Origin of the sequence: uncultured Gimesia sp. (assembly GCF_963976445.1) — a bacterium.
Lineage (GTDB): Bacteria > Planctomycetota > Planctomycetia > Planctomycetales > Planctomycetaceae > Gimesia.
Map to the genome: position 1 here is coordinate 115,344 of NZ_CAXBKP010000016.1, position 53,369 is coordinate 168,712.

Sequence of the window (53,369 nt, forward strand, 5' to 3'; positions counted from 1 at the left end):
TGTCTCCCATGCTCGGTCTACTGGGAACGGTCTGGGGCATGATCCTCGCCTTTTCTGAATTCACCGCGAAAGCAAATCCGGACGTCGCCGAGTTGGCCCCCGGAATTTCCAAAGCCTTAATCACGACACTGTTTGGTTTAAGTGTAACCGTACCCGCACTAGCCAGCTTTGCCTTCTTTCGCAATCGCATTGACGAGCTGGTCGCACAATCCTCGCTGTTAGCCGAACATGTGTTTGCCGACTTTAAACACAGTATGGCGATTCCTGCAAAACAAACCGGAAAGCCGCTTCGCAAACGGCCTGAAGAAGAACTGGCGCAACGAATCGCCACTCAGCAGGCCACCCGTCCTACGCCTCCCCCTGGAGGAGAAGTAACGTGAGAATTCCAACCCGCGCCCGTCAGCAGGGAATCCGCTTTAATATTACCCCGTTGATTGATATTGTATTTCTGCTGATCGTCTTCTTTCTGGCAGCCACTCACTTAACGCAAAATGAAAAGCTGGAAGCCGTTGAGCTTCCGCAAGCTTCACAGCATGAACGTGAACCGGCAGAAGCACCGCGGCGGATGATCATCACGATCACCTTAGATGAAACGCTGCATCTGCGTGGTAAAGAAATTTCGGCTGAAGAACTGGACGCGCAACTGCTGTCAATTGATGACTCCAAGCGAAAAGGAACGGAAATTCGTATTCGCGGCGATCAACGGATTCCGTACCAGATTGTCGAACGTGTGCTTATCAGCTGTGCCCGTGCCGGTATTTCCAATGTTCAATTTGCTGTTCTGAATGAGTAAACCTGTCTGTTATGAAAATTCCTTCTCACCACAATATGCGATCCGACATTCAGGATCAGGCGACCATGACGCCGATGATCGACGTGGTGTTTCTGCTGTTGATCTTTTTTATCAGCGCCTCAGCCAATCAGATTCGGGAATTTCTGCTCCCCACAGAACTGGCAACAGGCAGTATTGAATCTACGGAAACCGTTCCACAAGAACAGCCATTAGGGGAAGTCTGGTTAAAACTGAAACGTCAGGACAACCAGACTATTGTAGAATTGAATGAGCGCGAGTATGCTCAGTTCGATCAATTAAAACAGACCTTGGTCGAACTGGCAGAGCTGGCTCCAGAGATCCCCGTGATCCTGGATATCGAAGAGAATGTGCCTCTGGGTGAAATGATTCGCACCTATGATACCTGCCTGGCTGCCGGCTTCAATTCCATTCATTTTGCCACCGACGTGAATAAAATCGCCCCCAAAAAGAAATCGATCACGTCTCAAAACTGAAATCATTGACTCACGATGAAATTATTTGACACCCATGCCCACCTTGATGAAGAAAGCTTTCATCCTGACCGGGCTGAAACCGTGGAACGTGCGATAGAAGCAGGCGTCGAAACAATCCTAAGCATCGGCACTACAGCCGAAAGCAGCCAGCGCGCCGTTGATCTTGCAGCCACCTTTTTCAACGTTTACGCAGTCGTTGGAATTCAACCCAACTATGTTGCGCAAATGAAACCAGGCGACTGGGAATTGATCGAAACACTCTCCACCGCGGACAAAGTGGTCGGGATTGGAGAAACCGGCCTGGATCGCTACTGGGATTATGCGCCCATCGAATTGCAACGCGAATATTTCAGTAAGCATATCCATCTCTCTCAAAAGTTGAACCTGCCGTTTGTCATCCACTGCCGCGAAGCGGAAGCAGATGTGGTCGAGTTACTGCAGCAGGAAGGAAAGAACGCTCCTCTCAAAGGGCTGATGCACTCATTTTGCGGCAGCCCGGAAACCGCCGCCGCCTGCCTGGAACTGGGGTTGTATATCTCTTTTGCCGGCATGTTAACCTTCAAGAAAAATGATGAACTGCGCGAAACGGCTCGTCACATCCCATTGGATCGCCTGCTGGTCGAAACAGACGCACCTTATCTGGCGCCCGTCCCAATGCGTGGCAAACGCAATGAACCGGCGTTTGTAAAGCACACTTGTGCTTGCCTGGCAGAACTCCATGACAAAACAGCCGAAGAGATGGCAGAAATCACGACGCAGAATGCAAAAGCGCTATTCAACATCGACTCAGCGCCGGCCTCATCGTCCAATTGACTTGCCTCAAGTAGCATCCGCGCCGCCTCAGCGCCTGAAACTGCTTCAGGCAGATTCTTTCAGAATCTGCATTTCTTCGAAGAGGGTACTTTCATTTTTATCTAATCCTGCTATTGTTAGAATTAGTTGAGTCATAGAAATAACTTGCGTCAATTGAACCCACAGCAGGTATTACTAGGATGGTAATGATCAAAAAGTGGCTCGCGCACGCCTTCGCAGTCGAACGCCCTGAAGATTTTTCTCCCACAGCAGAGCAACAACAGATTGCAGACCGCATCTGCCGGGAAATTATTCGGCGGGAGATGGTAACGCTGGCGATTCTCTCATTAGAAACCTGCCGCCCTTTGAATTATATCGGTTCGCAGGCGATTCATTTTTTTGCTCCCTTCCTGTCCTTCCTGGTTGATCCCAAATCGCAAAACATCTTCGCGGATTTTCTTGAAAAACGAGGCTCCATCGAATGGTTGTGCCAGCGTCTGGAAACATTGAGTTCACCACACGCAGATAACGAGAGTCTGTCTGCGAATCAGGATCAATCTCTGGTTTACTCAGAAATCACAGTCAAACAGGATGATTCCTGACTACGATCAATCTTTCCGAAACGTGCCCCACCCGCTTTCATATTTACACGGATGGCAAATCAGAATATGAACTCGACAGCAGATAAAAAATTAGATCCTGATCAAATTAATGTGATCCTAGCCACAGACTGTGGTAGCACGACCACCAAAGCGATTCTGATCGAGAAAAAAAATGGCGAATACCGGCAGACGTTTCGAGGCGAAGCTCCTACTACGGTGGAAGAGCCAGCCGCCGATGTGACGGTCGGCGTTGTGAATGCCGTGACGGAAGTGGGCGAATTGGCGGGTCGCAAACTGATTGATGACAATGGAGAAATTATCCGTCCTGCACAAGGTGATACTGGCTGCGACATTTATATTTCGACTTCCAGTGCGGGTGGTGGATTGCAAATGATGGTGGCGGGCGTCGTACGCGAAATGTCAGCCGCCAGCGCCAAACGTGCCGCTCTGGGTGCCGGGGCGATTGTAATGGACATGCTCTGCTCCAATGACAAACGCCTGCCTCACGAACAAATTCAACGCATCCGTGAATTGCGGCCTGATATGATCCTGCTCGCCGGCGGCACCGATGGGGGTACTCAAAAACATGTCGTCGAACTAGCAGAACTGATTGCGCCGGCCAAGCCTCAGCCACGCTTTGGCGGCACCTATAAAATGCCGATCATCTACGCCGGCAATCAGGAAGCAACGAAACTGGTTGAAGACGCCTTTGATGACGATGTCAAACTGACATCTGTGGCGAATGTTCGCCCGGTGCTGGAACGGGAAAATCTGGCCCCCGCTCGTGATGCAATTCACGATCTGTTTCTGGAACATGTGATGGCACATGCCCCGGGTTACAACAAACTGATTTCCTGGGCCGATGCGCCAATCATGCCGACTCCCGGTGCGGTTGGAAACATTCTGCAAACAATTGCGGAACGCCAGGGCATTAACGCACTGGGGGTTGATATTGGTGGTGCGACGACAGATGTCTTCAGTGTCTTCGATGGTACCTTTAACCGCACCGTGAGTGCGAACCTGGGAATGAGCTACTCGATCTCCAACGTATGCGCTTCTGCGACACTCCCCATGATTTTACGCTGGGTGCATTTGGAGATGGATCCACGCGAATTGCAGAACCGCATCAAAAACAAAATGATCCGCCCGACTACCATTCCTCAAACGAAAGAAGGTCTGGTTTTCGAGCAGGCAGTTGCGCGTGAGGCGTTACGGCTGGCCTATATTCAACACAAGGAATTCGCAACCACACTCAAAGGAGTCCAGCAGCAACGAACAGTAGGGGATACCTTCAGCCAGAATAGCAGCGGTCAATCAATTGTGGATAACATGAAACTGAATCTCCTGGTCGGTTCCGGTGGCGTTCTCTCACACGCGCCGAACATGAATCAGACCGCAGCCATGATGGTCGATGCCTTCGAGCCGGAAGGGATGACCGTACTCGCCAAAGACAGTATCTTCATGATGCCACATCTGGGAGTGCTGTCCCAGGTACATCCCCATGCCGCTTTACAGGTTTTTGAACGGGACTGCCTTGTCTATCTGGGAACCTGTATCGCACCACGCGGCTTGTATCGCCTTGGCAAAACCTGTTTTCGATATCAGATTACTGGAAAGTCGCTCAACGAAACTGGCGAAATGGCTTGCGGTGAAATGAAACTATTACCGCTGGGCTATGATGAGTCGGCCACTGTCACCGTGGAACCAAAACGCGGCTATGATTTTGGAGCGGGTTCAGGCAAACGAATGGAATTCCAGGCGCGTGGCGGCACGGTTGGACTGATTCTTGATGCACGCGGCAGACCGCTTATGGTCCCCGCCGACGAGAAGAACCATTTGGGAGAATTGACGAGTTGGGTCGAGGAAATGAAGTTATACCCTGACACTCATGTGATGGAACATCGATAAAACCCTCAGAGAAGTGACTATTATGGCAAAGGCATATTCACCAGGATTACAAATCCGTCAGCGAGTGCTGCATTCCAGCCGGCGCATTCTCCCCATTCCGGGTGATGTGCTGGTCAAGGTCGGCGAACAAGTCACGTCTCAACAGATTGTCGCGCAAACATTCATGCCCGGCGACGTCACACCGATCAATGTCGCCAATCAAATTTCGGTTGCCCCCTCTGAAGTTCCTGGCAGCATGCTCTTTTCCGTGGGAGACGAAATTCATGTGGGAGACGTCCTGGCCCGCAGCAAAGGGATTTTTGGTTTCTTCAAAGCAGAAACAACGGCGAAAACAGCTGGCACGATTGAATCAATCTCAAATGTAACGGGTCAGGTTTTTCTGCGCGGGGCGCCCCTGCCGATTCAAGTTCGCGCTTATCAAGCAGGCACGATCAAAGAAGTCATTCCAGAACAGGGAGTCGTCATTGAATCAGAAGTCACATTCTTGCAGGGCATTCTGGGAATTGGTGGGGAAACCTATGGAACCATTCAGTTTGCCTGCCAAGATAAAGAGGAACCGCTGGTCTCCTCGCTGCTCGATGAATCGATGCAGGGAAAAATTGTCATCGGCGGTGCCCGTATGACGGGAGAAGCCGTTAAGCGGGGTGTTGAAATTGGCGTAGCAGCCATCATCTCTGGTGGAATGGATGACGAGGATTTGAAAGAAATTCTCGGCTACGACCTGGGAGTCGCTGTCACCGGATCGGAACATATTGGCACAACACTAATCATCACCGAAGGCTTTGGTGATATTGCGATGGCGGATCGGACCTTCAATATTCTCAAAGAACGGGAAGGCGCTGAAGCCGCCGTGAATGGTACCACACAAATTCGTGCGGGTGTAATGCGGCCTGAAATCGTCATCCCGTTGGATGAAAAGATGCAGGCCTCTAACCAAACTGAAGCCAAACAGGAAATTTCACTGGGTCTTTTAGAAACAGGCGCTCCCGTGCGAGTGATTCGCGAACCTTATTTCGGATTACTCGGCGAAGTAGGAGAGATGCCAACGGAATTACGAACTCTGGAATCGGGTTCCGAATCACGGGTGCTTGAGGTGATTCTCCATTCAGGAAATAAAGTGATTGTTCCCCGCGCGAATGTGGAACTCATCGAAGGATAAATTGTTATGTATATAGGGAAACATGTCATTACCAGACCAATGCTTCCACTCCTGCTCTTGATAGCAAGTTTACCGAATGCGCACGCAGCGGAACCGCCGGCTCCGCCGACGGATTTCAGAGCCGAAGATGTTCCCGGCGATGCAGGAACTGGAATCGATCTATTCTGGACACTCTCCCCGGATGACGAGGAAGATACAAAACCACGCAAGGTTTTACGTTATGTGATCTCCCGCAAAGAAGCAGACAGCGATGAGAAGACCCAGTACGAAAACATCGGTGAACCGACTTACCGCGTGAATACCTTCCGAGATTCCAACTGCGAAACCGATGTACCTTATCTGTATCGCATTGAAGCGGTCGGCCAGGAAAATCTGACATCAACACCGGTCGTCATCAGCGAACCCGTGATTGCCTCACTACAGTGGTTTAATCTGGAACGCAGCTGGTTCGCAGTTTTTGTCGTTCTAATCTGTGGTTCGGTGATTGTATTCATTGAAATGGCCCGCAAAGGAAAAAAACTCAAAGTGCGCAAAATCGCCGGTCTGGAAGCCATTACGGATGCGGTTGGACGTGCTACCGAAATGGGGCGATCCTGTTTATTCGTGCCCGGCATTCAGGACATTAACGATATTCAGACTGTCGCCGGTATCACGGTACTGGCTCAAGTAGCCAAAACGACTGCCGACTATCGCGCCCATATTGAAGTTCCGACATCGCGGTCTCTGGTCATGACAACAGCCCGAGATACCGTCGAAGCCGCCTACCTCGCCGCGGGGCGCCCTGATGAATACAACGAAGACGATATCTACTATATCACTGACGAACAGTTTGGTTACGTGGCCAGCGTGACGGGAAAAATGGTTCGCGACAAACCGGCTGCCTGTTTCTACATGGGGGCATTTTATGCCGAGTCTCTGATTCTGGCAGAGACCGGCAATTCGGTGGGTGCGATCCAGATCGCTGGAACCGCGATGCCCACACAGCTCCCGTTTTTTGTGGCTGCCTGTGATTTTACTCTGATTGGAGAAGAGTTTTTCGCCGCTTCCGCTTACCTTTCCGGTGAACCTCAGCAGATAGGCAGTCTGAAAGGACAGGACTTCGGTAAATTGATTGGAGGTCTGCTGCTGATTGCCGGCTGCCTGATCATGACGCTCTCCGCGTATGAATCGCGGGGTGTCGCTCCGGACGAAGAAAACAAAACGTTCCTGCAGTCCGCTCAGACGTATCTTAAAGAGAATATCCTCGGTAAGGGAGGTTTTAAATAATGAAACGAACAATCCCCCTGTTGATTTCCGCAGTCACGGGATTTGTGCTGATTGGCACGGCGTTCATCCCCAAATTTGTGGACTGGGGAAATGATGCGATGGCCTGGTTTAATATCCTGGCCGCGTTCGCATTTATTCTGGGCGGTGGTAACCTGCTCAAAATGCAACTGAAGAAAATTTCTGCGCAGCAGGCGGGCTGGGGATATTCAGCCATCACGCTGATTGCATTTTTCATCACACTAGTTGTTGGACTTTTTAAAGTCGGCGTACATCCGAATGTGAATTTTCCTGAATATGCCTGGTCAGGAGATTACCTTGAAGAGGGAAGCGTCTTCTGGTGGCTATTCGAATATATTTTCTACCCCCTCTCAGCCACGATGTTTGCTTTACTGGCGTTTTATATTTCGTCTGCTGCCTTTCGAGCGTTCCGTGCAAAAAACACGGAAGCGACCATTTTGCTGCTAATCGCTGTCATTGTCTTACTCGGACGTACTTATGCGGGAGTCTGGCTGACCGGCTGGCTCCCAAATGAACCCATTCTCGGTTCCAGCGGTATCACTTACAGTGATTTTCATTTACCCCATTTATCTGAAATTATTATGGAATACTTTACCACTCCCGGAATGCGAGCGATCACCATCGGGATCGCTTTAGGCGTCGCTTCAACTTCACTGAAAGTTCTGTTAGGCGTCGACCGTTCTTACCTTGGATCAGATCAGGAGGCGTAAACGATGCTCGAATTTTTACAAAACCTGGATCGTCGCTGGATCTTTTTAATGATGTTTATCGCGGTCTCCGTACCACTCATCATGGGTACGACGTTTCCGGAAAAACCTTCAGACCAGATCATGGATGTTTTTCATGCCATCGATAATCTCCCCGACGGTTCGAATGTGGTCCTCGCTTTGGATTACGATCCAGCAAGTGAGGGGGAGCTGCAACCAATGTCGTCGGCGTTTACCCGGCATTGTGCCTTGAAAAAACATAATATCTATTTCATGACACTCTGGCCGCAGGGAATTCCGATGATTCAACGCTCGATTGAGCTGCTGGAGAATGAATACCCCAAAACCTACAAAGGAAAATATGGCACCAAGTTTGTCAATCTGGGCTTTCGTGCGGGTAATGAAGGCGTCATTAAACTGGTAGTGGAAGATTTAAGAAAAACCTATTCTTCTGACATCAATGGCACGGATCTTGAGAATATCCCGCTCACCAAAAATCTCAAGAACATTCAACAGGTTGACCTGTTAGCGAATGTCAGTGCCGGTTATCCCGGCTCCAAAGAGTGGGTACTGTATGGATCGGCTCCGTTTGATATTCCGACCGTCGTCGGCTGCACCGGGGTGCAGGCACCGACAATGCTGCCTTATATACCACAGCAGATGATTGGCATGATCGCCGCTATCAAAGGTGCGGCAGAATACGAGCAGGCAATTATCAATGGTTATCCCGAACTCGAAAAGAACCCAAATGCTAAAGAAGGACTGAAACGCATGGGGCCACAATTGGTGGCACACGTGCTGCTGATCAGTCTGATTGCTCTGGGTAATGTGATCTATTTCTGGGAACGAAAGCAGGGAACGGCTTAATGAAACAGTCAACACTTATCTGGACACTGCTGATGATATTTGGTGGTTTGGGTCTGGTCTCCGTTCAATTATTCCGCGGTAAAGGAGAAGTTTACGTCCGTGAAGTTCCCGTCGAAGCGAAAGCATCACAGCCTGGCTCTCCGGAACAAGTTTACCACTGGTCCAAATCCCAACGGGTTTCCACGACAGAAAAAGGCAAACCGGGCGTCAGCTTTAGTCTGTCGCGCACCTTGGGATTGTGGGTGGCCGCTTTTTGTACGCTGGCCATCTTTTCCTTTCTCTATGGTGATAACCCACTCTACAAATTTACGGAATCCGTGTTCGTTGGAGTCTCTGCTGCCTACGCGATGGTCGTCGCGTTCTGGACCGAGATCGCGACGAATCTATTTGCCAAGCTCTTACCCGCTCTAGCGCGGATCAGTTTTTTCCCTGATATGGATAAAGAGACTCAGGTCAGTTGGCTTTATCTGGTCCCCCTTGTTCTCAGTATCCTGCTCCTGTGGCGTCTGGTTCCCAAGGGTAACTGGATCGCCCGCTGGCCGCTGGCGTTCTTTATTGGCGCCACAGCCGGAATTCGTCTCATCAGTTATCTCGAAGCGGATTTTGTTGGACAAATTCAAAATACGATCATGCCATTCATCGTCTTTGATTCCACAGGATCTTTTCTATGGATCAAATCCTTGGGGAATTCGATTGTGATTGTGGGTGTGCTGTCGTGTATGGTCTACTTCTTTTTCTCCATCGAACATGAAGGAGTGGTGAAATATATTTCGCGTCTGGGGATCTGGTTCCTGATGGTCACCTTCGGCGCCAGCTTTGCCTACACGGTGATGGGGCGAATTGCCTTGCTCAGTGGGCGGCTCGATTTTCTGTTTAACAACTGGTTGGGAATCTAAGCCATTTCCAGATTTATTTTGTGACGCCACACCTGTTAAGTCTATTACGTTCAATAAGATAAAACAGCCATCTTGATCACCAATTGCGTTCCCCTTGCCTGCCTCTTTGTTCTGATTCGTTCAGTGGGAAGTAGAGGAACCACTCATTCACGTTCGATGAGAACTGTATGAAGAAATTACTTTTGTTTAAAGCAAACACTCAATACCCTACGCGATCGTTTCTGCTTCTGCTATATTTGGGCTCAGCCCACCGGTCGCGCGCCCCGTGTCGACTGTTTAATGATCCCAGGGAAGAAAACAAGAGAAATGAATTCGCAGCCTGCCTGTGCTGACGCGGAACCAAAAAAAGATCACGACGAAATCTCCACCACCCATAAATATTTTCCTGGCTGGACGATGCTGGGAATTGCTGCGATGGCGCAATTTTTGTCGGCTCCCGGCCAGTCATTTTCCGTCGCTGTTTTCAAAGACCCAATGCGAGCTGGGCTGGGGCTATCAGAAACACAGTACTCCTTAGCCTACGGATTTGCCACCATTGTCAGCGCCTGCTTACTCCCCTTTGTCGGTCGGATGCTGGATCGCTGGGGCGCACGAATCATTTTACCAGTGACGGCAACGGGACTGGCTTTGGCCTGCTTTTTCATGTCCCGCATCCACACACTCCCGGAACTGTATATCGGATTCAGTCTGGTGCGCAGCCTGGGACAAGGGGCACTCACATTAATTTCGGTCTGGATGGTGGGTGAGTGGTTCGAAAAAAAAAGAGGCCGCGCCACTGCCCTGGCTGGTTTTGGGAGTGCCTTTTCCGTCATGACGGTGCCGTTACTCAATAGTTGGCTGATTACTCACTATGGATGGAAAACCGGCTGGATCTTTCATGCTGTCACCGTTGCCGTCTGTTTGATTGTGCCTGGAATCCTTATCGTCAGAAACCGCCCGGAAGACATGGGCCTGCATCCCGATGGCATCGATCCTGCTGAGGAACCGGATCCAGAGCCAGAAGAAGAAACCCCCGGAAAGAAACCGAGACGCCCATTAATCACTGCCACGATTGAATCCTGGACTGTGCGCGAAGTGCTGCGTGATCCTACGTTCTGGAAACTGTTAACCGTAATCACTACACATGCCCTGGTAGGTACCGGACTGGTATTCCATCAGATTTCATTACTGGGCAGTCATGGTGTTTCCGAAAACTGGGCCATCAGAATGATGTCCTTCCAGGCAATTTGTGCGACGGTATTGATGTTTCCCGCGGGCTGGGTCACCGACCGACTTCCCAGCCGCTATATCCTGTGTTTCTCTATGCTCTGTTTATCTGTCGCGAATCTAATCGTTTTGACAATGCCCGCCATCTGGATGGTGGTCGGTTATTCTTTTTTACTGGGTCTGACCGGCAGTATTTTTCGCAGCACGGCGACAGTCGTCTGGATCAATTATTACGGCCGCATGAATCAGGGTGCTGTCCGCGGCGTTGCCTGGTCAATGATGATTCTGGCTTCCGCGCTGGGCCCCTTGCCGGTTGCAATGTCGATCGATTATTTCGGATCGTATAACCCGGTCTTGTGTTTATTCACTGTCATGCCACTTGTCGCAGCAGCCGCCGTCTGGTCAGCTCACCCTCCTCGGTTGTTTAAAAAACAAGAAGAGAATGAACCCGAACCGGCCGTCTAGTTTGAATCGTCCTTTACGAGCGTGACTTTTCGGATATCTGATACCAGCGCTGATCAATTTGCAGAATCACATTTCCCAGCGACAGATATTTGGCGAGCCGCTGATCCTGTTTAAGCAATTGGAAATATTCTACCGATCCGACTTCGATCATTTTGAGATCTTTATGTAGCTGTGGGTCATACAGGCTTTCATTCCAGAACGGTCCTGTTGATTGATAGAATGTGCGATTGCCGATATAGCGAATCGAATTTAAAGCCGAACCACTCTTATTGAACTTCTTCATTTCACGTTCCGCCTGTTCGTAAAAGCGGGCCGCATTTCCACTTTTACCGGCTGCATATCGGTCCCGGTTGGAACTTTGCGCATCAAGAACCTGTTCCTGCCGCACACTTTCACTCGCCCGACGTTTGAACCCATCATAGGCCAGTTCTTTTTGGAGTTTCTGTTCCAATTTCTCACGATACGTTCTCAATAATGGCATCGGACGATTTCCGGAAACGGTATCATCGGCCATTAAGAAACTCGTATAGGGCGTCACAATGCCATGTTGTTTCGCGAGCAAGGTAATTTCGTCTACCAACTCCTGATCCGGTTTCGCCTGTCCGTTATTGCGAATTTGCGCAATCAGATAATCAACTTTCTGCCCTGCCCAGAGCCGAGGCACAAAACTGTTTTTATCATCGGCTGATTCCAGGGGGAATTCCAGCTGATAGGACTGCGTCATTTTAGCGCCGTTGATCGTGCCTGTCAGATGAATTGTTTTCGAACCTGAACCTGCATAACGTCCATAAATCAATAATTGTTCGCCTTTGAAGATATCTTTTACCTGTCGCGGATAGACATCGATTACTTCCACACCTGCAAAATCGATCGACACATCTGTCATGATCGGGCTGCCGACCCGGTCGAAAAATTGACTGATTTTTTTCGTCAGGTCTTCATCGGGCAAAATGTAATCCGCCTCTCCACGATGATCAAAGGCCAGAAAGTCGAGCAGCTTCGTATTCACATCGTATCCCTCACCAAAGACGAACAGCCTGACATCTTCCGTATTCTGCTGCGAGATGGTTTTCAACAGTTTCTGGGCATCGCGTTCGCCAACGGTGGGGAAACCATCGGTAGAGAAAACAATCATTTTCAGTCGCTGACTGGTTGCTGATTTTTCAGTTTTAAGATGCTTCAAAGAGAGTAACAACGCTTCTTCAATCGCAGTTGCTCCGCGGGCCGTCATCGCATCGGCATAAGCCAGCGCTTTCTGCTTTGATTCCTCGTCAAACTCGATTAGCCCCTCTTGATTGAAATGCCGTGCTATTGTACTGAAGTCGATGATATTAAACCGATCTCCGGGACGCAGATGGTTGATACAATACTTTAACGCATCGCGGGCCTGATCCATCTTTTTCTGTTGTAGCATGGAACCTGAGGTATCGACACAGAAGACCACATCTTTCGACAGGACCTGCGTTTCAGTCAGCTTCCCGACGCCCTGACCTTGAGTGGGTGAGAGCATCATCATGAAATAACCGGGTTCACCTGGTTCCCGGTGTGCGATCAGACTGGCACCGACTTCATCGGGACTCGTTTGATAATAAAGGACAAACGGATGTTTGGGCAGATAATCTTTCTGCTTCCATTCGACAGAAACATCCCAGTCTTTTTTCTCAACCAGTTTCACTTGATGGGTCGGACTGTAAATATTCTTGATCGGTTCAGAGCTACGAATATTGACTGTCACCGAAGCTTCCTTGAGCGGTTGCATTAACGCTTTGGGGTTCGTATTGAGCATCTGCAGACGAATCAGATCGCCCCGTTTTTTCAACACCGTCGTGTAAGTCAGTTTGACCATCACAGTTTTCCCCGCTTCGACCCGCGGGATTTTGGTCTGAATAAGCTGGTTGCCATAATACTCCAAGAGTGCAGGCGAGCCTCCTGTTTTCACGATCTCCTGGAATACCTTGTTCGCTTTTTCGACATCCAGGATCTCCGCTTGTATTTCCTTCCCATCGACGAGCACGGACATGTTATTCACCTGCGTGCCCGGCTCCAGTTCCATGTAACAGATGCCCCCGACAATGGCCCGACCGTTTGGATTTCTGAAACCACAACGGTAAGTCTTCACGGCGACCTGGTCTTGAATATCGACATTGATATGATCCAGCCAGACCTGAACCGGTTGAGGAGCCCGCATAAAACAGGCGTACGACATGGTACTGATACTGGATAGCAGCATAGCAGCACCGACGATTCCCAAAATACGCTGACAACCTGGCATGACAGTGCTCCTCTGATGAAAGTGCGTTCCGGTTAAAAGAGATTCGACCTGCTGCTCTAAAACGGTTTTATTCTGACTGGAACTGAAATTTCTTTTTCTGTGCCTGTACTCTGATCGCTCGGATCACAGCGGCATCAAACGTGTTGTCCTTTGACTGGTTTTTCTGTTTCTTCATTGCTTCTTTTATGAACAAACTTCGTTTTTTGGTGAGTTCTTGAATCTGCAGTTGGATTTCTTTTCGCTCTTTCTGCTTTTCACTGATCAATGCCGTCCGTTCCTTGGGAGATAGTTTTTTCAGTTCGGCGGGCAGCTCTTCTTCTTTCAGTTCCTGCAGTTTGACTTTCTTTCCGGCAATGGCTTCGACTAGATCTCCTTTGGCGCGATATCGGCCTGAGCCTTTAAACGCCGCCCGTTCGGCACCGGACGCGGGAGCTGCTTCTAGTGACAATGAATCGGCGGCTGACTGGCTGTTGCTGGATTTTTCCTGTTCTTGTCGAGATCCATAAAAGAGATAGGTTTTGTTGATTCCCCGGCTCAATTCATTCAGTTTCTTATCGTAGGGTGTTTGAGGAGTGACAATTTTCAGTCCATGATTGATACTCAGATAAGAACCATCTGCCAGTAATGCGCCCTCTTTCCACCCCGTCTGGATTCCCGTTTGTTCGGGCCCACAGAAAATGGTGTTAACAGTGATCCCTTTCTGGACGGCGGCCGGGCAGACCACTTTAAAGTCTACCTTTCCCTGATCAAATCCTTCATTGCCGGCGATGAAGATCATTTTCAGACAGTCATGGTCTTCACTCCACTTGAGTCCGTTGGTGGCTGCCTGGATTACCTGGCCACAATATTCTTCACCACCATTGGTTTGTAATGCGAACAGTTCTTCGGAAATCTGGTCCAGGTTTTCCGTTAACGGTACGATTTGTCGCAAATACCCTTCACTGGCGGGCAGGCTGCTCTTCCCGTATTCATACAGAGCGACTTTCATAACGGGAATTTGTCCGTTTTGTTTGGCGGTAGCCAACTCATTTACGATCTTCCAGAGTTGTGTGCGTGCCTGATTGATCAACCCGCTCATACTGCCACTGGTATCAAGTAGAATCGCCAACTCAATTGAGGGCTGTGAAGGTTCTGCTGGCTGCGGTTTTTCCTTTGCCTGGCTCATTTGGATCGACAGACAAAAAGTAAAGAGAATTAAGGCCGTAACTCGAAACAGTTTGCGCATGGAAATTACTCCTGAAATAGTACAGGATTACTGAGAAATGAAGTGCTTCACACTGAGCACCGCTCATTGGACGGCGAGCGCAAAAAAGAAGTTCCCAAAAATTGACCGATTTCAGGAACTTCTTTTTTTATGAAGATCGAATGGCAGAATTTCAGTTCAAGCGTGAACCGCAGAATTTACAGAAGGTCGCATTGGAATCGTGCCCTTCTCTCATACATTCCGGACAGACCTGGGTCGATATTAGTGATGGGTCCATTTTTGAGCCGGAATGCGCTAACTCTGCTGTCACAATTCCCGTCGGGACGATAATCAGGCTATAGCCAAAAAACATAATCATTGCTGCCAGACATTTTCCCAAAGGAGTGACTGGTGTGACGTCACCGTAGCCAACAGTTGTCATTGTGACGATCGCCCAGTACATACTTTGGGGAATCGAATCAAAGCCATTTTCTACGCCGGGTTCTCTTTCGACAGAACCTTCCACTAAGTGCAATGCAGCACCTTCAATGACAACTGCAATGAGGACTGTTGTCAAAAACACAATAATTTTTGAGCGACTGGTCCAGATGGCATGCCGTAGTTCAGATGCCCCGGTCAGCATATGCCCCAACTTGAAGATTCGGAATACACGCAGCAACCGCAAGGCACGAATGACCCCCAGACGCTGCATTTCATCTGATTCCATAAATATCAGATACGTAGGTAAAATGGAAAGCAGGTCCACCACACCATAGAAGCTGAAGACATACCGTAGTGGTCGACGGGCACAGATGATGCGCGCTACATATTCGATGGTAAACAGAATCGTGAAAAACCATTCGGCAATATGAAATTGGAAATCATAAAGGTCATCAAATGATTCCACGCTCTCCAACATGATGACCAGTACACTTAATAAGATCGCAATCAGCAGCACGACATCAAACAGTTTTCCGGCGTGTGTATCTGCTTCAAAGATAATCTCATAGAGACGCTCGCGCCAAGTCTCTGGTTTCGTCTCTTGAGCAGGTTTCGAATCAGACATAGAGAAGCTTTCAAGGATTAAGACGCTGAATACGATACGACGTGTTGCGAAGGGGATTATGTGCTAAATACCTTGATGAGGTCAACCTGATTCACCTGGCAAGAAAGATCTTTTGGATATGAGTGATATACGCAATGGGAAAGTAATCGGATCAATGCTTTTCACTGGTTCCTGATCCGTTTATAATGAGAGACTGTTCACTCCGGGAGAATTCTCCCGCTGCCTGCCTTTGCACAAATTTCCCTCCCAGCCTGGAACAGGTCTGAATATGCGTATCGTTTTCTGGTGTCAGATTGCCTGCCTGCTGTGTGGTAGCACGTTTGCTGCCGAGCCGGAACCCGCAGACTACTTTGAAAAATCCGTTCGCCCGATCCTGGTCAAGTATTGTGCAGACTGTCACGATACAGAAGATTCGAAAAGCGACGTCAGACTCCTGACAGCGAAAACGGCAGACGAAATCACTGAATCGAGCAAGATCTGGCTCAGTGCATCACACCAGTTGCGAAACCGGACCATGCCCCCCGCCGATGAGCCTCAGCCGACCGAAGAGGAGCGGTTACGGATTGCAAACTGGATCGAGACCTATCTGCGTGAAACCGCATGCGATCGCGGCCAGTATGCGGGCCGTGTGTTGCCACGTCGCCTGAATCGGACCGAGTATGATAATACCATACGGGATCTGTTTGGTCTGAACCTGAAGTTCTCGGAAACATTTCCCAACGATGGTGCCGGAGGTGAAGGCTTTGATAACAACGGCGAAACCCTGTTTCTACCACCGATCTTAATGGAACGCTATCTGGAAACAGCTCAGCAGATTCTGGATGCGGCCATTATCACGCCCCCGATCAAGAAAACATATCAAGCCTCTCAATTCCTGCCAGCCTTGAAAGAGAATCAAACGGGGACGCGCACGATCCCTGCGGGTGCAGAAATTGCGATTATCGAAGGCATTTATCTCACCAGCGACTATGCAGTCAAAGTCAAACTGCAAGTGCCCGAGAAAAAAAGTACGCATGTCGTGTTAAAGATCGACGGAATCAAGGCTCATCGATTCGAACTCAGCAATAAAGCAAATCAAACATTGTCTACGGATGTGCGTCTGATGCGCGGCTTACATTCGATTACCCTGGCTATCCCGAAAACTGACGCAGCCGTGAACGTCCTGTCGATGGAGTTAATCGAGCAACGAGGCACGCCGTTTATCGAGAAGAAACAAGCTCATCAACGTATCTTTCAGGTAGGTGGAAAAGATCAGCCACAAAATCGAGATTCCGCACAGAAGATCATTCGTCATATTGCAAAGAAAGCATACCGGCGACCGGTGAGCGAGCAGGAACTTGGGCAGTTGATGCAGCTCTATGACCGCGCCGCTGACCGCGGTGATCCTTTTGAAGAACGCGTCAAGCTGGCACTCAAGGCAGTCTTGGTTTCTCCCCACTTTTTATTTCGTACCGAAGCCAACAGCGCGCAGTCGGAGATGCAACCGATTTCTGATTTTGAACTGGCGACGCGGCTGTCATACTTTTTCTGGGCCAGTACGCCGGATGAAGAACTCATGCGATTGGCTGACGAAGGTCAATTACACAAAGAGGCTGTGTTGAATCAGCAAATCACCCGAATGCTGGCCAATCCGAAAGCACGTGCGTTATCCAAATTGTTTACCGAACAATGGCTGGGTACCAAAGATGTTGGAGGTCGCGTCTCACCAGTAGGCGGCAACTTTCGTGAAATCTATTCATCCGAGTTGGCTCTGGACTTTCGCGAAGAAGCGATTCAGATGATGGATTACATTTTTCAGAAAAATCGAAGTCTGCTGGAAATCATTGACGCCGACTATGCTTTTTTAACGCAACGTCTCGCGAAACATTACGGAGTCGAAGGGGTCAAAGGACGACAGTTTCGTAAGGTTTCGATCTCCGATGGCAGGCGTGGAGGTGTGCTGGGGCTGGGTGGCGTGCATATGCTGACCTCGTATCCGAAGCGTACGAGCCCTGTCTTAAGAGGTGCCTGGGTACTGGAAACACTACTCGGAACGCCCGTTCCTTCTCCGCCGCCGGGCGTTCCCCCACTCAAAGAAAAGAGCGGCAAAAACAAAAAGCGATCCATTCGGCAGATTCTGGAAACACATCGTGAACATGCCACTTGCGCCGCCTGCCATGATATTATCGACCCCATTGGATTTGGGCTGGAAAATTAGGACCTGTTTGGCCGATGGAGAGAAAAGGAACGTGATCAACCCGTCGATGCGACGGGTGAATTTCCCTCGGGCGAAAAATTCGCAGGTCCAGCTGAATTGAAGAAAATTCTACTGAAGCGAAAAGATGAGCTGTCGCGGCATTTCACCGCCAAAATGCTGGGCTATGCATTGGGGCGCAGCCTGGAAGACGCCGACGCTTGTACCATTGAAACGATTGTCAAACAACTGGAACAAAACGGCTACCAGTCACAGACGCTGATTCGTGAAATCGTCTTAAGCAAGCCGTTTCTCTATCGCGATGGAACTGCGACTGAGTTAAAATCAAAAAGTACAAAATAACGTTTCGTTTTTAATACTGTCATACGAAAGACAGGAAGGACAAGAGATGGCTTTACCAATCTCAAGACGAACCATGTTACATGGAATGGGCGCGGCATTGGCCTTGCCCTGGCTGGATGCAATGGCTTCCAGAAGCAGGGCTGCGGAAAGTCTCTCCCGGCCTCCGGTTCGTACCGCCTTCCTGTTTATGCCCAACGGCGTCGTTCCCAAGCACTGGGATCCCCCTCATAATAAGAACGATCAATTCGATTTGACTCCGATGCTCAAACCTCTGGCAGGAGTCAAAGAAGAATTCCTGCTATTGGAAAATCTGTGGAACGAACAGACGGTCGGCCGGAATGGTCATTGGCCGAAAGTTCCCGCGTTTCTGTCTGGTGGATTTGTGGTTCGAACATCGGGCCGGGATATGGATACCGGCGGGATTTCGCTCGATCAGGTGATGTCACGTGAGATTGGAAATCGCACTCCCCTGCCGACATTCGAACTAGGAGTCGATCCTGCACGCAACGGTGTCGATAATATTGGCGGCGGTTTTACGCGCATCTACGGTTCGCATATCGCCTGGCGTGATCCGCATTCGCCGGTCCCCAAGGAAATCATTCCTCAGCTTGCCTTTGATCGCCTGTTTCGGACCAGTTCTGCGGGCCCAGTCGTTTCGGGATTTAATCCGAACCAGCCTCAGGTTGTGAAGTCTCTACAGCGTGATGATACCAGCGTGCTGGATCTGGTACGCGAAGATGCGAAGTCGCTGCAACGGAAAGTGGGGATTAATGATCGGGCCAAAATTGATGAGTATCTGGATTCCGTGCGGTCCGTTGAACGCCGGATTGAATCGGCGATGAAACCACAAAAACGCTGGATCAATGAAGGGCGTTTTGACGTCCCCCGCCCCGGCCCGGGGATTCCAAAGAATCATGAGGAACACGTACGGTTGATGCTGGATATCATGGTGCTGGCGTTCTGGACCGACACCACCCGGATTTCGACATTCATGTTTGGTAATGCCCAGACTGGTCGTAACTTCTCCTTCCTGGATGGAGTGAAAGGGAGTTTCCATCAACTGTCACATCATCGAGAACAGCAAAAAGAACGCGACATGTATGAATCCATCGGAACCTGGCACATCAAACAACTGGCTTACGTCATTGATAAAATGCGTTCCTTAAGTGAAGGAGAATCGACACTGCTCGATAATTCGATGTTGCTGTTCGGCTCCACGATCAAGGATGGAAACCGGCATGATGAGCATAACCTGCCTGTCATTCTCGCAGGCAAAGGGGGTGGCACCATTCGTCCGAACCGTCGCCTGACGGCTCCCAAGGATACGCCGTTATGTAACCTTTACGTTTCGATGCTGAACCGAATGGGTATCAAAGCAGACCGCTTTGGAGACAGTACCGGCGAATTAAAGGGACTGATCTGATTGAAAGAGCCTGCTCTCTGACTAAGTAACACTTAGCCGGGTAGCTTGAGATGTAATAAGGGAAACGGCTTCCCGAAACCATCCTGTTCAGAGCGATGCGCGACTTCAAATCCCAAGTGCAGATAAAAGCCGAGCGCCTGTTCGTTCTGCTCATTCACATCGACAAGATCCGCATCCAGGTCCTTGATCGCATACCCCACCAATGTGCGGCCTACGCCTTTTCCCTGCCAGGCAGGATCGACAAACAGTGCTTCAATTTTTGGTGCATCCACGCCCAGAAAACCGACCACAGCTTCGGTCTCGTCACGGATGCAAAAGAGAGACATTCGCATCAAACAATGGTTTTGCACCAGAGGCTTGAGCGATTGTATGTCTGCTTCCGTCAGAAAATCATGCGTAGCCCGTACGGAAGATTCCCAGACTTCTAAGGCACGGGGATAATCTGCGGGAGTGACGACTGTGATCTGATTCTGGAGAGGCATCTTACTTGTGCGTTTAATGTATGTTGAAAGAAGTAGATTCTGAATTCAACGGAAGAGTGTACTGAACTCGTTCACATAAAAAAAGCCGATTCGCTCGTGAAGAACAAATCGGCTTTGGAAGAGACATTTAACAGATCTTACAGAACTTTGGTTACACCCGGTGTTGGAATCGGGTAGAAACCATTTTCATCGGGAACCGTAACGGGGGTTCCTTCCCAAGAGAACTCTTTCGGCATCAAATCGACGTTTGATGCCATGGCTTCGTCCCAGGTGACTGGCTTTCCGCTATAGGTTGCCAGACGTCCCAGAATGGAGGTCATGGTTGATTTGGCGCCATATTCCGCTTCGTTGTAAGGTGTCCCCTTACGGATGGCAGCAAACAAATCATCGTGTTCCACCTGGTAAGGGTTGGCCTTCTTGCCTTTGTATTTCCACTTGTAACCGGCGTCGGTTTCGTACTTGGCACCGCTGATATCGCAAGAACCTTTGGTTCCTTGAGCATGCTCAGTCACGCTGTTCCAGCAGTTGCGAACGTGTCGACACTGGCTATTCAACCGAGTGCCATCTGCATAGACGAATTCGACAGCGAAGTGGTCATAGATTTCACCATACTTCTTGTCGCTACGAACTTGACGTCCCCCCATGCCATACGCTTTGACGGGGAAATCATCTTTTAACCAGTTACAGACATCAATATTGTGAATGTGCTGCTCGTTGATGTGGTCACCACACAACCAGTTATAGTAGTACCAGTTTCGCATCTGGTATTCCATTTCTGATTTGGCATCTTCGCGAGCCAGACGTGGTTCCCACACTCCACCACTGTTCCAGTAGCAACGCATTGAAGTAATATCGCCAATCGCACCGTCTTTCAAGCGATTGATGGTTTCGATATAAGGAGCCTGGTGATGCCGCTGCAAACCAACACCAACAGCAAGGTTCTTTGCTTTGGCTTTCTTAGCAGCAGCTAAGACTTTTTTGACACCAGTGACATCAGTGGCAACCGGTTTTTCCATGAAGATATGCACGCCTTTATTGACGGCGGCTTCAAAGTGAATCGGACGGAAACCGGGAGGCGTTGCGAGAATCACAACATCGACACCACTGTCGAGGACTTCCTGGTAGGCATCGAATCCGATGAATTTCTTCTCTTCGGCAACGTCAACTCGTTCGGGACGGCCGGAGAATTGTTTCTGCAGGTTGCTCAGACTGCTATCCATGCGATCCTTAAACGCATCGCCCATGGCTTCCAGTTTGACGTTGCCGTCTGTGGACAAGGCTTGCGAAGCAGCACCAGTACCGCGGCCCCCACAGCCTACCAGACCGACTTTGATTTTATCGTCTCCGCCCGCATAGATATGAGCCGTCGATCCTAGACTGGAAAGAATTCCAGTCCCAACAGCAGTTGCCGTTGTTGTTTTCAAAAAGTCACGTCTGGATGTTGATTGATTGTTAGATTGAGTCATCAGAGGCCTTTCCCTAATCTGCAGGTGGATTTGGTCTGTTATACGTTTCCTAATTTACATATGCATTAAGTAAGACAAATCGTTTGTTGATTTTCTACCAGTGCATCTGTTTTCCAATAATTTCCTTCACAATGGCTTACGATCAGCGTCCTTCATCTTCAGGGATTGCTGGATCAAGACCATATTTTTTGCGTTCTTCAGCCGTTGGTACTTTTAAAGGACGCACCACTCGGAATCCCACCATGATCGCATCGGTGTGATACCAGATACTTTGTGGAAGCTGTGGATCCTGAATTTTCCAGTCGGCGCTGGAAGCGATTCGGTTCGCGCTTCGCAGTCCCTCTGGTTCATCATCCCATGACCCACCTTTCGCAACGCGAGGATAGAGGGTGCTTGGTACGTTGATCGGGAAGTTGAGTGTCCCCTTGCCACTCCATTTTTTGTAAGCATCGGGAATATACTGATCGAGCACCCATTCGGAGACATTGCCGTGCATGTCATACAATCCCCAGGGATTTGGTTTCTTCTTACCGACCTTCTGATAGGTGTCATCGCAGTTGGCATAGTGCCAGGCATAGTCATCTAACTTTTCCGGATTATCGCCGAATGAATAAGCGGTCGTCGTACCAGCACGGCACGCATATTCCCATTCTGCTTCTGTCGGCAGACGATAATAGTGACCTGTTTTTTCACTTAACCATTTGCAATAGGTCTTGGCAGCCAACTGAGTCATGCAAATGGCGGGATAGCCATCGTGGCCCATATCAAAGGTCATATCGGTGTAAGGCTTGGTAGGACGAGTCACTACATCGGCGGCTTTTTCTTTTGCGTCCGATTTTCCCCGTAGCAGTTTCCGACGTTGAATATCGAGATTGAAGCTCCAGATATCATATTCGTTCCAGGTGACTTCGTGCTTGCCCATCCAGAAAGGTTCGATTTTGACTTTGATCTGTGGGCCTTCATCCTCTTCCCGATTCTTCTCACTCGCAGGGCTGCCCATCATATATTCGCCGCTGGGAATGGGCACCATGTCGAAAGAAATATCGGTATTCGCAATCTTTTCTGTGTAAGGTTTCATCTCTTTGGTTTTTTCCCCGGCACTCGCCAGAGAAACAGAAAACAGGATTGCAGCAAGGAATGCGTATTTGCCTTGCATTAAGAGACTGTATCGACATACGCTAAGCATCTTAGTTTACTCCGTATCGGTAAGCTTCAATCGGTCTTTTATCAGGGTTGATGATGTCATACGTTTTTCAGACATGCCTGCTGCTCTCCACCTTGTCAGGCAATCAACAGTGCACGGATAGCGAAATTCTGAGTCGGTATGAATTTCAGGAAGTACATATGGGGGTGCAGTGGAGCATCGTATTATATGCTACTGACAAACCAATCGCAAACAAAGCCTCTCAAAATGCTTTTGCCCGTATAAAGGAACTTAATAAAATACTCAGCGATTACGATCCGGAAAGTGAGTTAAATCAGTTATGTCGGTTATCTGGACCGGGAAAACCAATCAAAGTCAGTCCTCACTTGTTAAAACTACTGAAAAAAAGTCAAGCACTCTCACAGGAAACAAAGGGGGCATTTGATGTTACGATCGGCCCTGTAGTGCGACTCTGGCGTCGGGCTCGCCGTCAAATGAAACTGCCTGACAGTGAACGATTTCAGGCGGCCCGTTCGAAAGTAGGCTCGGGATTGATGAAGATTTCACTTCAGAATCAGACCGTTGAACTGACTAAACAGGACATGCGCCTTGATCTGGGAGGCATCGCGAAAGGTTATGCCGCTGATATCGCATTAAGTGTTTTGAAAGAGCATGGCATCACTCGGGCAATGGTCGATGCCAGCGGTGACATTGTTCTGGGTGATCCTCCCCCCGGTACGTGCGGCTGGAAAATTGGCATCTCTTCTTCGGATGCCCCGAATGCGAAGATTGATCGATATCTTCGATTACACAATATGGCGGTAGCGACGTCCGGCGATGCACTGCAGCATGTCGTCATTAATGCCAAACGATATTCGCATATTGTTGATCCGCACACTGGCCTGGGACTGACCGATCAGAGTCGCGTCACTGTGATTGCCTCGGATGGTGTGACAGCAGACAGCCTGGCTTCTGCTGTCAGCGTACTGGGCCCAGCAGAGGGAATCAAACTGATTGACAAAAAACCGGGAACCGCGTGTTTGATTCTCAGACACGAAGCGGGACAACTAAGATCATACGAGTCGAATTGTTTTTCGTGTTATGAACTGGAACAGAATTGAATCTTGAGAGGAACTTCCATGTCTGAGAATCTGGTGTATCTGAATGGCGAATATGTTCCTGCCAATGAAGCAAAGATTTCGATCTTTGACGGCGCGATCAGCCTGGGAATGACCGTTACCGAATCCACGCGCACCTTCGCACATCAGCCGTATCGTTTGCGTGACCATATCAATCGCCTGTTTCTCAGTCTGAAAGCAGCCCGGTTCGATGCAGGCATGACGGCGGATGAATTGGAACAACTCACACTGGAAGTCTGGGAGAAAAACAAGCCAAATTACGATACAGGTACCGATGCCTGGATCATTCACAATATCACTCCCGGAACCTGGGTTCCTTCCAGCGGACAAAAACCGGCGGAGTCAAAACCAACGGTGATGATTGTCACTTTACCACTCGATTTATCCTATTGGGCCGACTTCTATCAAGTGGGCTGTCATGCTGTGACTCCTTTTACACGAATTCAACCAGCACAATCGCTTGACGCACGGATCAAAAACCGCAGCCGTTTTCTGTATACGCTGGCTGAGTCGGAAGTGAAACTGGTTGACCCGCTGGCCCAGAGCCTGTTGCTCGACACCGATGGTTTTATCTCGGAAAACAAAGGAGGCAACTTTTTCCTGGTGACGAACAACCGGATTCGCACACCGAGTACGATCAACTGCCTGGACGGAATCAGTCGACAAACGATTTTTCTATTGGCCGAGAAGCTCAATATTCCCATCGAAGAATGCCAGCTACTGCCCTACGACGTGATCACCGCGGACGAAGCTTTTTTCACCAGCACGCCTTATTGCATCATGCCGACGACGAAGTTTAATGGCACCATGATTGGCGATGGCCAAGTCGGTCCGATCACGAAGAAGCTGCTGGCGGCATGGAGTGAGATGGTGGGCGTTGATCTAGTCGAACAGGCGCAGTCAGTTTAACATTCTAACGCAAGCGTTATTTGTTTGTACCAGTAAAAGATGTTTGCTTGGGGCGTCTGGATGCAACCGACAAATACGCAAAGGGAACGCACCACAGAGCGATGAGTGAATACATCACAATCTGATTATATTTCGTGCCTTCCAGCAATTTGTCTGCCAGAATGATTGCACAAGCAAAGAATATCGAAGTGGTCAGTATCAGAAGTACTGCGGTTTTCGGTTTCATAAAATCACTCCCTTTGCCATTGATTCAGATCTTGTTTTTCAGATCTTGTCTTGTCTTCATCTGAGCATAACAAACCAGTCAACACAAGTACATATCAAACTCTCATTTCCAGAGTGATCGTGTTTGTGCTGCCAAACCCCAGCAGATGCAGAATAGTGGCATACAGAACTCGGATGTGAAATTCTTCTTCCGACGACGGAAAATCGAGCTCATCCATTTTTCGTAATACAGTCTCTGAAAAACCTACGAAATCTGTCACAGGAATCGTTTCTTACAAAGGGATAATTTCTTGCACTCGGGGGAGCAACGTATATTCCAGAACTTCCAGGTGTGAAGGAAGCGTGCAAATATGAGCGACCACTTCTCCCAATTCGTCAGGCTGAATACATTGCTGATGAATCAATGGATCAGACGCAGGTGCATCCGCTAGATCTTCTGTCGTTGAAGTAAAATCAGTGGCTCCCCAGGAAGGCACCACCGTTGTCACCCGAATCCCATGTGCTCGCAATTCTGCATAGAGACACCGAGACATTTGCGCAACGCCTGCTTTTGCTGCTGAATAGGCTGCCCAACCAGGCCAGGCAAATTGCTGGCAGATACTGGAAATGTTGATAATCATTCCCGAATTTTGTTTCCGCATCGTGCTTGCAGCTCGCCGACAGCCAAGCATTGTCCCTATCAAATTAACTTGGATGGATTCGATAATTTCCTTATCAGTCTGTTCGTCAAGTGGTTTGATCCGAACCGCTGAGCCGGCATTATTTACTAAAATATCAAGCTTCCCTGTGTCTGCTAAAACACGTTGGATCAGCACATCCCAATCATCTGGAATAACGACATCTGCGGCCAGATGCTTCACCCCCAGAAGTTGAGCCGTCTTGTTAAGAGACACAGGATCACGACCAGTAATCCAGACATCCGCTCCCGCTTCTTTGAGAATTTTGGCAATCCCTGCTCCATAACCTCTTGAGCCACCTGTAATAACGGCTGTCTTCCCCACTAATGATTGTGCCACAAACAATGCCCCTTCTTTTTTAGTTAATCTTGATTTGTTTTGATCGACTTAATTTTTGATTGACAGGTGCCAATATCAATGTACCATATCCCAAACACCTTTCTACTGGACAAACAATGAATAAAAAAGACATTCAAATCAATACCGAAAAATACCATGTGCCTAATCTTGAGCGGGCACTCAAAATATTGGAATATCTGTCAAAACGACTGGAAGGAGTGACCATGAGTGACGTGAGCGTTGCGCTGGAAATCCCGAAAAACAGTTCGTTTCGAATTCTGAATACGCTTCTGGCACATGGCTATGTGTTGCGCGATGAGAAAACGCAGAAATTTCGACTCAGCGGTAAACTTCTGGGACTGGGAAGCAAAGGGACCGGGGCAGAGCAATTATTGGAAAATGCGTTTGATGTGCTACGCCGTCTGCGCGATGAATCCGGCGAGACAACGCTGGTAGGCCGATTGATTGACCAGGAGGGCGTCGTTCTGGGCCAAGTTGGCAGCAATCATCCGATTAAGGTCTTTGTCGAATTAGGCACGCGTTTCCCGTTACACGTTGCAGCCCCCGCCAAAGCAATGCTCGCGTATTTGCCGACTGCGGAACAGAAAGCAATGCTTTCTGGTTTGACGCTAAAGAAATACACCGAGCGTACGATTACGAGTTTGAGCAAATTCAAATCTGAGATCAAAAAAGCTCGTAAACTGGGCTACGCCGTTGATTGGGGAGAAGAAGTGGAAGGTATCAACTGCGTCGCCGCTCCTATTTTTGATCATAGCGGTTACCCCATCGCCGCAATCTGGATTACAGGACCTGAAACCCGGATCAACCATCTGAAATTTGAGAATCTGGGTTCATTGGTCATGAAACACGCCAGCGAAATTTCAGCGAGAATGGGATTTGTCTAACGATTAATTCATACGCGAACTTTTAACACCTGCTTTGCCATTCGTACTTATGATTAACAAAGGAGCAAAAGACCATGTCAGTTCGGTACTCCAATTTGAAATCACCCCAGATACGGAAACATCACCGGCAACTGATTCGATTCGCCCGAAAGGGGTTTACTCTCATTGAACTGCTGGTTGTGATCGCCATTATTGCAATCCTCATCGCACTACTGCTGCCAGCAGTTCAACAAGCACGTGAAGCAGCCAGACGTTCGGATTGCAAAACCCGCTTAAAGCAAATAGGACTGGCATTACATAATTATCACGAAACGCATCGTGTCTTCCCCCCGGGAACCGTCATGGGTAGTTCTTTTCCACAAACGGGCTGGTGCAATTTTCCAGCGAGCGGCACGAACGTCAGAAATGGAGCTCCCTGGACTGTCTTGATATTACCTTTTCTTGATGAAAGTAATCGATACAATTCCTTCATCTTCGAAGAGGCATTTACGGGGTTTGCGAATCACGCTCCCACGGGATCACACCCACATGGCTCAGCTGCAAACCATGCGGAATTTTTAAGAAGCAACCCCAAGTACCAATGTCCCAGTGATATCAATTCTCAAACGGGCGCCAATAACAGCAGTTACTTTGGTGTGAACGGCGGCGCAACCGGACCGGCATCCGGAAGATGCTCTACTCAAACCGATCGCTGGTTTTTTACAAACGGAGTACTCCACACCGATTCCCAAATTCGTATGCGTGATTTAACGGATGGTTCGACTAACATTTTCATGGTCGCTGAATCAAAGTACCAACTTCGTCCGGGAAGTCGCACCCCTGCCGATGCGCATTATGGTTGGGCATCCAGTGATTCCAGTCACCAGGCACCAGGAGAAATCCCTGGCGTCCAAATAGGAGCACGCTGGCAAATAAACTACTTGGATTCAGATGGTTCAAAGACTGACACGGGATACAGTAATCGCGGTGCAATGAATGGTTCCTTTAGCAGTTTTCATGAAGGCGGCTGCCATGTCTGTATGGCTGATGGTTCAGTTCACTTCCTTAGCGAAAACATGGATTTAACGACTTATCGAACTCTCGCCGACCGAGGTGATGGTTACCCTCTGGGAGGCTTTGAACGATGAGCAGCATTCAATATTTCAAATGGAACGGATCCCGCGACTTAGTCATTCTTTTATTGTTCTGTTCCACTGCAGGGTGTGGAGGATCAGGTTCCGATCTCAAAAAATATCATTATTCAGGAACCGTTACCTTTGATGGAAAGCCAGTTCCTGTCGGATACATTTCATTTGAACCAGACTCTGAACCTGGCCCCGGCAGCATGGCTAAAATAAGTGAAGGTTACTATCAGACGTTACCCGAAAAAGGCCTACTGGGCGGCCCTTATAAAATATTCATCTCCGGATTTGATGGAAAGGTGGATGCCGGAGAATTAGGCGACGGCACCCCAATCTTTGTAGACTACACGTTGAAACAATCACTTCCCGAAGAAAATACAACTCTTAATTTTGATATTACATCAAATGACATAAAACACACCTCGAATAAGAAGATACGTCGATGACTAAAATACAATCGCTCACTTGTTGTTTGACCATCTTCGCGATCTGTTTCCCACTCCAGGCGGAGGTAAAGGAATCCAGAACCGATTTATTAATCGTCGGGGGAACGGAATCGGGGTGGGCGGCTACGATTCAAGCCGCGCGGCTGGGAGTAAAATCGATCACACTCGTATTGGACGGGGAATGGCTGGGCGGACAATACACCGAACAGGCGTTGGCCTGCGTCGATGAAAACAAAGGGCCGGGCAAAGTCGGCTGGGGAGTCGACTGGCACCCGATGAAGCGTTCGTTTCATCGCAGCGGACTATTCAAAGAACTGATGGATCGCATTGAAGCTTTCAATACTGAAAAGTATGGCTCTCCCATGCCAGGCCGTCCGTATCATGGTCCGTCTACATTTCGACCCGCTGAAGCGCAGGCCATCTTCCGGGAAATGTTGCAACCCTATATCGATAACGGTCAGGTGCGACTGATCACACAACATTATCCGGTGAAAGCAGATCTAAAACAGAATGCGTCCAGGCCGCAGCTTACGGGGCTCTGGTTTGCCCCCGTCGGTTCAGAAACGCCGGACCTGCACATTGCTGCGAAATTAACAATTGATGCATCAGACTGGGGCGACGCAATCCAGGTTGCGGGAGCGGAATTTGAATTCGGGGCCGATCCGCGTTCGCGTTACAACGAACCGAGTGCCCCACTGAATACTGATGATTATCCTGCCAATGAAATGAATCCGATCACATGGGCGATGATCGTTGAAGAAGCCGACAAAGAGGTTCCCATTTCAAAGCCGGAACGCTATGATGATCGCAATTTTGTGCGGACCTCGAAACTGAGTCTGGCTGAGATGAAACATCTGAAATGGGATCGTCCGGCGAGACTGGGATCCATTCCACATTGGCCGGATGCTGGCAAAGCATCGCCGCGACAGCTTTCAATTTTTACCGTACGTCGAATTGTGGATGGTTATACCAGCAAAGATCACAAAACGAGCATCCTGCTGAATTATATGCTGGGGCAGGATTACCCACTGGAACGACTCCCCCAGCATGTAGTCGACGCACTGGAAGCAACTGAGCCTGGCGCATCGACGAAAAACATTGTGTTGATGAATCGTCGTCAGCGACAGATCATTTTTGACGACGCCAAACGACATTCATTATGCCTGTTCTATCATCTGCAGAATTTTGTGCACGAACACGCCCCTGATAAAACGAATAGTTTCAGACACTTTCAGTTGAGTCAGGAATTTGGCACGACAGATCAACTGCCTCCTAAACCCTATATCCGAGAGTCATTGCGTCTGAAAGCCATGTATATGATGCGCGAGCAGGATGGCCGAAATATGGATGGACCGACCAAGAAATTCGCGCGCGAGCGTTTTTCACGGGTCATGTATCCGGACGGGTTATTCGCCTGGCAGTTTCATTATGACTTTCACCGCACCGGACGCGCGTATTTAAAATCAGAGGGAAACACCGGGCCATGGATCGATTTTGAAAAACCGGGAAGAAACACCAAGCTGGTCAGCGACCGCTCGGTATTTCCATTACGCAGTCTGGTTCCGATCGACATGGATGGGTTAATGGGCGCACAGAAAAATGTGGGCTATAGCAGTATTGTGAGCGCGGCGATTCGTCTGCATGATCAATGTGTCACACTCGGACAAGCCGCAGGTGCAACGGCAGCGATCTCTTTACAACAGGACATCGCAGCCCGCGACATCCCCTACGATCGCGAGCGACTGGAGCAGGTCCGCCATGCTTTGTGTGGTGCTTCGGAAGAAGGGGTGGCAGTACTGATCTGGCCTTATCGTGATTTAGCACCATCGCACCCGGCGTTTGTCGCCATCAACCGACTGGCAGCACGGGGTATTTTACCGATGGAAGTCCGTAAGGTTGATTTTCAACCGGATGCACTCGCGACCACGGAATGGCGCCAGAAAACGCGACAACTCGCTTACAAAACCGTTGAAGTCGCCAACCTGCCGATATTCCTGGAAGAGGGACTCAGTCGAGGCGAGTACTGCCAACGGTTATGGGATTCGCTGAAAGAGTTGCCCCTACGCCCCTACTCTCGAGTGAAACCCAATGATGCTGACGGCGATGGAATTCCAGACATCGATGACCCCAGTCTGTTTACTCCGGGCGAACAAATTCAGTGGAAGAAAAAAAAAGCAACTGCAGACCAGGATGGGTTGTTGGGCAAAAACAAAACGAAATATGCCCGGCGAATCAATTTCACGGGAAAGAAGGCGGCTCCTCTTTCCGATTTTGAATCAGACCATGGTTATGCCTACGACGCCAAACGGGGATATGGCTGGCAGCGGGATCTCAGTCAAAATCAGCGACACCGAAAAAAAGTTCCCGAGACCTACCGCGATACCTTTATATTTACGCGAGATCACGATATCTGGGAATGTGAAGTTCCGAATGGAACATGGCTCGTGACCGTTTGCGTTGGAGACTCAGGACACGAACAAACCGGACAATGGGTCACCGTTGAAGGAAAGCAGGTCATCAAAGACGAAGCAACGAATGACGGCTTTTTCCTGGAACGGAAAACGAGCGTGACTGTCTCGGACCAGCGATTGACCATTGAGATTGGTAAGTCGAATGCTGGAAAGAACACCTGTCTGAACTGGGTCGCATTCGAGCCAGCCCCCCCGAAGAAATAAGTGAAGCCGGCTTTCTCAACTGAATTTTCCGATGGATCCACCTGGCACAGGATCGATATTGAAGAATTACGCCTGCGCCAGCCAGGTTTCCTGACTCAAACCAATTTCTGGTTATTTTTCCCAAGCAACGTGAGATCGATATTGAACGCATCAGCAAATGACGATATATTTAAGAAGATTAAATATTTAAGTCGTGCTGTCGCTCGCACTTCGTTAACCAACATGGGGAATGGAATCAGCAATGAAGTCCAGAAACCACTCACGTAATCACACCCAACATGCATTTACCGCGTTTAATCCGCTGGTTCCTGAAGGTCTGGTGTTACGCAGTCGGCGGAATATGCTCAAGGCCTCTCTGGCAGGCTTGGCAGGACTGTCGGTCCCCAAACTGTTACAAGCTTCCGATCAACTCAAGGCTGCTGGTCAATCTTCTCTGTCAAAAAAAAGTGTGATTCTCCTCTGGATGACGGGAGGACCGAGTCACATTGATACCTGGGACCCCAAACCAGATCGGCCGATTCAAAACCGAGGGCCGTTCGGAGTCACACAAACATCAGTGCCAGGTATCACAATCACTGATCGGCTGCCCAAGCAAGCCGCGATGATGGATCGTTTCACCTTAATCCGGTCAGTCGATCCTAAGATGAGCAGCCATCAGCCTAATCAGGTGATGCAGACTGCCAACCTGCGCGCAACCCCGCGTACTAACCGCAAAGGTGACAAGTACCCTGCAATGGCTTCGATCGTGGCTAAGCATCATGGCGCCAACCATCCCGGCATGCCGCCCTATGTCGCGTTCATGAAACATCAATCGCATATTGCCTGGGGTGGTCACCTGGGAAAACAATACGATCCATTCATCGCGAACGATGCAGCCGACCTGCCTGTCTATGACATGGTGGGCAAAGATTCCGGGAAAACAAGTGGGGGCAAAATGTTTCAATTTGCCCCCGGACTGTCCTACGAACGGATGAAAAGCAGACGTGATTTAATGCAGCAGTTTGATAAGTTGCGGAGTGATATTGACCAGGCTGGTTCGATGTCAGCCGTCGACAGTTACAGTCAACGTGCGTATGACATGGTACTTGGTCAACGTGTGCAAGAAGCGTTCGACCTGAATCAGGAATCACTGGCCACACGAGACCGCTATGGAAAACACCTCTGGTGCCAACAAGCGCTGCTCGCCCGTCGCCTGGTTGAAGCAGGTAGCTCTTTCGTTACACTTGATCTGAGTTATCATACGGCTTCCGGAACCTGGGACAATCACGGCGATAATATCCCTCCGTACGGTGGTATCAAAAATGGTCTTGGCCCCATACTGCCACTGTTTGACCATCTGCTGACAACGCTGGTCCAGGACCTGGAAGAACGGGGGATCCTGGATCAGGTGCTGGTGATTGCGATGGGAGAATTCGGTCGCTCTCCGATATCCGGCACACAGGGCAGTACCGATGGCCGCAACCATTGGCCCGTGGTGATGTCGATGTGTCTGGCCGGTGGTGGCATGAATCATGGTCAGGTGATTGGCGCCAGTGAACACGATGGTGCCGAGATCAAACATCGTCCCGTTCGCCCGGGAGACCTGGCAGCGACGATCTATCAATACATGGGAGTTCCCTTGGATACCCAGTATATTGATGAAAAAGGTCGCCCCAATTTTGCCATCGAAGATGGCGAACCAATCCACGAGTTATTCTAAGTATTCGTGCCAGCAGCCACTTATCAGAATGCTCGGCTATCGCTATTTCAGACCTGTTATCCAGTCATATTTAGTGAAAATATCAAAAACAGGCTGCAAAGGTGGCTGTTCCCCGTTTGCTTTTTTCGTGGCATCTTATAATCTGCATGTTGAATCCGGAAATCATTCTGCCTTGTGTCACGTCTGTTTTTCGTCTTTCTCTTTGATTTTCAACCTGCGTCCTTTCAGAAAACGTCTCTGATTATATGCCAAATTCTACCGCCGCGCCATCGCTCTCCCCTGAGGAACAAAGCATCAGTTCGACCCGACTACGCTGGTTTGTTTATGTATTATTGTTGACGGTTACGATGGGCCAAAACCTGGCTGCGATCCTCAACAGTGTGCCTCTGCAAAGCGCCAACGATCGTTCGCGCTGGTGCACCGTCTGGTCATTGGTAGAAGAAGGCACCTTCCAGATCGATACAATCAATGAGCGATCCAGTTGGTCCAGTATCGACAAGGTTCGACATAACGAGCATTTTTATTCATCCAAGCCCCCCCTCTTCCCGACGATGGTGGCAGGTCTCTACTGGATGATTAAAACGACCACCGGGATGAACTTGAATTCGAATCTCTATGATGTCGCACACATTATATTAATTATCGTCAATCTGCTGCCGATGCTGATCGCCCTTATTTTGATCTGTAAGATGGTTGAACGTTATGCGCGAACCGAGTTCTCCCGCTACTTCGTCGTCACAGCAGCCTGCTTTGCGACACTCTTAACACCATTTCTGTTAACGTTGAACAATCACTCGATTGCAGCCGCCAGTGCGGTTTTCACGTTGTATCCTTTGATGAGAATCCTGCTCGATCAGGAACAAAAGAAACGTTACTTTCTGCTGGCGGGTTTCTTTGCCATGTTTACCTGCTGCAATGAATTGCCGGCAGCATTATTCGGTTTGATTGTGTTCGGGCTCCTGTTCAAGGCAAACCCGCGGTTAACGTGCCTTGTTTTCACCCCTGCAGCGCTGGTCCCTCTGATGGGATTTTTTGTAACCAACTATGCGGCGACGGGAGGCTGGAAACCGTTCTATATGTATTATGGGACGGAGAAATATTTATACGAATACCGTGGCATCCCCAGCTACTGGAAAAATCCCCAGGGACTCGATCAGAATCTGGATTCGCCGCTGGTGTATCTGTTCCACTGCACCCTGGGACATCACGGCATTTTCTCACTCTCGCCGATTTATTTTCTGACTTTAATTTCCTGTTTGCGGATCAGAAAAACACAGGACCATATTCTGCGACCCCTGTTATGGATCAGTGTCTGCTTAAGTCTGATTGTGTTCGGCTTTTATCTGTCTCGAACGGGCAACTACAACTACGGTGGTAATAGTGCCGCACTTCGCTGGATGTTGTGGCTCACGCCGTTCTGGCTGATCAGCATGATCCCACTCCTAGATGAGTTTTCTCACAAACGCTGGCTACAGGTACTGGGAGTCGTCTGTCTGCTGGGATCGGTATTTTCAGCCCACCATCCATTGCACAATCCCTGGCGGGCTCCCTGGTTATTCACAGCCTTAAAACAATCTGGCTGGATTCATTACGATCAACGTCCACCTGCGATGGAACGCCCGCTAACAACCTGGCTGGCTTCGATTCCTGAACCAACGCTGGAGATTCCAGAACCCTTTGTCGAATTCACAGGCCCGGCTAACGATGGTCGCCTGATCAAACTTAGAATCCGTGTTGTGAAGCCTGCTAATGAGCAAGCAAATGATAACTTGCGAACAATACAGGTCTCACACTACCTCGGCACAGAAGAAGTAGAAACAAAACAATACACGATTGACGTGCCTGCCTTCGAAGCGGGTCAATGGCCAAAAGAGTTCTTACGCTGGCCGAATGCGGAAGTCAGTCAGTCCGAAAAATATGCGGCTTACCGATTTTTTTATGGAATGCCCCGCAGCCGGAAGTATAACCCGGGAAAGATCCGACATTTATTTACCCCACTCCGCGAGGATGCGTTCCGCTGCCAACTGGCGGCTTCTCAAGTCGCAGTCACAATTGCATCCCAGACAGAAGCAGAGCAAAAACTGCGCTATCGCAATGATCTCTGGATTTCAGACCAGATCCCCTTTGGAATTGCGCAGCTGGAAACTTCTGTTTATAACACAAAAAACAACCAGCTTCTCAGCCGCCAGACCCTAGTCGTCACCAGAGTCAGCGGCCTCATCGAACCAAAGCCGATCGAGAAACCGTAAGCTACTCCTGTTTGGGAGCGGCGGCCCCTGCAACCGGTTGAACCCAGGCACGTTCGACTTCCCCCTGTTGTGCCGGATTGGGATGCAGTTTTGTTGATCGCACCACTGCCCGCACATAAATTTCCTTGCCGTTGAAGTCATAGCTGGATGAGTTCCCTTTGACTGACTTCAAGTTAGCACCAATTTTATTACTGTACCGTTTTGTGGCATGCAATTCCTGCCCTCGTTTGTCCAATACTGGCATTCCTGCTTTGGGGTAACCATCCAGCGTTCCGATAAAATCGGTGGTATATTCCACTCCCTCTTCCGGATCGATTTCAATCTGAATTCCTTTGTCGGAATAAGTAACAGATTTCAGTTTGACGCCCGATGAGGCATAAAAGCGTCCTGCTTCCATCGCTTCCACCAGTGCTTCGGGCTCCAGTTTTTCGGATAAAACAACGACCCAGCCCCTGCCTGGTTCACTCGCGCGACTGGGAATTTTGTGATAGCTATGCCCGTCATCTGTTCCCAGACCGTACATGATAGGCAGCTTCAACTCCGCCAGTCTCTTGGTCAGAATAATATCCCAGATCCGATCGGTGCTGGCATAAGATTCGTTTCCTTTGTTGTTCACTCCGGGATGGCCGTTGTAAACTTCAAAGAAGTTTTCGCCGACAACCTTCATCAATTCTTCTGCCGTAACACTATAGCCGAAATTAGGATGATTCAGATGAATCATCATGGACTGCCCGGTTCGTTCCCGTTGTGCCAGTAGAGCATTGGTATTGTTCTGCATCACGTCATATACACTCTTACCACCGAGGGGCGTGAGCAGTGAATGCAAGTTGGTAGCGTTCATATGTACGGACCGGTTTTTATAGCGATCCGTAACTTCTTCACTTTGAATCATCAGATACTTTCCGGGTTCCCCCAGTTTGTCCGACACTTCCTTAAACGTGCGTAAACGAACTTCAATCTGACCGTCTTTGTTTTTCCGTTCTTCGATCCAGTTCGGAAAACGCTTTTTCAATTCCTGGTACGCATGTAGTTTGCCTTTATTTTTTTCGGGAACCGTCCAACGCTCTGATGTTGAAAGTACATTGTGGTCGGTAAAAGAGAGGAAATCATATCCGCGAGATTTATACCAGTCGGCAATCATCTCCAGATAATCATCGCCATCACTCCAAAGAGAGTGCGTGTGTAAGTTCCCTTTGTACCATTTCTGATTGTCCGTCTCTTTCAACTGAACTGGGTCTGCTGCATCCGTGTTCGTTCCCAGAAACAAGAGGCAGGCCACCAGGAACAAGCCTGGCTTCAGAAAAGAATATTGCTGCGCGCGACTGCGTGTAATATCAAGGCGGTTCATCTTTGTTGCTCCGAAGAAAATACTTACTGAAAATCAATCAAATTCTAAAATTAAAAACCCTGAGGAGAGTTGGTGATTAAATCTGCCTGCAGTTCCTGTTGCTTGTAAACGTCAGGCGAGGCTACCGGTTTTAAAACAAATCCGGCATTGACTAGGTTCCGTAATGAAACTGGTGAAGCACCCCAGCGGATAATCACCTGTTTTTCCTGAGTGGGATCCGTTTTCTCTGTTGCCGGGAGCTCCAGATCCTGGGGAAGCACTGTCCCTTGAATCTGCTTGAAGTCGATGTCGCCCCAGAGATAGAAGATTAAAAAGGTCAACTCCAATGGAGGATGATCCGTTTTACTCACCAGAACACAATTCGTCACGTTTTGAGTGAGCCGCAGTTGATGTTCGAACTGCAATAACCGTTCCCCTGCCGGGTTCGGCTTGGGAATAGAATACACGCCATACACAACATGCAAACCAGATAACGCAACCACCAATGCTATTTCCACTACACGATGACCGTGCTCTTTCTTGAAGCGATGGCTATACCAGAGCACCATCACAAGCGATAAACCAAGAGTGACTAGCTGGCGTAAAAAACGGGCTGAGATCTGCGGACTGAGTGTATCCCCACGCGATGCACTGATAAAAATCACCGAAAGCACTCCGACGGTGAACACGGCAAGCACCGTCGGATAACTGACGCGACGGAGGGCAATCTGCTGAAATTCCCAGGCCACAATCGCCATCATCGGAATGATGAAAAACAATTTCCACATCGCACGAGTACTGGTTTCCATCTGGGGAAGAAATTGAACTCCCCACCAGAAAAAAGCGCTACAGAAAACCCAGATCACGACCAGTCGCAGCCAGGCAATTTCCTGTTGATTTCCTTCGGGATTGAGAACCCGTTTGATTCCATGAAACAAACCAAACAACGCAAATCCAAGTAAAAATCCCATCGAGGAAATCACGTCGCGGACAAAATAAGAGGGATAGAATTCGGTTTTCCAGTACAGACTGATATTAGGCTGCCCCGGACCGGCAAACCATTTCCCCCAGAATCCATCAATCTGCGATGCCGCCATCAATTCCCACCAGCCCCCGACAGCAAAACCGGTAAACCCCAGAATCAATAATGATTTCCAGGCCCGTACTGCCTGTTTCAAGACGGGCAGTTTTTTCTGTTCAGAGGAAGAACGGCTTTTGGGGAGATCGATGGGATTCACGATATACAGTGACAGCATCAACAGGACTCCCAATGCTAGAGCCCCTCCGGACAGCAAACAGAGCCCCAACGAAATTCCGCCACACAACAATTTATACGACACAATTCCGGATTCGGATCGAACATGGGTGATGTATCCCCAAATCGTCAACAAGGCAAAGAGTATCGGAAATGCGGGCGCTTCGATCAGTTGAACCTGCTTCAAGACTACAGGATGAAAGGCAAGCAGGAAACAAAATACAAGTGCGTAACGTGGATTGCCTACTTTTCTCGTTAATCGATACGCAACGATCAGCATGCAGGCTGTCGAAAAATAGGAAAAGAGAACCAGAGATGAGGACCAGTGCCCGACCACTGAAAGCAACCCCGTACAAAGCCACCGGATCATTGGGGGCTGAGAAATGAGTGCGTTGCTACTATCGCTGATCAGATGCGCCTTACCAAGGCACTCCAAGCCGAACCAGGCCGACAACTCATCAATACGATAGGAATGGAAAGCGAGCAAACCAGGGCCTAAAGCCAATAAGACGACCAGTGGCGACATGATCGACGCACGTCTCATCACCGGAAATAAATCATGAGCAGGTTCTACAGACCGTCGTAATAGTTCCTGGTCACTGATAATTACCAAGGGGCTTTATCCTTCTACCAAAACCGCAGTATTGCCTCCGACGCCTCTGACTCGGCGTCTGTTGAGAGAGCAGGACACTGCACCTCATTTTCTTGTCGCCTCTTAATTGTACCGGACTGAAAAACGAAGGAACACTGTTCCTGAGTGAAAAGACTTGAAGAAACCGGTAGTCATGGTTCTTTAACTACTGACAGAGTAAAGGTTTTTCCTACTTCTCAATAGTTCTGTTCATGCCAGTTCTCAGGATTGTAATCCCTAATCATGACCAGAACTACGAAATCAACCGGATCGCTACACATTTCCTGAACACCCTCAAACCTCCTGGCCGAAGAAAGCAAAGTGTGCAAATGCAGGCTGCACTACTTCTTCTAACTTCAGGATGAGAATAATGTATATGGATAGGGTGAATTTTTTAAGATCATTAAAGTATCGGTCTATTATGTCACAGCACATCGCCTTCGATCATGGTCACCAGCTCAGTGAGCTGGTAAAGCATGCTATTTCAGCTTCCAGCTTGATTGCCAACCAGAGTGTTCAATACAAAATTGAGCAGGAACAGGTCTTTTTAACAGGCATTGTCAGCAGCTATTACGAAAAGCAGCTGGCTCAGGAGTCGGTCAGTCGAGTTGACGGAGTTCGCCAGGTCCACAATCGTTTGACTGTGGAACCGACACAAAATGAGGTCGAACCTCTCAGCACACACTGAGTAATCCATCCTGCCATCACAAAAAATGGCACCGGCGCCGTTCCAGATTGCCATGAATGATGATCAACTGTTTGGCTTTCTGACAAAAAACACGTGAATACAGCAGGTTACGCGACTTGACCGTTGTCAAATCCAATCTGATCTTGTTAGAATCTTCGTTCCCTTGCGTTTCTTAAAAGGGAAGTGCTCTTTTTGCGCACAGATAATCGGGTTGAACCCGGATCACGAAAAAACGGTCATTAATACATCATAAGGGACAGTGGAAGACAATGTCTTTACGAAGAGCTAAATTGGAACGACAATTACAGAACGCGGAAACCGCCATCGCACAATACGGTAAAGTACTGGATGAGCAGAAAATCACTGACGCCGAGCGTAAAAAGCACCCCAAATGGCGGCAGGCCAACGCATCAAGAATTCAGATCGTAAACCGTCTTAGATCCCTGAAAGTGATTGAAGACAGAGAAGAAGCGATCAAACAGAAACACGCTTCAGAAGACTAATTTCTGAGTTGACATTCTGGTTGATAGAGTTCGTCTGACGAATGACCCACTCGGAGAGGTGGCAGAGTGGCCGATTGTGCAGCACTGGAAATGCTGTGTCCCGGTAACGGGACCGGGGGTTCGAATCCCCCTCTCTCCGCTTTTCAATCTGATCAAACGCGCTAAGTTATTGATTTCAATAGCTTAGCGTTATTTTTTGCGCGACATAATAAACCTCCTGGTGCACAGTTGGTGCACACATTGTGCACAGGAGGTTCTAATGAGACGACGCAAGAAGTCTTCAAAACGAAAACGCGTGGGGCGCGTTTCGTACTATCTTCATCACGGTGCCTGGTATCTTTATTACCTTGAATACCAAAATGGAGTGAAGGTACAACAACGTCCCAAGGTAGCTGAAACTGTAGAAGAAGCCGCACAGATCGCAGCGCAAGTCAATGCGCAGTTGGCTTCATCCTGTCCCACACTGTTTTCCTTTACCTCTGTCAGTTTTTCAAAACTGCGGCAGGCTTTTCTCAATCACCATGAAACTGTGGTGAGGTCCTCTCCGGCCACGATACGACGCTATCGATCGGCAACCCAGCATCTTGAAAACTATTTCAATGAATGCCGCGCATCTGATCTGGCCCATTCCATCCGGGCTGATCATTTTGTGGCTTGGCTGAGGAAACAGAAAATTTCCCCTAACGGCCATCCTAATACGGCCAAACGGGCACTTCGTGATAAAGGGCTGCGTTTCATACTGGAAGTTTGCCGGTCGGTCTATATCTACGCCGCCCAACGACGGTTTCTTCCTCCCACTTTCGAAAACCCGTTCTCTAAACTCAATCTGGAACGGATGAAAATTGAAGATGCCAAACCCATCTTTGTCTTCGATGCTGAGAATGAACTGCGTTTCTTCCAGAATGCGGATGACTGGACGTTTCCCATCCACTTTATCCTTGCCAAGGCAGGATTAAGGTCAGGCGAACTGATTCATCTGTTGATAGAAAATGTCGACCTGGAAAACGGATGGATTCATGTTCGCAATAAGCCTGAATTGCACTGGAAAGTCAAAACCAGACGCGAACGCTCAGTGCCCTTAATCAAGGAAGCAGTCGCCGTCTTACGCAGGGTGATTGGTAATCGAACGTCAGGTCCCGTTTTTATTCGGCACCAGTTTGATGCCTTTAGCTCACCTTTAGGGAACCTGGATCAGATGTCACTCCAGGAAGCACTTCAGCAACGATTTTCACGTGCTGACTTAGAGAGTGTGCTAACTCTATCTCAAACCATGGAGGAGAAACTCGCCAGATCAGTCTGGCGTGAAGCCGGAGTGGTACGATCGGAGCGTGTACGGACATCATTTATCCGTACTGCTAAGGTGGCAGGTCTGAAACAGTCATCTTGCCCCAAAAGCTGGCGACATACTTTTGCCACTCTACTTCAGGACGCCAACGTTGATCCGCTCATAAGACAGATCACGCTGGGCCATAAACCGAGTGAGGACGCCCGTGGCGGCGGCCTGGGCATGACGGGCGTGTATACGCACACCCGTGCCACGACACAAAAACGCGAGATCGAACGTGCTTTGCGTCTCTGGCCTCAGTCACTCGCTTATGCCAGTCAATGGACCAGTTCTATCAACTTGTGACTTAAACATACTGACTTGCTTTAAACACATTTAAAAACAAAAAAATCTATTTAAAACGGAGTAATAAATAATGAGCTATAGAGAAGAAGTTGAACTTGTACCACGGAACGGTCATACCCTAATAGTTGGGATTGTCGCGCGAATTTCTGGATGTCAAAACCAGAAGGAACTCAGCCTTGAGGACCAGGTTGACCACGGAAAAGAAATCGCGAGGGAATATTATGACGGAGAGATCGATTTCAGGATCATCGCGACGACAGGAAAGGGGGAACGCCTTGACCGTCCTGAGCTTGCCGAAGTTGAAGCCAGACTCACTGCTAACGAATTTGACTTACTGACGTTTGAGGATGTCGGGCGTCTGGTACGCGGAGTAACGGCTTGTTTTATTTTTGCTACTGCGGTGGACCAAAGTACTAGAGTGATTTCACCGAATGATGATATTGATACAAACCATCCGGACTGGGAAGCCAAAGTGATGGATGCATGCAAAGAGCATATGAAGCATAATGAGCATACATCACGCCGGATCAAACAGAAAAAAATGAACCGGTTTAAAAAATATGGCGCTGCGACTCCCTGCCCCATCGCCGGTTATATCAAACCAGATGGAGCCGAGACATTCTCAGACTGGTCTAAAGATAAGGAAGCTATTGAGTACCTCAAGGAAGGGTTACAGATCCTGAGAAGGACACTGAATGGTGAAGCAGTTGCGGAGTACTTTAATGAAGTGGAATTTTCTCCAGGCCCCTATTGTAAAAATGAAAAATGGGACGGAAAAATGACACTTCGATACTACCGCAACTCGATTTTAAAAGGCTTACCAGCACGGGGTACTATGCATACCACTAAGAAGCATAAAACGGGCAGAAGAAGTTCTACTCTCAATCCAAAGGGGCCCACTTACCGTGAGGAACCTCATCTGGCCTTCTTCTCACCTGATGAAATTGACCCAGTCCTCGAAGCACTGGAAAAGAAGAATGCCCATTTTAAGCGTAAGAAAAAAACAAACGGCGTAGATTCCAGATATCAAGTTCCCAAGAAACGGACTCGGGCCTTTGGCCAGCATGCCACCTGTTATTACTGTGGCCATCATTACGTCTGGGGAGCCAATGGCATCACCGACAGTCTGATGTGTTCTAATTCGCGGTCTTGGCACTGCTGGAACTCCATTGGGTTTAATGGGCCTAAAGCAGCGCAGAAACTGCTGGGAGTGATCCTGGAGAGCCTTTCGTCATTGGAGGGGATTGATGCTCAGTATCAGGAGATCTTACAGCAGGCACAATCTGGTGGGCCTGAAAAACTTCGTACCCGTGAAAACAAGCTGAACCGGGTCGAGGAAGAAATTGAGCGTGAAAGTGAAAAGATCAAAAAACTGATCAGAGAGATAGATGGTGCCGATCCGAATATTCTATATGAAATGATGTCGGAGTTGACCGAACGGAAGAAAAAGCTGTCGCTTGACCGCGTAGCATTCGAGCTTGCAAAAAAACGGCAGCTTGATCTTCCGAAATCAACTTTGGAGATCAAGGAGATACTGCAGCATCACCTCGAAGACGTCGATACACACTCTCATGAGTTCGGTGATTTGATCCGGGAGTTGGTTCCTGAAATCTATGTCTACCAGGTACGCCTCATTGATGGCGGTCATCTGCTGCCTCGTGCCAAGATCCGCCTCAATCTAGTTGGGAGTATTCCCGATGCTACCTCGATTCCTGAAGTACAGCAGTTACTATCTCAGGAGTTCACCCTGGATCTCTTAGAGCCTTCTCAACGTGAACTGATTCGACCAGAGGCAGTCAGATTGGCTGCCACCGGCTTAGAACAGCGAGAGATCGCCCGTCGTCTGGAAGGGAACCCCACCCAGACTGCAGTCTGGAATGCCTTGAAGCTGCAAAAGCAGATGCTGGAACAGGGGCTTTCGAGTCCGTATGAATTTTTGGAAGAACCACCTGAAGATTATGGAAAACTTCGCAGGCACAAGAACAAAAAGTATTCATTCCAGGTGAAGGTCGGCTATCAGCGGCCCCCTCTCTGAAAATGAATTGTCACTATCATTCACTTTACCGACCCCGGCACTTTACCGGGGTTTTTTAATGCGCTATCTGAAAGGAGCTGCTTTTGGAGACCAGACAATCTAAATCAAAAAAGAGCCAAAATCATCAACCTGAACCAGTCCTGACGGGAAGCCCCGTTCATCGACTGCTGCAACTGATTGCCAAATCAATAGTCAAAAAGTACGAAATAAACGACACAGAAAGGGATCGCACGAAAACCTAAATTCTGGCCAAAAACGTGTCATAATAAATAGGGGCACGGATTATCTATTCTGTATCAAAATCAATCACCGGTTTCAGATCGTCGTCATTTAAAAACGCCTCGCATTTCACAGGAATGCGAGGCGTTTTGCTTTTCACTCTGAAACCTCAACAGAAAGGAGCATTGCTTGGAAATTATTGTTTTAACGTTTGTCTCTGTCGCGCTGTTGCTGGCCGTTGTCGCTTTGATCAAAGAGCGACGGCTGCGACTGACGTTACAGGGACTTCTCAGACATCTGATTCATCGCTGGAGGGCACATGGAAAAACAGACGCTTCGAATCACACTAATTCTGATCCTGCTGACCGGAGCCAGTTGTAATTCAGACGAAAACAGTCGCGTGGCTGATCTGGCTACACAGCAACTGGAACGCCAGGCAGATCAAAACCGCCGGATGTCGGAACTGCAGCAGGAAGTCACCTCGGGTTCTCGTGAACTGGTGGAGGCAGATGCCAAAGCCAGACAGGAGATGATAGCCATCCAACGCGAAATCCAGGCTGGGCAAAATGAAATCGGTTTCCAGCGGGACCAACTGGAGGCAGAACGCCGCGAAATCGCTGACAGCCGAAATCGAGATCCGATCATTGCAGCTGCGATCACTAAGGTGGCCCTTGTAGTCATCAGCCTGCTGCCGCTTTTGCTCTGCTGGCTGTTGCTGCAGCAGAAGGTTGAACCGGCGGACAAGAATGAGATCACAGAATTACTGCTGGACGATATGGTCTCAGCGGAACCATGTCTGATATCGCCTGCCACACGAGAACCAGACAAACGCCGATTGACTGATTTACCACAGTCACCTGATAACCCATCTTTAGAAAGGGAAAACTGAAATGTCACATATTGTCACCATCCAAACAGAAGTCCGCGATGCCGAATCGCTGCGTCTTGCTTGTCGTCGGCTCGAACTGGGAGCCCCCGTTCACGAAACCGTTCCGCTGTTTAGCGGGGAAGCCACCGGCTACGCAGTCCGTCTACCCGACTGGCGGTATCCCGTCGTCTTCGACGTCGAACAGGGCCAGGTCCGCTACGACAACTTTGAAGGCCGATGGGGTGAGCCGACGCACCTCAATCGGCTACTTCAATTTTATGGCGTGGAAAAATGCCGCCTGGAGGCACGCCGGAAGGGGCATTCCGTCCTGGAAAACCAACTCAGCGACGGTTCCATCAAACTCACCATTCAGATCGGATCAGACCATTGAAAACAATCGACATCATATTTTCAACCGACGGTCAGTCCCGGATTGAAACCCGCGGCTTTACCGGCTCCCGCTGCATGGACGCCAGCCGGTTTCTGGAAGCGACGCTGGGGAAGGTTTCCTCAGAGCAACTGACCGCCGAATATCATCAAACCATCCAACATCAACCCAACCAACTGAGACAGGAGAATTAGCTTTCACTTCACAACACATACAGGAATTAACTAAACGAGTCTACAAAGCCCCCGCGCCGGTACGTGTCCTAGTCGTCGTCGAAGGGACGCACGACATCGAATTTTTGACACGCATCTCCACTCTCTTGCATACCGATGATCCTGCTCTGCCTGATCTTGCTACGATGGAAAGTAATAGAGAACTCATCTTTTTGCCGATCAGCGGACATCCTCAAGCCTGGACCAGGCGGCTGGCACCTCTCAACCTTCCAGAGTTCCATTTATCAGATCGGGAACAGTCACCGGTCACGGAACAGCGACAGGCAACAGTCTTAGCAATCAATCAACGCTATCGCTGCCGTGCCATGTTGACCAAGAAGCGGAGCCTGGAGAACTATCTGCACCCAGTGCCATACAGGCGGTTGCTGGTGTGACACTGGAATATGGCGATCATGACTGTGTGGCAACCGTTGCGGCGCAACAGATATTCGAAAGCAGTCATGGCAACCCTAACTGGAAACAGCTCACCCGACGTGCTCGGGTGCGACTGACAAATCGCGTCAAGCACTGGCTCAATACCAGCGCCGTCGAACAAATGACGGTCCCTTTGCTGCAGGAACGTGATCCAGACGGGGAAGTCCTTTCCTGGCTGGAGACGATCGGCCAACTAGTTGAAGCCGCTTAAGCACATTTCACACCTTCTTTTACTTCAAACCATCAAGGAAATATCTATGTTATTATCCGAACGACTGGCAGAGAACGTACGCGCCTGCTTTACCGGAATCTGGATTCAAAGTCATGAACACGATGAAGCGTTGCTGGAGATGGCCCGTCTCTGCCACACGGAAGACTGGCGTTTATTCTCCTGGGATATTGACGGGGGTCTTCAGGGAACGGAACTCGCTGGTGGCAGCGATTCGTCTCTACCCGATCCTCTGGCGGCCATTCACAGCTTAAACAGTCAGGCTGATCCAGATCGGCCCACATTGCTGGTCCTGAAAAACTTCCATCGGTTTATCAATTCTCCTGAAATCATTCAGGCTTTGACACAACAGATCAATGTCGGAAAGCAGGCACGGACATTTATTGTCATACTTTCCAGCCTGGTGCAGATCCCCACTGAGTTGGAAAAACTGTTTGTCTGCCTGGAACATGATCTTCCTGATCGAAGTCAACTGCTAGAGATTGTCCGCAGTATCGCTACGGAAGCGGGTGAATTGCCAGAAGGACCGGAACTAGAACGTGTCCTGGACGCTGCCTCGGGCCTAACCCGTTATGAAGCGGAAGGGGCCTTCAGTCTCTCACTGGTACGATACCAGCGCATCGAAGCCTCGGTCGTACTGGAGTTAAAATCTCAGACATTATTGAAAAGTGGGCTGTTATCACTGCATCAGGGATCGGAATCATTCGAACGTTTGGGAGGTTTGGAAGCACTCAAAGCCTTTTGCCGGTGTGCACTCAGGCCACGGTCACAAGATGCAACAGCCGTTCGTCCGCGTGGCGTCTTGCTGCTGGGTGTTCCCGGAACCGGTAAGAGTGCGTTTGCTAAAGCACTTGGAAAAGAGACCGGACGTCCCACGCTGACACTCGACGTCGGAGCTTTAATGGGCGCGCTGGTCGGTCAAACCGAAGAGCGAACTCGACGAGCACTCCGCATCGTCGATGCGATGCAGCCGGCCATCCTGTTTATCGATGAAGTTGAAAAAGGATTGGGAGGCGCTGCCTCTTCCGGTCAGTCTGATAGTGGCGTTTCCACCCGCATGCTGGGAACGTTACTCAGCTGGCTGAACGATCATACTTCTGACGTGTTCGTGGTCTGTACGGCAAACGACATTTCCAAACTGCCACCAGAGTTTGTACGGGCCGAACGTTTTGATGCGCTGTTCTTTCTGGATTTACCAGGCGATGATCAGAAGCAGGCCATCTGGGGTCTGTACCGTGAGCTGTTTGGTATTACGTCAGATCAATGTTTGCCCGACGACCGCCACTGGACTGGTTCGGAAATCCGGGCCTGCTGTCGTCTGGCGGCGCTGCTCGACGTTCCTTTAATCAAGGCCGCTGAAAACGTGGTTCCCGTGGCCGTCACCGCCGCCGAATCGGTGGCCCGTTTACGACGCTGGGCCAGCAAACGCTGTCTGTCTGCAGAACAGACAGGAGTATTTAGCAACGACGAGCGTACCGGTTCGCGTTCACGCCGAAATCTTTCACGCGATCCGCACAGAAACTAAACCACAGTCTATTTAAGGAGACAATATGACCACGACTGCTATCGAAGAAGTAAATACCCGCACCGATCCCATCGATCGGCTGCGATCAACGATGTGTGCCACACGCATCAGTTTTGAATGGTTTGGTACGCGTAAATCCCTGACACGCGATCAGAAGACTCAGGCTGCCGAATCGTTTGGGGCTGAGGGGACCTTCCTGAGTGCGGGCAAGAAACTGCTGGATACGGGGCATCCCCGGTTTCGGGCCGTAAATGCGGTCCGTCAGCGTGTGCGATCATACTGGACTTCAATCAGCCTGTCTTTTCCGGAACCCGGGATACGGTTACTGCGACAGGATGCTCTGACTGCTTTTCAGGAGCAGATGCACCAGTTTACGGAAGAACTCAATGAGGCTGTTTCACAACTGGATGAACAATACCTGTCCTTGAAGTCAGCTGCCCGGGAGCGCCTGGGAAGTCTGTTCAATGACGACGATTATCCCTTGAGTATGATCGGTCTGTTCGAAGTTTCTTGGGACTTTCCCAGCGTCGAACCGCCGGATTATTTAAGACAGCTCAACCCGGAACTGTATGAGCAGGAATGCCAGCGCGTGCAGTCTCGGTTTGAGGAAGCGGTCAGGTTGGCGGAAGATGCCTTTCTGGGTGAACTCTCACAGTTGGTGTCGCATCTGACAGACCGTTTGAGTGGTCAGGCTGATGGCCGGCCCAAAGTATTCCGTGATTCCGCCATCGGTAACCTGCACGAGTTCTTCGAACGCTTCCGGTCGCTGAATGTGCGGTCCAACGAGCAGCTGGATACTCTGGTAGCCCAGTGTCAGGGAATTGTGCAGGGTATCCAGCCCCAGGAATTGCGTAAACGCGGCGAACTCCGTCAGCAGGTCGCTTCTGAACTGTCGGGAGTTCAAGCCGCCTTGGATGGACTTTTGATTGATCGTCCGCGGCGACAAATTATCCGAACTCCCAAGTAAGGGAATCAACATGAAACTCATGATCTCACCACTGGGGACGGTGTACTGCGTTTACTCAGAATCCATTGACCTGGCAACCCTCGGTCGACTGGCCATTTCACGTGGCTCTTATGTCGAACCAAATGCAGCTGGTCAGTGGCTGGTAGATTTGTCACCGGTCAATGGCCCCCAGTTGGGACCATTCGCGCAGCGGAGTGCAGCCCTGGAATTCGAAACGAACTGGCTGGAGCAGCATTGGTTGCCATCAGATACCAGTCCCTGAGAAGTGACTACTTAATTGACTACTGGTTTGCCCCGGTCTCGCAGGTTTGTTTCCTGCAGGATCGGGGCTTTTTTTGTTTGAACATTTTCATATTGAAGGAGACAACTGATGAAACAGGCAGACTTAAATCGAGCCGTTGCTCTGGCAACTGGCGAAAGCATGTCGACAGTGAAACGTCTGGGTTTTTTACTGGCAGGGCCTGACGAAGCCATTGATCCTGCGGCAGAAGAGTCAGGCCCCTATGTGATCGACTGGGATGAACTGGAAACCAATCGACTGAATTCCGAGCGACAAGGGGCATGCCATGAACCCGTGGTGGCCTGATCTTCAAATGAGCGAATGCTGTCGAACTGTCCCAGAGGACCTCAGTGCACGATCGAATGCGAAGTCTGTCCTGCGTCAAACGTTGCACGCCGGTCGCATCAAGGGACGACGTGGTGTGAAAGGTAATACACGCCGCAGGAAACGACGTCGTAAACGATGGCCGCTCACATAAACAAGCACTGAATATTTTTAACCAAATTTAATCAAAAACGGAAAGCCTTTTATGAAACTTTTATTGATCAACAACGATGGCGGTGGGTTCGCTGATTATATCGATGTCCCCGCAGGAACCACGGTCGCACAACTCTTCGAACAGAAGATGGGGGATGCAGAAGCACGCGATTACTTGATTCGCGTGAATCGCCAGCCATGTCCCCCAAACCAGCGGCTACAGGACGGTGATCGGATTTCGATCACTCCCACAAAAATCGAGGGGGCGCGGTCCTAGCTTTTTGTATTTCCACAGGTTGTCGGGGCTTTGTTCCCGACAGCCTGTTCTGGAATCACCTATTTGAAAGAGGAGACAATGAAACATCCACGCAAACGATACTGGCGGACAGCCAGTCGAATTTATCAGCGTCTGGTATCAGAAGACTCTGCGACACAATTAAAACTGCCTTTCGAAGACTGGTGGCACTGTGATCGATTGATTCGGAAACGTCAGCGCGCACAACACAGGGGTTGGAATTTGGCTGTCTTAAAACTGGAACGAGAACTGAAGACTGGTGTTGCTCAGTTGATTCAACAACTGACAACTCTACATGGTGAATTGTCGTCTGGTTCATCACAGCAGCAGATCTCTTCCGTTAGAGAACTCTATGCAGAGCTGCTGGCTTTAGAAGATGAATTTGGTGAACTAAAGTTTGATCTCCGTGAGCAAACCATTTCTGTTATCACAGAACCGATTCAACTGGAGTCCGTCTATCTGGGACCATTTGAGATTTGTCTCCACTACGGAAACCCGAACACGGATGGATCACTCCATTATCGAGTGATTGCCAGAGACCCCAATCCGGCGATCACCAATGACAGTGTCACGCATCCTCACGTGCAGTCTGAAGTTGTCTGTGAAGGGGAGGGACGGCTGGTTATACGCCGGTCACTGGAACAGGGGCGGTTGTTTGATTTTTTCACGATGGTGGCCAGTCTGCTACGAACTTATAACCCCGACAGTCCCTATGTGGCGCTCAGTGAATGGGACAGCGTTGAATGTACCGAGTGCGCTGATGTAATTGCGACTCACCAACAGACACTCTGTGAAAACTGTGAAATCACACTCTGCACAGAGTGTGCTAAGGATTGTTCGGACTGTGAATGTCCGTTTTGTCATGAGTGTTTGTCGCACTGTGATAGCTGTCATGGCGACTGCTGTTCGTCCTGTCTGAAACAGTGCGTTCAATGTAACGCCGACTGTTGCCAACGTTGTTTACTAGAAAATGAAAGGTGCTCTGACTGTGATGAAGAAGAACTCGAAGAAACAGAGGAAGAATTACCGGAAACCCAGGCCTCAACAGCAAACCCGGTTGCCGCAACTCCGATTCAGCCCGACTGCCTGGGCGAAACTGTTGTACCTGCGTGAATATGGTGACACCGAAGTCGGTGGTTTCGGGATTACTTCAGAGGACGATTTGCTGTTGGTGCAGGACCTGCAGTTGGTGAAACAGACTTGCTCGGTGGCTCATGTGGCTTTTGACGATGAGGCGGTTGCGAATTTCTTTGACGATCAGGTGGATGCAGGTCTTCGCCCTGAACAGTTTGGGCGGATCTGGATTCATACGCATCCGGGTGATTGTCCGTTACCCAGTCCGACTGATGAAGCAACCTTTGAGCGTGTCTTTGGTCGATCCGACTGGGCCGTGATGTTCATCTTAGCGCGGACAGGACAAACATATGCTCGGTTAAAATTCAATGTGGGACCCAAGGCTGAGTTCGAGATCCCAGTGAAACGGGATTACACTCAAACATTTGCTGGATGTGATCCAGAGCGTTGGGAAGATGAATATTTAAACTATGTGCATCCGCAACACAAAAGTCGTCTTGGCCAGTCTGCATTTGATCTGGTCGCAGACTTGGACTGGGAAGAAGACTGGCTCTTTGCGGAAACTGAATTGAAAGGAGAACAAATTTGAATACATTAAATGTGACTACGGATCGTTTTCAAAGACAGAGTGATCTGATCCCAGCGGAACGGCTTTCCCAGGTTTCGGCAACCGTGATTGGCGTGGGAGCCATTGGTCGTCAGGTGGCCCTACAACTGGCGGCGATCGGGATACCACGGATTCAGCTGATTGATTTTGATCAGGTTGAGTTAACGAATATCACGACACAGGGATATCGGTGTCAGGATCTGGGACAGTCTAAAGTGGACGCGACGGCCAGAGCCATCCAGGAGCTTGATGAATCGATTCAGGTGAGGGTGACTTCCGATCGGTTTCGTCCATCTGTGCCCGTTGGCCAGGTAGTCTTCTGCTGCGTCGATTCCATTTCCGCACGGTCCGCAATCTGGCGGTCCGTCAGCAAACAATGTGAGTTCTGGACAGATGGAAGAATGCTGGGAGAAACAATCCGGATATTGACAGCAACTCAGCATCATGGAATGAAACAGTATGAAGAAACACTCTTTCCACAAAATGAGGCACAGACCGGAAGCTGTACCTCACACAGTACGATTTATGCAGCCAGCATTGCTGCCGGCCTGATGCTACATCAATTCACTCGCTGGTTGCGAGATATTCCTGTTGATTTTGATACCACCTTCAATTTTCTTGCTGGTGAAGTATACGTAAAATGAAGTTTAAAATGAGCAGACATATTAGAGAAATGCAAACAGAAATGACATGGGATCTCGGGCCACCTGCAGTGGTGGCCCGAGATCCTTATTTTTAGCTATCAGAGAAGTGATCGAAAGTTTTCCAATTCAGAGCACAATTTCTGCAGAAATTTGAAACAGAATCAGTTCGACTAATGGCTGCAGAATCTTTCCTTTCTCAATCGAAACGCAAAAGAATGTAGGACAGTCGAACAAGAAAGGTGACGAAATATTCTCTCGATTCTTGAAATTAATCTTGGGTAAAGGTCACGCTAATTATTAGTCGTATCCGAAATGCCAGTACATGAGTACGTGGCCTTACGCGGTATGAACTGGCACCGTAAAGTACGCCAATCCGCCGGCGAGCCAGCCCGAAACCATTCCAACCGGTAACATTCCTGTGGCCACTCGATGCTGTATCTTATTCGCTCTCCATCACGCCCACAGTAAGAGGACGACGCCCCCCAGAAGAAATGCAATTAGAACGTGGACCAGTGCTGGATACAATCCTCATGGTTTTGGGATAATATAATTCAGAATGTCTTCCGCTTTCCGATGAATTCATTTTGATCAATACTCATTACTTGTACAATTGCGCTTGTCGCAATCGTAAGGCGTTGCCGATGACCGAAACTGAGCTGAGACTCATTGCAGCTGCAGCGATCATAGGATTCAACAGAGCCCCCATTCCAAAAAATGGAACCAGTACGCCACTGGCAACGGGCACTCCAAGCATATTGTAGATAAATGCTAAAAACAAATTCTGACGGATATTGCGCATAGTGGTACGGCTCAATCGGACAGCTTTGACAATGCCACGCAGGTCGCCTTTCACTAATGTCACACCGGCACTTTCGATGGCTACATCCGTGCCTGTCCCCATTGCAATACCTACGTCAGCTTCAGCGAGCGCGGGTGCGTCATTAATACCATCGCCAGCCATTGCCACTTTGCTACCATTTGTTTTCAGTGCTCGAATTCTCGCGTATTTGTCTTGTGGACTAATGCCTGCTTCCACTTCGTCGATGCCAAGATTCTTGGCCACTGCCTGCGCTGTACGCTCGTTATCGCCGGTGAGCATAATAATTCGTAACCCCAAATCGTGTAGTTCTTGCACAGCGTCGGGAGTCGAAGCTTTAATGGGATCAGAAACAGCCAGTAGTCCTGCGAATTGTTCATTAACAGCAACAAACATAACTGTATGACCATCGTGCTGCAGCGTTTCTGCACGTTCTCGCATTGTCTCAATGTTACGAACTCTTTGATCGACAAGAAAGTCAAGTTTGCCAATCAAAATACTCTTGCCCTTAACCGTTCCTGATACTCCCCCTCCTGTAGTAGAATCAAACTCATCAACTGTTGCCAAGTCAATTCCTTTCTCCCTGGCAGCATCGGTAATGGCACGGCCCAGTGGATGTTCGCTGTTTTGTTCGACGGCTGACGCGTATTCCAACAGTTCCTTTTCTGAAAGGGTCTCCATAGGAATGCACTCGGTGAGTTTGGGACGACCTTCTGTCAGTGTACCTGTTTTGTCAACAACAATCGTATCGACCTGCTCCATGATTTCTAAAACTTCGGCGTCTTTGATCAGAACACCTTCTTTTGCGCCACGGCCGATGCCAACCATGATTGACATCGGCGTGGCCAGGCCCAACGCACAAGGACAAGCGATGATGAGCACTGCCACAGCATTGATCAATGCAAACCCCAGCCGCGGTTCTTCTGGTGACAACCATGCCCAAACAACAAATGTAACTAAGGCAATTAAGACTACTGCGGGGACGAACCAGCTTGCTACCATGTCTACAATACGTTGGATTGGTGCTCGGCTGCGTTGAGCGTCAGCAACCATCTGCACAATTTGTGATAGTACAGTATCCTCACCTACATGTTTTGCTCGCATTTGGAACGAACCAGTCTGATTCACCGTGCC

53 protein-coding genes and 1 tRNA gene (1 of these 54 only partly in view) are annotated in these 53,369 nt (G+C 49.3%); 42 read left to right on the plus strand and 12 right to left on the minus strand.

The features are described 5' to 3' along the window. From AAC022_RS17555 to AAC022_RS17610, 12 genes are all read left to right on the plus strand, one after another. On the plus strand, positions 1 to 380 hold the final stretch of the coding sequence (locus AAC022_RS17555) for a MotA/TolQ/ExbB proton channel family protein (protein WP_339733158.1). 484 nt of this gene lie to the left of the window's left edge; 380 of the gene's 864 nt are visible here — the last part of the coding sequence; its start codon lies beyond the left edge, outside the window; the stop codon is at positions 378 to 380. Beyond that, the gene (locus tag AAC022_RS17560; RefSeq protein WP_339733160.1) at positions 377 to 793 is read left to right on the plus strand and encodes a biopolymer transporter ExbD; all 417 of its coding nucleotides are present in this window, start codon (positions 377 to 379) and stop codon (positions 791 to 793) included. The genes AAC022_RS17555 and AAC022_RS17560 overlap by 4 nt, the downstream gene beginning before the upstream one ends. 11 nt (positions 794 to 804) lie before the next feature. Continuing rightward, positions 805 to 1,287, plus strand: coding sequence for a biopolymer transporter ExbD (locus AAC022_RS17565; protein ID WP_339733162.1), 483 nt, complete (start codon positions 805 to 807; stop codon positions 1,285 to 1,287). A gap of 15 nt (positions 1,288 to 1,302) precedes the next feature. Next, complete coding sequence (locus AAC022_RS17570; protein WP_339733164.1) at positions 1,303 to 2,100, plus strand: TatD family hydrolase; 798 nt, start codon at positions 1,303 to 1,305, stop codon at positions 2,098 to 2,100. Between the two features lie 179 nt (positions 2,101 to 2,279). Beyond that, entirely contained in the window at positions 2,280 to 2,681 is a 402-nt protein-coding gene (locus tag AAC022_RS17575) for a hypothetical protein (protein WP_339733166.1), read from the plus strand. 66 nt (positions 2,682 to 2,747) lie between these two features. Further along, positions 2,748 to 4,589, plus strand: coding sequence for a glutamate mutase L (locus tag AAC022_RS17580; RefSeq protein ID WP_339733168.1), 1,842 nt, complete (start codon positions 2,748 to 2,750; stop codon positions 4,587 to 4,589). 22 nt (positions 4,590 to 4,611) lie between these two features. Beyond that, positions 4,612 to 5,748, plus strand: a complete 1,137-nt coding sequence (locus tag AAC022_RS17585) for a hypothetical protein (protein ID WP_339733170.1) — start codon at positions 4,612 to 4,614, stop codon at positions 5,746 to 5,748. A gap of 6 nt (positions 5,749 to 5,754) precedes the next feature. Then, positions 5,755 to 7,014, plus strand: coding sequence for a DUF6754 domain-containing protein (locus tag AAC022_RS17590; RefSeq protein ID WP_339733172.1), 1,260 nt, complete (start codon positions 5,755 to 5,757; stop codon positions 7,012 to 7,014). Next, entirely contained in the window at positions 7,014 to 7,742 is a 729-nt protein-coding gene (locus AAC022_RS17595) for a hypothetical protein (RefSeq protein ID WP_339733174.1), read from the plus strand. The genes AAC022_RS17590 and AAC022_RS17595 overlap by 1 nt, the downstream gene beginning before the upstream one ends. Positions 7,743 to 7,745: 3 nt before the next feature. Beyond that, entirely contained in the window at positions 7,746 to 8,606 is an 861-nt protein-coding gene (locus AAC022_RS17600) for a hypothetical protein (RefSeq protein WP_339733176.1), read from the plus strand. Further along, positions 8,606 to 9,502: a hypothetical protein gene (locus AAC022_RS17605; protein WP_339733178.1), complete on the plus strand. Its 897-nt coding sequence runs from the start codon at positions 8,606 to 8,608 to the stop codon at positions 9,500 to 9,502. Before AAC022_RS17600 ends, AAC022_RS17605 begins: the two co-directional genes overlap by 1 nt. A gap of 306 nt (positions 9,503 to 9,808) precedes the next feature. Further along, entirely contained in the window at positions 9,809 to 11,173 is a 1,365-nt protein-coding gene (locus AAC022_RS17610; RefSeq protein WP_339733180.1) for an MFS transporter, read from the plus strand. Between the two features lie 13 nt (positions 11,174 to 11,186). Here the strand turns inward: AAC022_RS17610 and AAC022_RS17615 are convergent, their stop codons facing one another. The 3 genes from AAC022_RS17615 to AAC022_RS17625 form a co-directional block, all read right to left on the minus strand. Further along, complete coding sequence (locus AAC022_RS17615; protein ID WP_339733182.1) at positions 11,187 to 13,445, minus strand: VIT and VWA domain-containing protein; 2,259 nt, start codon at positions 13,443 to 13,445, stop codon at positions 11,187 to 11,189. A 67-nt stretch (positions 13,446 to 13,512) separates the two neighbouring features. Next, positions 13,513 to 14,670: a VWA domain-containing protein gene (locus tag AAC022_RS17620; RefSeq protein WP_339733184.1), complete on the minus strand. Its 1,158-nt coding sequence runs from the start codon at positions 14,668 to 14,670 to the stop codon at positions 13,513 to 13,515. Positions 14,671 to 14,821: 151 nt separating this feature from the next. After that, positions 14,822 to 15,694, minus strand: coding sequence for an ion transporter (locus tag AAC022_RS17625; protein WP_339733186.1), 873 nt, complete (start codon positions 15,692 to 15,694; stop codon positions 14,822 to 14,824). A 268-nt stretch (positions 15,695 to 15,962) separates the two neighbouring features. Between AAC022_RS17625 and AAC022_RS17630 the strand changes: the two genes are divergently transcribed. The 3 genes from AAC022_RS17630 to AAC022_RS17640 are packed head-to-tail and all read left to right on the plus strand — an operon-like array spanning position 15,963 to position 19,653. Then, positions 15,963 to 17,891: a DUF1592 domain-containing protein gene (locus AAC022_RS17630; RefSeq protein WP_339733188.1), complete on the plus strand. Its 1,929-nt coding sequence runs from the start codon at positions 15,963 to 15,965 to the stop codon at positions 17,889 to 17,891. A 3-nt stretch (positions 17,892 to 17,894) separates the two neighbouring features. Further along, positions 17,895 to 18,230, plus strand: coding sequence for a DUF1585 domain-containing protein (locus tag AAC022_RS17635; RefSeq protein WP_339733247.1), 336 nt, complete (start codon positions 17,895 to 17,897; stop codon positions 18,228 to 18,230). 46 nt (positions 18,231 to 18,276) lie between these two features. After that, positions 18,277 to 19,653, plus strand: coding sequence for a DUF1552 domain-containing protein (locus AAC022_RS17640; RefSeq protein WP_339733190.1), 1,377 nt, complete (start codon positions 18,277 to 18,279; stop codon positions 19,651 to 19,653). A 32-nt stretch (positions 19,654 to 19,685) separates the two neighbouring features. Here the strand turns inward: AAC022_RS17640 and AAC022_RS17645 are convergent, their stop codons facing one another. The 3 genes from AAC022_RS17645 to AAC022_RS17655 all read right to left on the minus strand — a co-directional run bounded on the left by AAC022_RS17645 (position 19,686) and on the right by AAC022_RS17655 (position 22,787). Continuing rightward, on the minus strand, positions 19,686 to 20,135 hold the full coding sequence (locus tag AAC022_RS17645; protein WP_339733192.1) for a GNAT family N-acetyltransferase: 450 nt from the start codon (positions 20,133 to 20,135) through the stop codon (positions 19,686 to 19,688). A gap of 137 nt (positions 20,136 to 20,272) precedes the next feature. Further along, the gene (locus tag AAC022_RS17650) at positions 20,273 to 21,601 is read right to left on the minus strand and encodes a Gfo/Idh/MocA family oxidoreductase (protein ID WP_339733194.1); all 1,329 of its coding nucleotides are present in this window, start codon (positions 21,599 to 21,601) and stop codon (positions 20,273 to 20,275) included. Between the two features lie 142 nt (positions 21,602 to 21,743). Next, entirely contained in the window at positions 21,744 to 22,787 is a 1,044-nt protein-coding gene (locus tag AAC022_RS17655; protein ID WP_339733196.1) for a formylglycine-generating enzyme family protein, read from the minus strand. Between the two features lie 50 nt (positions 22,788 to 22,837). On the opposite strand from AAC022_RS17655, the gene AAC022_RS17660 reads away from it, so the two are divergent. Both AAC022_RS17660 and AAC022_RS17665 read left to right on the plus strand, forming a co-directional pair. Further along, positions 22,838 to 23,866, plus strand: coding sequence for an FAD:protein FMN transferase (locus AAC022_RS17660; protein ID WP_339733199.1), 1,029 nt, complete (start codon positions 22,838 to 22,840; stop codon positions 23,864 to 23,866). An 18-nt stretch (positions 23,867 to 23,884) separates the two neighbouring features. Further along, positions 23,885 to 24,793 carry an aminotransferase class IV gene (locus AAC022_RS17665; RefSeq protein ID WP_339733201.1) on the plus strand — a complete coding sequence of 303 codons (909 nt, stop codon included), beginning with the start codon at positions 23,885 to 23,887 and terminating at the stop codon, positions 24,791 to 24,793. A 16-nt stretch (positions 24,794 to 24,809) separates the two neighbouring features. Here the strand turns inward: AAC022_RS17665 and AAC022_RS17670 are convergent, their stop codons facing one another. From AAC022_RS17670 to AAC022_RS17680, 3 genes are all read right to left on the minus strand, one after another. Then, positions 24,810 to 25,019 carry a hypothetical protein gene (locus AAC022_RS17670; protein WP_339733203.1) on the minus strand — a complete coding sequence of 70 codons (210 nt, stop codon included), beginning with the start codon at positions 25,017 to 25,019 and terminating at the stop codon, positions 24,810 to 24,812. A gap of 94 nt (positions 25,020 to 25,113) precedes the next feature. Then, a complete protein-coding gene (locus AAC022_RS17675) occupies positions 25,114 to 25,278 on the minus strand; it encodes a hypothetical protein (RefSeq protein WP_339733205.1) in 165 nt (54 codons plus the stop codon). A 12-nt stretch (positions 25,279 to 25,290) separates the two neighbouring features. Next, positions 25,291 to 26,034 carry an SDR family oxidoreductase gene (locus tag AAC022_RS17680; RefSeq protein ID WP_339733207.1) on the minus strand — a complete coding sequence of 248 codons (744 nt, stop codon included), beginning with the start codon at positions 26,032 to 26,034 and terminating at the stop codon, positions 25,291 to 25,293. Positions 26,035 to 26,150: 116 nt separating this feature from the next. Here AAC022_RS17680 and AAC022_RS17685 point away from each other — a divergent pair, with 116 nt between their 5' ends. From AAC022_RS17685 to AAC022_RS17710, 6 genes are all read left to right on the plus strand, one after another. After that, complete coding sequence (locus tag AAC022_RS17685) at positions 26,151 to 26,939, plus strand: IclR family transcriptional regulator (RefSeq protein ID WP_339733209.1); 789 nt, start codon at positions 26,151 to 26,153, stop codon at positions 26,937 to 26,939. Positions 26,940 to 27,013: 74 nt separating this feature from the next. After that, the gene (locus AAC022_RS17690) at positions 27,014 to 28,066 is read left to right on the plus strand and encodes a DUF1559 domain-containing protein (protein WP_339733211.1); all 1,053 of its coding nucleotides are present in this window, start codon (positions 27,014 to 27,016) and stop codon (positions 28,064 to 28,066) included. After that, positions 28,063 to 28,506: a hypothetical protein gene (locus AAC022_RS17695; protein WP_339733212.1), complete on the plus strand. Its 444-nt coding sequence runs from the start codon at positions 28,063 to 28,065 to the stop codon at positions 28,504 to 28,506. Before AAC022_RS17690 ends, AAC022_RS17695 begins: the two co-directional genes overlap by 4 nt. Further along, positions 28,503 to 31,181 carry an FAD-dependent oxidoreductase gene (locus AAC022_RS17700; protein WP_339733214.1) on the plus strand — a complete coding sequence of 893 codons (2,679 nt, stop codon included), beginning with the start codon at positions 28,503 to 28,505 and terminating at the stop codon, positions 31,179 to 31,181. The genes AAC022_RS17695 and AAC022_RS17700 overlap by 4 nt, the downstream gene beginning before the upstream one ends. Before the next feature lie 241 nt (positions 31,182 to 31,422). After that, a complete protein-coding gene (locus AAC022_RS17705; protein ID WP_339733216.1) occupies positions 31,423 to 32,880 on the plus strand; it encodes a DUF1501 domain-containing protein in 1,458 nt (485 codons plus the stop codon). Between the two features lie 245 nt (positions 32,881 to 33,125). After that, the gene (locus tag AAC022_RS17710) at positions 33,126 to 35,129 is read left to right on the plus strand and encodes a hypothetical protein (protein WP_339733217.1); all 2,004 of its coding nucleotides are present in this window, start codon (positions 33,126 to 33,128) and stop codon (positions 35,127 to 35,129) included. Between the two features lies 1 nt (position 35,130). On the opposite strand, the gene AAC022_RS17715 is transcribed toward AAC022_RS17710, so the two are convergent. Continuing rightward, entirely contained in the window at positions 35,131 to 36,477 is a 1,347-nt protein-coding gene (locus AAC022_RS17715) for a hypothetical protein (RefSeq protein WP_339733218.1), read from the minus strand. 50 nt (positions 36,478 to 36,527) lie between these two features. Continuing rightward, positions 36,528 to 38,324: a glycosyltransferase family 39 protein gene (locus tag AAC022_RS17720; RefSeq protein WP_339733219.1), complete on the minus strand. Its 1,797-nt coding sequence runs from the start codon at positions 38,322 to 38,324 to the stop codon at positions 36,528 to 36,530. Between the two features lie 439 nt (positions 38,325 to 38,763). On the opposite strand from AAC022_RS17720, the gene AAC022_RS17725 reads away from it, so the two are divergent. The 19 genes from AAC022_RS17725 to AAC022_RS17815 all read left to right on the plus strand — a co-directional run bounded on the left by AAC022_RS17725 (position 38,764) and on the right by AAC022_RS17815 (position 51,418). Beyond that, positions 38,764 to 39,030 carry a BON domain-containing protein gene (locus AAC022_RS17725; protein ID WP_339733220.1) on the plus strand — a complete coding sequence of 89 codons (267 nt, stop codon included), beginning with the start codon at positions 38,764 to 38,766 and terminating at the stop codon, positions 39,028 to 39,030. Positions 39,031 to 39,299: 269 nt separating this feature from the next. After that, on the plus strand, positions 39,300 to 39,533 hold the full coding sequence (locus AAC022_RS17730) for a hypothetical protein (protein ID WP_339733222.1): 234 nt from the start codon (positions 39,300 to 39,302) through the stop codon (positions 39,531 to 39,533). 52 nt (positions 39,534 to 39,585) lie between these two features. Next, positions 39,586 to 39,672: transfer RNA gene (locus tag AAC022_RS17735), tRNA-Ser, on the plus strand. A 120-nt stretch (positions 39,673 to 39,792) separates the two neighbouring features. Continuing rightward, positions 39,793 to 41,163: a tyrosine-type recombinase/integrase gene (locus tag AAC022_RS17740; protein ID WP_339733224.1), complete on the plus strand. Its 1,371-nt coding sequence runs from the start codon at positions 39,793 to 39,795 to the stop codon at positions 41,161 to 41,163. Between the two features lie 70 nt (positions 41,164 to 41,233). Next, positions 41,234 to 43,198, plus strand: coding sequence for a recombinase family protein (locus AAC022_RS17745; RefSeq protein ID WP_339733226.1), 1,965 nt, complete (start codon positions 41,234 to 41,236; stop codon positions 43,196 to 43,198). A gap of 408 nt (positions 43,199 to 43,606) precedes the next feature. Continuing rightward, complete coding sequence (locus AAC022_RS17750; protein WP_339733227.1) at positions 43,607 to 43,798, plus strand: hypothetical protein; 192 nt, start codon at positions 43,607 to 43,609, stop codon at positions 43,796 to 43,798. Next, the gene (locus AAC022_RS17755) at positions 43,737 to 44,306 is read left to right on the plus strand and encodes a hypothetical protein (RefSeq protein ID WP_339733229.1); all 570 of its coding nucleotides are present in this window, start codon (positions 43,737 to 43,739) and stop codon (positions 44,304 to 44,306) included. The genes AAC022_RS17750 and AAC022_RS17755 overlap by 62 nt, the downstream gene beginning before the upstream one ends. 1 nt (position 44,307) lies before the next feature. After that, positions 44,308 to 44,676, plus strand: coding sequence for a DUF1257 domain-containing protein (locus AAC022_RS17760; protein WP_339733230.1), 369 nt, complete (start codon positions 44,308 to 44,310; stop codon positions 44,674 to 44,676). Beyond that, entirely contained in the window at positions 44,673 to 44,867 is a 195-nt protein-coding gene (locus AAC022_RS17765; RefSeq protein WP_339733231.1) for a DUF2997 domain-containing protein, read from the plus strand. The genes AAC022_RS17760 and AAC022_RS17765 overlap by 4 nt, the downstream gene beginning before the upstream one ends. 104 nt (positions 44,868 to 44,971) lie before the next feature. Then, positions 44,972 to 45,280 (plus strand): hypothetical protein, encoded by a 309-nt coding sequence (locus tag AAC022_RS17770; RefSeq protein ID WP_339733232.1) that lies wholly within the window; start codon positions 44,972 to 44,974, stop codon positions 45,278 to 45,280. Continuing rightward, positions 45,277 to 45,531: a hypothetical protein gene (locus AAC022_RS17775; protein ID WP_339733233.1), complete on the plus strand. Its 255-nt coding sequence runs from the start codon at positions 45,277 to 45,279 to the stop codon at positions 45,529 to 45,531. Before AAC022_RS17770 ends, AAC022_RS17775 begins: the two co-directional genes overlap by 4 nt. 46 nt (positions 45,532 to 45,577) lie before the next feature. Then, positions 45,578 to 47,074, plus strand: coding sequence for an AAA family ATPase (locus AAC022_RS17780; protein WP_339733234.1), 1,497 nt, complete (start codon positions 45,578 to 45,580; stop codon positions 47,072 to 47,074). Between the two features lie 25 nt (positions 47,075 to 47,099). Further along, positions 47,100 to 48,041 (plus strand): hypothetical protein, encoded by a 942-nt coding sequence (locus tag AAC022_RS17785; RefSeq protein WP_339733235.1) that lies wholly within the window; start codon positions 47,100 to 47,102, stop codon positions 48,039 to 48,041. Between the two features lie 10 nt (positions 48,042 to 48,051). Continuing rightward, entirely contained in the window at positions 48,052 to 48,303 is a 252-nt protein-coding gene (locus AAC022_RS17790) for a hypothetical protein (RefSeq protein ID WP_339733236.1), read from the plus strand. Positions 48,304 to 48,411: 108 nt separating this feature from the next. Continuing rightward, positions 48,412 to 48,627 carry a hypothetical protein gene (locus AAC022_RS17795; RefSeq protein WP_339733237.1) on the plus strand — a complete coding sequence of 72 codons (216 nt, stop codon included), beginning with the start codon at positions 48,412 to 48,414 and terminating at the stop codon, positions 48,625 to 48,627. 223 nt (positions 48,628 to 48,850) lie between these two features. Beyond that, positions 48,851 to 49,075, plus strand: a complete 225-nt coding sequence (locus tag AAC022_RS17800) for a MoaD/ThiS family protein (protein ID WP_339733239.1) — start codon at positions 48,851 to 48,853, stop codon at positions 49,073 to 49,075. A 78-nt stretch (positions 49,076 to 49,153) separates the two neighbouring features. Then, a complete protein-coding gene (locus AAC022_RS17805) occupies positions 49,154 to 50,206 on the plus strand; it encodes a hypothetical protein (protein WP_339733240.1) in 1,053 nt (350 codons plus the stop codon). Then, positions 50,151 to 50,756, plus strand: coding sequence for a hypothetical protein (locus AAC022_RS17810; protein WP_339733242.1), 606 nt, complete (start codon positions 50,151 to 50,153; stop codon positions 50,754 to 50,756). Before AAC022_RS17805 ends, AAC022_RS17810 begins: the two co-directional genes overlap by 56 nt. Beyond that, a complete protein-coding gene (locus tag AAC022_RS17815; protein ID WP_339733243.1) occupies positions 50,753 to 51,418 on the plus strand; it encodes a ThiF family adenylyltransferase in 666 nt (221 codons plus the stop codon). The genes AAC022_RS17810 and AAC022_RS17815 overlap by 4 nt, the downstream gene beginning before the upstream one ends. A gap of 598 nt (positions 51,419 to 52,016) precedes the next feature. Here the strand turns inward: AAC022_RS17815 and AAC022_RS17820 are convergent. Then, positions 52,017 to 53,369: heavy metal translocating P-type ATPase (locus tag AAC022_RS17820; RefSeq protein ID WP_339733245.1), on the minus strand; the 1,353-nt coding region annotated here is incomplete at its 5' end.

What these genes read in the sequence shown, in the direction of transcription:
- AAC022_RS17565 (WP_339733162.1), top strand. Translation starts at nt 805, where the DNA reads ATGAAAATTCCTTCTCACCACAATATGCGATCCGACATTCAGGATCAG.
- AAC022_RS17570 (WP_339733164.1), top strand. Translation starts at nt 1,303, where the DNA reads ATGAAATTATTTGACACCCATGCCCACCTTGATGAAGAAAGCTTTCAT.
- AAC022_RS17575 (WP_339733166.1), top strand. Translation starts at nt 2,280, where the DNA reads ATGGTAATGATCAAAAAGTGGCTCGCGCACGCCTTCGCAGTCGAACGC.
- AAC022_RS17580 (WP_339733168.1), top strand. Translation starts at nt 2,748, where the DNA reads ATGAACTCGACAGCAGATAAAAAATTAGATCCTGATCAAATTAATGTG.
- AAC022_RS17585 (WP_339733170.1), top strand. Translation starts at nt 4,612, where the DNA reads ATGGCAAAGGCATATTCACCAGGATTACAAATCCGTCAGCGAGTGCTG.
- AAC022_RS17590 (WP_339733172.1), top strand. Translation starts at nt 5,755, where the DNA reads ATGTATATAGGGAAACATGTCATTACCAGACCAATGCTTCCACTCCTG.
- AAC022_RS17595 (WP_339733174.1), top strand. Translation starts at nt 7,014, where the DNA reads ATGAAACGAACAATCCCCCTGTTGATTTCCGCAGTCACGGGATTTGTG.
- AAC022_RS17600 (WP_339733176.1), top strand. Translation starts at nt 7,746, where the DNA reads ATGCTCGAATTTTTACAAAACCTGGATCGTCGCTGGATCTTTTTAATG.
- AAC022_RS17605 (WP_339733178.1), top strand. Translation starts at nt 8,606, where the DNA reads ATGAAACAGTCAACACTTATCTGGACACTGCTGATGATATTTGGTGGT.
- AAC022_RS17610 (WP_339733180.1), top strand. Translation starts at nt 9,809, where the DNA reads ATGAATTCGCAGCCTGCCTGTGCTGACGCGGAACCAAAAAAAGATCAC.
- AAC022_RS17615 (WP_339733182.1), bottom strand. Translation starts at nt 13,445, where the DNA reads ATGCCAGGTTGTCAGCGTATTTTGGGAATCGTCGGTGCTGCTATGCTG.
- AAC022_RS17620 (WP_339733184.1), bottom strand. Translation starts at nt 14,670, where the DNA reads ATGCGCAAACTGTTTCGAGTTACGGCCTTAATTCTCTTTACTTTTTGT.
- AAC022_RS17625 (WP_339733186.1), bottom strand. Translation starts at nt 15,694, where the DNA reads ATGTCTGATTCGAAACCTGCTCAAGAGACGAAACCAGAGACTTGGCGC.
- AAC022_RS17630 (WP_339733188.1), top strand. Translation starts at nt 15,963, where the DNA reads ATGCGTATCGTTTTCTGGTGTCAGATTGCCTGCCTGCTGTGTGGTAGC.
- AAC022_RS17640 (WP_339733190.1), top strand. Translation starts at nt 18,277, where the DNA reads ATGGCTTTACCAATCTCAAGACGAACCATGTTACATGGAATGGGCGCG.
- AAC022_RS17645 (WP_339733192.1), bottom strand. Translation starts at nt 20,135, where the DNA reads ATGCCTCTCCAGAATCAGATCACAGTCGTCACTCCCGCAGATTATCCC.
- AAC022_RS17650 (WP_339733194.1), bottom strand. Translation starts at nt 21,601, where the DNA reads ATGACTCAATCTAACAATCAATCAACATCCAGACGTGACTTTTTGAAA.
- AAC022_RS17655 (WP_339733196.1), bottom strand. Translation starts at nt 22,787, where the DNA reads ATGCTTAGCGTATGTCGATACAGTCTCTTAATGCAAGGCAAATACGCA.
- AAC022_RS17660 (WP_339733199.1), top strand. Translation starts at nt 22,838, where the DNA reads ATGATGTCATACGTTTTTCAGACATGCCTGCTGCTCTCCACCTTGTCA.
- AAC022_RS17665 (WP_339733201.1), top strand. Translation starts at nt 23,885, where the DNA reads ATGTCTGAGAATCTGGTGTATCTGAATGGCGAATATGTTCCTGCCAAT.
- AAC022_RS17670 (WP_339733203.1), bottom strand. Translation starts at nt 25,019, where the DNA reads ATGAAACCGAAAACCGCAGTACTTCTGATACTGACCACTTCGATATTC.
- AAC022_RS17685 (WP_339733209.1), top strand. Translation starts at nt 26,151, where the DNA reads ATGAATAAAAAAGACATTCAAATCAATACCGAAAAATACCATGTGCCT.
- AAC022_RS17690 (WP_339733211.1), top strand. Translation starts at nt 27,014, where the DNA reads ATGTCAGTTCGGTACTCCAATTTGAAATCACCCCAGATACGGAAACAT.
- AAC022_RS17695 (WP_339733212.1), top strand. Translation starts at nt 28,063, where the DNA reads ATGAGCAGCATTCAATATTTCAAATGGAACGGATCCCGCGACTTAGTC.
- AAC022_RS17700 (WP_339733214.1), top strand. Translation starts at nt 28,503, where the DNA reads ATGACTAAAATACAATCGCTCACTTGTTGTTTGACCATCTTCGCGATC.
- AAC022_RS17705 (WP_339733216.1), top strand. Translation starts at nt 31,423, where the DNA reads ATGAAGTCCAGAAACCACTCACGTAATCACACCCAACATGCATTTACC.
- AAC022_RS17710 (WP_339733217.1), top strand. Translation starts at nt 33,126, where the DNA reads ATGCCAAATTCTACCGCCGCGCCATCGCTCTCCCCTGAGGAACAAAGC.
- AAC022_RS17715 (WP_339733218.1), bottom strand. Translation starts at nt 36,477, where the DNA reads ATGAACCGCCTTGATATTACACGCAGTCGCGCGCAGCAATATTCTTTT.
- AAC022_RS17725 (WP_339733220.1), top strand. Translation starts at nt 38,764, where the DNA reads ATGTCACAGCACATCGCCTTCGATCATGGTCACCAGCTCAGTGAGCTG.
- AAC022_RS17730 (WP_339733222.1), top strand. Translation starts at nt 39,300, where the DNA reads ATGTCTTTACGAAGAGCTAAATTGGAACGACAATTACAGAACGCGGAA.
- AAC022_RS17740 (WP_339733224.1), top strand. Translation starts at nt 39,793, where the DNA reads ATGAGACGACGCAAGAAGTCTTCAAAACGAAAACGCGTGGGGCGCGTT.
- AAC022_RS17745 (WP_339733226.1), top strand. Translation starts at nt 41,234, where the DNA reads ATGAGCTATAGAGAAGAAGTTGAACTTGTACCACGGAACGGTCATACC.
- AAC022_RS17755 (WP_339733229.1), top strand. Translation starts at nt 43,737, where the DNA reads ATGGAAAAACAGACGCTTCGAATCACACTAATTCTGATCCTGCTGACC.
- AAC022_RS17760 (WP_339733230.1), top strand. Translation starts at nt 44,308, where the DNA reads ATGTCACATATTGTCACCATCCAAACAGAAGTCCGCGATGCCGAATCG.
- AAC022_RS17780 (WP_339733234.1), top strand. Translation starts at nt 45,578, where the DNA reads ATGTTATTATCCGAACGACTGGCAGAGAACGTACGCGCCTGCTTTACC.
- AAC022_RS17785 (WP_339733235.1), top strand. Translation starts at nt 47,100, where the DNA reads ATGACCACGACTGCTATCGAAGAAGTAAATACCCGCACCGATCCCATC.
- AAC022_RS17790 (WP_339733236.1), top strand. Translation starts at nt 48,052, where the DNA reads ATGAAACTCATGATCTCACCACTGGGGACGGTGTACTGCGTTTACTCA.
- AAC022_RS17795 (WP_339733237.1), top strand. Translation starts at nt 48,412, where the DNA reads ATGAAACAGGCAGACTTAAATCGAGCCGTTGCTCTGGCAACTGGCGAA.
- AAC022_RS17800 (WP_339733239.1), top strand. Translation starts at nt 48,851, where the DNA reads ATGAAACTTTTATTGATCAACAACGATGGCGGTGGGTTCGCTGATTAT.
- AAC022_RS17805 (WP_339733240.1), top strand. Translation starts at nt 49,154, where the DNA reads ATGAAACATCCACGCAAACGATACTGGCGGACAGCCAGTCGAATTTAT.